This is a genomic window from Myxococcus sp. XM-1-1-1, from assembly GCF_020037095.1.
Classification (GTDB): Bacteria; Myxococcota; Myxococcia; order Myxococcales; family Myxococcaceae; genus Myxococcus; species Myxococcus fulvus.
Genome location: NZ_JAIQDH010000005.1, coordinates 56,718 through 114,388, shown reverse-complemented (window position 1 = coordinate 114,388; position 57,671 = coordinate 56,718). Strand labels below are relative to the sequence as shown.

At 69.4% G+C, this 57,671-nt stretch carries 48 protein-coding genes (2 of these 48 cut by a window edge); 18 read left to right on the top strand and 30 right to left on the bottom strand.

The window, feature by feature from the left end; all coding sequences use genetic code 11:
• Positions 1 to 763: the 3' end of a hypothetical protein gene (locus K8640_RS12910; protein ID WP_223747316.1), read on the top strand. Its footprint begins 827 nt before the window's first position; only the last 763 of its 1,590 coding nucleotides appear in the window; its start codon lies off the left edge, out of view; it ends in the stop codon at positions 761 to 763.
• Positions 764 to 924: 161 nt separating this feature from the next.
• Here K8640_RS12910 and K8640_RS12905 read toward each other — a convergent pair whose 3' ends face one another.
• From K8640_RS12905 to K8640_RS12895, 3 genes are all read right to left on the bottom strand, one after another.
• The gene (locus K8640_RS12905) at positions 925 to 2,154 is read right to left on the bottom strand and encodes a cytochrome P450 (protein WP_223747315.1); all 1,230 of its coding nucleotides are present in this window, start codon (positions 2,152 to 2,154) and stop codon (positions 925 to 927) included.
• A gap of 111 nt (positions 2,155 to 2,265) precedes the next feature.
• A complete protein-coding gene (locus tag K8640_RS12900) occupies positions 2,266 to 3,738 on the bottom strand; it encodes a hypothetical protein (RefSeq protein WP_223747314.1) in 1,473 nt (490 codons plus the stop codon).
• A gap of 41 nt (positions 3,739 to 3,779) precedes the next feature.
• A complete protein-coding gene (locus K8640_RS12895) occupies positions 3,780 to 4,682 on the bottom strand; it encodes a TIGR02996 domain-containing protein (protein ID WP_223747313.1) in 903 nt (300 codons plus the stop codon).
• A 397-nt stretch (positions 4,683 to 5,079) separates the two neighbouring features.
• On the opposite strand from K8640_RS12895, the gene K8640_RS12890 reads away from it, so the two are divergent.
• Positions 5,080 to 6,384 (top strand): hypothetical protein, encoded by a 1,305-nt coding sequence (locus K8640_RS12890; protein WP_223747312.1) that lies wholly within the window; start codon positions 5,080 to 5,082, stop codon positions 6,382 to 6,384.
• An 84-nt stretch (positions 6,385 to 6,468) separates the two neighbouring features.
• Positions 6,469 to 7,926 (top strand): ELWxxDGT repeat protein, encoded by a 1,458-nt coding sequence (locus K8640_RS12885; RefSeq protein ID WP_223747311.1) that lies wholly within the window; start codon positions 6,469 to 6,471, stop codon positions 7,924 to 7,926.
• Positions 7,927 to 8,479: 553 nt separating this feature from the next.
• On the opposite strand, the gene K8640_RS12880 is transcribed toward K8640_RS12885, so the two are convergent.
• A complete protein-coding gene (locus K8640_RS12880; protein ID WP_223747310.1) occupies positions 8,480 to 9,847 on the bottom strand; it encodes an SH3 domain-containing protein in 1,368 nt (455 codons plus the stop codon).
• A 116-nt stretch (positions 9,848 to 9,963) separates the two neighbouring features.
• Here K8640_RS12880 and K8640_RS12875 point away from each other — a divergent pair, with 116 nt between their 5' ends.
• Positions 9,964 to 10,917, top strand: a complete 954-nt coding sequence (locus K8640_RS12875) for a DUF6310 domain-containing protein (RefSeq protein ID WP_223747309.1) — start codon at positions 9,964 to 9,966, stop codon at positions 10,915 to 10,917.
• Positions 10,914 to 11,675: a DUF5953 family protein gene (locus K8640_RS12870; RefSeq protein WP_223747308.1), complete on the top strand. Its 762-nt coding sequence runs from the start codon at positions 10,914 to 10,916 to the stop codon at positions 11,673 to 11,675. The genes K8640_RS12875 and K8640_RS12870 overlap by 4 nt, the downstream gene beginning before the upstream one ends.
• 43 nt (positions 11,676 to 11,718) lie before the next feature.
• Here K8640_RS12870 and K8640_RS12865 read toward each other — a convergent pair whose 3' ends face one another.
• Positions 11,719 to 12,726 (bottom strand): cation diffusion facilitator family transporter, encoded by a 1,008-nt coding sequence (locus tag K8640_RS12865; RefSeq protein ID WP_223747307.1) that lies wholly within the window; start codon positions 12,724 to 12,726, stop codon positions 11,719 to 11,721.
• 107 nt (positions 12,727 to 12,833) lie between these two features.
• On the opposite strand from K8640_RS12865, the gene K8640_RS12860 reads away from it, so the two are divergent.
• The 3 genes from K8640_RS12860 (at position 12,834) to typA (ending at position 17,405) form a co-directional block, all read left to right on the top strand.
• A complete protein-coding gene (locus K8640_RS12860; RefSeq protein WP_223747306.1) occupies positions 12,834 to 14,417 on the top strand; it encodes a sigma 54-interacting transcriptional regulator in 1,584 nt (527 codons plus the stop codon).
• On the top strand, positions 14,414 to 15,352 hold the full coding sequence (locus K8640_RS12855; RefSeq protein WP_223747305.1) for an alpha/beta fold hydrolase: 939 nt from the start codon (positions 14,414 to 14,416) through the stop codon (positions 15,350 to 15,352). The genes K8640_RS12860 and K8640_RS12855 overlap by 4 nt, the downstream gene beginning before the upstream one ends.
• A 205-nt stretch (positions 15,353 to 15,557) precedes the next feature.
• Positions 15,558 to 17,405, top strand: coding sequence for a translational GTPase TypA (typA, locus tag K8640_RS12850; RefSeq protein WP_223747304.1), 1,848 nt, complete (start codon positions 15,558 to 15,560; stop codon positions 17,403 to 17,405).
• 181 nt (positions 17,406 to 17,586) lie between these two features.
• Here the strand turns inward: typA and K8640_RS12845 are convergent, their stop codons facing one another.
• The 15 genes from K8640_RS12845 to K8640_RS12775 form a co-directional block, all read right to left on the bottom strand.
• The gene (locus tag K8640_RS12845; protein WP_223747303.1) at positions 17,587 to 18,906 is read right to left on the bottom strand and encodes a hypothetical protein; all 1,320 of its coding nucleotides are present in this window, start codon (positions 18,904 to 18,906) and stop codon (positions 17,587 to 17,589) included.
• Between the two features lie 53 nt (positions 18,907 to 18,959).
• On the bottom strand, positions 18,960 to 19,562 hold the full coding sequence (cglE, locus tag K8640_RS12840; RefSeq protein ID WP_223747302.1) for an adventurous gliding motility protein CglE: 603 nt from the start codon (positions 19,560 to 19,562) through the stop codon (positions 18,960 to 18,962).
• A gap of 170 nt (positions 19,563 to 19,732) precedes the next feature.
• The gene (locus K8640_RS12835) at positions 19,733 to 21,814 is read right to left on the bottom strand and encodes a TonB family protein (RefSeq protein ID WP_223747301.1); all 2,082 of its coding nucleotides are present in this window, start codon (positions 21,812 to 21,814) and stop codon (positions 19,733 to 19,735) included.
• A gap of 50 nt (positions 21,815 to 21,864) precedes the next feature.
• Positions 21,865 to 22,149 carry a hypothetical protein gene (locus tag K8640_RS12830; protein ID WP_063789782.1) on the bottom strand — a complete coding sequence of 95 codons (285 nt, stop codon included), beginning with the start codon at positions 22,147 to 22,149 and terminating at the stop codon, positions 21,865 to 21,867.
• 181 nt (positions 22,150 to 22,330) lie between these two features.
• On the bottom strand, positions 22,331 to 23,848 hold the full coding sequence (locus tag K8640_RS12825) for a lipopolysaccharide assembly protein LapB (protein WP_223747300.1): 1,518 nt from the start codon (positions 23,846 to 23,848) through the stop codon (positions 22,331 to 22,333).
• On the bottom strand, positions 23,845 to 27,498 hold the full coding sequence (locus tag K8640_RS12820) for a tetratricopeptide repeat protein (RefSeq protein WP_223747299.1): 3,654 nt from the start codon (positions 27,496 to 27,498) through the stop codon (positions 23,845 to 23,847). Before K8640_RS12820 ends, K8640_RS12825 begins: the two co-directional genes overlap by 4 nt.
• A gap of 212 nt (positions 27,499 to 27,710) precedes the next feature.
• Positions 27,711 to 29,246 (bottom strand): tetratricopeptide repeat protein, encoded by a 1,536-nt coding sequence (locus K8640_RS12815; protein WP_223747298.1) that lies wholly within the window; start codon positions 29,244 to 29,246, stop codon positions 27,711 to 27,713.
• Positions 29,247 to 29,271: 25 nt separating this feature from the next.
• Positions 29,272 to 30,531 carry an outer membrane beta-barrel domain-containing protein gene (locus K8640_RS12810; protein ID WP_223747297.1) on the bottom strand — a complete coding sequence of 420 codons (1,260 nt, stop codon included), beginning with the start codon at positions 30,529 to 30,531 and terminating at the stop codon, positions 29,272 to 29,274.
• A 14-nt stretch (positions 30,532 to 30,545) separates the two neighbouring features.
• Positions 30,546 to 31,367, bottom strand: coding sequence for an outer membrane beta-barrel domain-containing protein (locus K8640_RS12805; RefSeq protein WP_223747296.1), 822 nt, complete (start codon positions 31,365 to 31,367; stop codon positions 30,546 to 30,548).
• Between the two features lie 368 nt (positions 31,368 to 31,735).
• Positions 31,736 to 32,410, bottom strand: a complete 675-nt coding sequence (rplC, locus tag K8640_RS12800) for a 50S ribosomal protein L3 (RefSeq protein WP_074951747.1) — start codon at positions 32,408 to 32,410, stop codon at positions 31,736 to 31,738.
• A 147-nt stretch (positions 32,411 to 32,557) separates the two neighbouring features.
• Entirely contained in the window at positions 32,558 to 33,328 is a 771-nt protein-coding gene (locus K8640_RS12795; RefSeq protein ID WP_223747295.1) for a hypothetical protein, read from the bottom strand.
• A 65-nt stretch (positions 33,329 to 33,393) separates the two neighbouring features.
• Positions 33,394 to 33,867, bottom strand: coding sequence for a hypothetical protein (locus K8640_RS12790; RefSeq protein ID WP_074951744.1), 474 nt, complete (start codon positions 33,865 to 33,867; stop codon positions 33,394 to 33,396).
• 58 nt (positions 33,868 to 33,925) lie between these two features.
• A complete protein-coding gene (locus K8640_RS12785) occupies positions 33,926 to 35,011 on the bottom strand; it encodes a HupE/UreJ family protein (RefSeq protein ID WP_223747294.1) in 1,086 nt (361 codons plus the stop codon).
• 44 nt (positions 35,012 to 35,055) lie between these two features.
• Complete coding sequence (locus K8640_RS12780) at positions 35,056 to 35,625, bottom strand: hypothetical protein (RefSeq protein ID WP_046714240.1); 570 nt, start codon at positions 35,623 to 35,625, stop codon at positions 35,056 to 35,058.
• On the bottom strand, positions 35,622 to 35,780 hold the full coding sequence (locus tag K8640_RS12775) for a lmo0937 family membrane protein (protein WP_141323900.1): 159 nt from the start codon (positions 35,778 to 35,780) through the stop codon (positions 35,622 to 35,624). Before K8640_RS12775 ends, K8640_RS12780 begins: the two co-directional genes overlap by 4 nt.
• A gap of 302 nt (positions 35,781 to 36,082) precedes the next feature.
• Between K8640_RS12775 and K8640_RS12770 the strand changes: the two genes are divergently transcribed.
• From K8640_RS12770 to K8640_RS12740, 7 genes are all read left to right on the top strand, one after another.
• The gene (locus K8640_RS12770) at positions 36,083 to 36,820 is read left to right on the top strand and encodes a lytic transglycosylase domain-containing protein (protein ID WP_223747293.1); all 738 of its coding nucleotides are present in this window, start codon (positions 36,083 to 36,085) and stop codon (positions 36,818 to 36,820) included.
• 224 nt (positions 36,821 to 37,044) lie between these two features.
• Entirely contained in the window at positions 37,045 to 37,365 is a 321-nt protein-coding gene (locus K8640_RS12765) for an STAS domain-containing protein (protein ID WP_223747292.1), read from the top strand.
• 90 nt (positions 37,366 to 37,455) lie between these two features.
• Positions 37,456 to 38,439, top strand: coding sequence for a MoxR family ATPase (locus tag K8640_RS12760; protein ID WP_223747291.1), 984 nt, complete (start codon positions 37,456 to 37,458; stop codon positions 38,437 to 38,439).
• Positions 38,436 to 39,404, top strand: coding sequence for a DUF58 domain-containing protein (locus K8640_RS12755; RefSeq protein ID WP_223747290.1), 969 nt, complete (start codon positions 38,436 to 38,438; stop codon positions 39,402 to 39,404). Before K8640_RS12760 ends, K8640_RS12755 begins: the two co-directional genes overlap by 4 nt.
• On the top strand, positions 39,401 to 41,458 hold the full coding sequence (locus tag K8640_RS12750; RefSeq protein WP_223747289.1) for a DUF3488 and transglutaminase-like domain-containing protein: 2,058 nt from the start codon (positions 39,401 to 39,403) through the stop codon (positions 41,456 to 41,458). Before K8640_RS12755 ends, K8640_RS12750 begins: the two co-directional genes overlap by 4 nt.
• 601 nt (positions 41,459 to 42,059) lie before the next feature.
• Positions 42,060 to 42,947: an RNA polymerase factor sigma-32 gene (locus K8640_RS12745; protein WP_141329544.1), complete on the top strand. Its 888-nt coding sequence runs from the start codon at positions 42,060 to 42,062 to the stop codon at positions 42,945 to 42,947.
• A gap of 162 nt (positions 42,948 to 43,109) precedes the next feature.
• Positions 43,110 to 45,572, top strand: coding sequence for an OPT family oligopeptide transporter (locus tag K8640_RS12740; RefSeq protein ID WP_223747288.1), 2,463 nt, complete (start codon positions 43,110 to 43,112; stop codon positions 45,570 to 45,572).
• A 52-nt stretch (positions 45,573 to 45,624) separates the two neighbouring features.
• Here K8640_RS12740 and K8640_RS12735 read toward each other — a convergent pair whose 3' ends face one another.
• From K8640_RS12735 to K8640_RS12725, 3 genes are read right to left on the bottom strand one after another with little or no spacing between them, the layout of a single operon-like run.
• Positions 45,625 to 46,050: a hypothetical protein gene (locus tag K8640_RS12735; protein ID WP_223747287.1), complete on the bottom strand. Its 426-nt coding sequence runs from the start codon at positions 46,048 to 46,050 to the stop codon at positions 45,625 to 45,627.
• Positions 46,051 to 46,108: 58 nt separating this feature from the next.
• A complete protein-coding gene (locus K8640_RS12730; RefSeq protein WP_223747286.1) occupies positions 46,109 to 46,675 on the bottom strand; it encodes a hypothetical protein in 567 nt (188 codons plus the stop codon).
• An 8-nt stretch (positions 46,676 to 46,683) separates the two neighbouring features.
• Positions 46,684 to 47,082: a hypothetical protein gene (locus tag K8640_RS12725; RefSeq protein ID WP_223747285.1), complete on the bottom strand. Its 399-nt coding sequence runs from the start codon at positions 47,080 to 47,082 to the stop codon at positions 46,684 to 46,686.
• A 249-nt stretch (positions 47,083 to 47,331) separates the two neighbouring features.
• On the opposite strand from K8640_RS12725, the gene K8640_RS12720 reads away from it, so the two are divergent.
• Both K8640_RS12720 and K8640_RS12715 read left to right on the top strand, forming a co-directional pair.
• Entirely contained in the window at positions 47,332 to 49,095 is a 1,764-nt protein-coding gene (locus tag K8640_RS12720) for a HEAT repeat domain-containing protein (protein ID WP_223747284.1), read from the top strand.
• A gap of 3 nt (positions 49,096 to 49,098) precedes the next feature.
• The gene (locus K8640_RS12715; protein WP_223747283.1) at positions 49,099 to 50,409 is read left to right on the top strand and encodes an HD-GYP domain-containing protein; all 1,311 of its coding nucleotides are present in this window, start codon (positions 49,099 to 49,101) and stop codon (positions 50,407 to 50,409) included.
• On the opposite strand, the gene K8640_RS12710 is transcribed toward K8640_RS12715, so the two are convergent.
• The 7 genes from K8640_RS12710 to K8640_RS12680 form a co-directional block, all read right to left on the bottom strand.
• Positions 50,390 to 51,424: an RluA family pseudouridine synthase gene (locus K8640_RS12710; protein WP_223747282.1), complete on the bottom strand. Its 1,035-nt coding sequence runs from the start codon at positions 51,422 to 51,424 to the stop codon at positions 50,390 to 50,392. The two genes, K8640_RS12715 and K8640_RS12710, sit on opposite strands and share 20 nt — an antisense overlap.
• 10 nt (positions 51,425 to 51,434) lie before the next feature.
• Positions 51,435 to 51,698 (bottom strand): hypothetical protein, encoded by a 264-nt coding sequence (locus K8640_RS12705; RefSeq protein ID WP_046714254.1) that lies wholly within the window; start codon positions 51,696 to 51,698, stop codon positions 51,435 to 51,437.
• 84 nt (positions 51,699 to 51,782) lie between these two features.
• Positions 51,783 to 53,720, bottom strand: a complete 1,938-nt coding sequence (locus K8640_RS12700) for a helix-turn-helix domain-containing protein (RefSeq protein ID WP_223747281.1) — start codon at positions 53,718 to 53,720, stop codon at positions 51,783 to 51,785.
• Positions 53,717 to 54,667, bottom strand: a complete 951-nt coding sequence (locus K8640_RS12695; protein WP_370640343.1) for a P-loop NTPase — start codon at positions 54,665 to 54,667, stop codon at positions 53,717 to 53,719. Before K8640_RS12695 ends, K8640_RS12700 begins: the two co-directional genes overlap by 4 nt.
• A 217-nt stretch (positions 54,668 to 54,884) precedes the next feature.
• On the bottom strand, positions 54,885 to 55,478 hold the full coding sequence (locus tag K8640_RS12690) for an HNH endonuclease (RefSeq protein ID WP_015350138.1): 594 nt from the start codon (positions 55,476 to 55,478) through the stop codon (positions 54,885 to 54,887).
• Positions 55,475 to 56,872 (bottom strand): L-seryl-tRNA(Sec) selenium transferase, encoded by a 1,398-nt coding sequence (gene selA / locus K8640_RS12685; RefSeq protein WP_223747279.1) that lies wholly within the window; start codon positions 56,870 to 56,872, stop codon positions 55,475 to 55,477. The genes K8640_RS12690 and selA overlap by 4 nt, the downstream gene beginning before the upstream one ends.
• Before the next feature lie 106 nt (positions 56,873 to 56,978).
• Complete coding sequence (locus K8640_RS12680) at positions 56,979 to 57,488, bottom strand: GNAT family N-acetyltransferase (protein WP_223747278.1); 510 nt, start codon at positions 57,486 to 57,488, stop codon at positions 56,979 to 56,981.
• 90 nt (positions 57,489 to 57,578) lie between these two features.
• On the opposite strand from K8640_RS12680, the gene K8640_RS12675 reads away from it, so the two are divergent.
• On the top strand, positions 57,579 to 57,671 hold the 5' portion of the coding sequence (locus K8640_RS12675; protein WP_223747277.1) for a TerB family tellurite resistance protein. 246 nt of this gene lie beyond the right edge of the window; only the first 93 of its 339 coding nucleotides appear in the window; its start codon is at positions 57,579 to 57,581; its stop codon lies off the right edge, out of view.

The following is a 57,671-nucleotide window of genomic DNA, read 5'->3' as shown; positions in this document are numbered from 1 at the left end:
CGGGCTCATCTGGTGGGCTTCGGCGGCCCAGGGCCTGCGCGAGGTCGCGGAGAGCAAAAAGACAGAAAGCAAGTTGCTCAGCCTGCCGGTGGGCTCCGGGAGGATCCCCATTGGCGTGAAGGGCCCGAGCAAGAGCCTGCCCAAGGGAGAGTTCATCGTTCTCGGACATGGCGCGCCGATTGCCTACGACGAGAACCCCAACCAGCAGGGATTGCGAACGCCCGGCAACGCCGGAGCGGAGCACAAGGTCAGCTATCCCGAGTTCCTCAAGCGACTGACCCATCTGCAGGCAGCAGAGAGCGTGGACGACCCGGTGCTCGCCCAGGCGATGCTGGCGATGGTGAAGAACCCCGCCGAGGATCCTCCGGACGCGCTCGCCAGCTTCCACAACCTGCTGAGGGAGATGCTCGTCACCTGGATGGTCGCTGAGCCCGCCCGGCACCGCTCCGTCATCTTCAACAGCGTGCTGAGTCTCCAGGAGATCGCCAACGGAACCCACAAATTCGCGGACATGCTCCCGGACGACGGCCTGTATCCGATGACCGGCGGAGGCACCGCGAAGGCAGGACGGAAGGCAGAGGAGTCCGAGAGAAATCTCTTCGCGAACAAGGCCGCCCACCCGCCCACGAAGGTCGAGAACCGACAGAAGGACCAACTGAAGCGGACCGCCACGGGCGGAGACCTCTCCTCCCCGCTCGAGCAGGTGCTCCTCGAGCACGGCATCGGAGGCACCCGCCTGCGCTACGTTCCGCAGGGGCCCTGAGCTGGGAGCAGCAGTCGCTCATCACCCTGGTGGCCATCCTGGCCCTGGGCCCCAGCCACCCCGCCGTCCCTCGCGGCCCGCGCTTCGTCCGACCACTGGAACTGGTCTCCCCTCCCCTTCCAGGCTCCCCAGGGTGACGAGACTGGCGGACAGGTCCTGGGTCACGCGAGGCGCGCCGGCAGGGGCTGTCCCGTCGCGGGAGCAAAGACCTCGACGGGAAGCGTGACCGGCCCACGGACGATGAGGGAGGTCGTCCAGTCGATGTGCTCCGTGCGGAGCTCCAGCCGCTCCACCCGGGAGACGAGCTCCTCCAGGGCGACGCGCGCCTCCATCCGCGAGAGCATGGCCCCCAGACAGTAGTGGGCCCCATGTCCGAAGGAGAGGCGCGGCGGGCCCTCCCGCTCCAGGATGAACCGGTCGCCGTCCGGAAAATACTTCTCGTCGCGGGCGGCGGAGGCCAGCGACACCAGGACCAGGGCCCCCTGGGGCAGCTCCACTCCGGCCAGCGTCACGTCCTGGGTGCACAGGCGCAGCGTGGACATCACGCTGGGCTCGTACCGCAGGGTCTCCTCGACGAAGCGAGGGATGAGAGTGGGGTCTTTGCGCAGGCGGAGCAGCAGCTCCGGATGTTGGAAGAACACCCGCGCGCATTGGCTGAGCAGGTTGACGGTGGTCTCCAGCCCCGCGACGAGCAGCAGGAAGAGGAAGCTCATCAACTCGTGATGGGTCAGCGCCACCCCGTCCATCCGCGCCCGGAGCAGGTCGCTGACCATGTCATCCCGCGGAGCGCTCCGCCGCTCGTCCAGCACGCCTTGGAAATACCGCTCCATCTCATCGAGGGTGCGGTGCTGGCGCTCCATCTCCACTGCGCCCTCCGGCTGGACTCCATTCATGGTGACGAGGACATGGGTCCAGCGCATGAAGTGTTGCTGCAACGAGGCATCCAGCCCGAGGAGCCAGCCCATCACGGTCGCGGGAATGGGCATGGCGAAGGCGTCCACGAAATCCACGTGCTTCTTGTCCATCATGTCGGCCACGTGCCGCCGGGCGACCCCGCGCAGGCGGGCCTCCAACTGTGCCAGCGCCGCGGGAGTGAAGGCACGGCTGATGAGCGCGCGCAGTCGCCCGTGCTGGGGCGGATCCAGGAAGAGGAGCGAGTCGGCGAAGGGGTTGACGCGCTGGAGCCACGGCGGCTGCGCGGTCAATCGCAGCCCCTGGGACGAGAAGAGGCTCGCGGACTTGAGCACCTGCTGTGCCTCGTCGTAGCGGGTGACGAGCCACATGCCACCGGGGTCCACCTGGACGACGGGGCCACGGCGTCGCAGCTCCGCGAGATGATCGTGAGGCGACTCCAGGTATTCGCGGGACAGGAGATCGAGGCGGGTGTCCATGGGCGTGGGACCTCCACCTGGAGATGGTAGGGATTGCCAGACATTGCTCAAGCGAGCGCGGGAGGGCAGTCCGCCACCGGACAGATGAATTGTCCTTGGGCCCAGCGGGCCTCACCCCCACTCGACGTGAGCGTAGGCCTCCGTGGCCTGCTTCAGCTCCTGCATCTGCCAGGGCTTGAGCCTGCGCTCGCAGCGCACGCGAAGCCCTCGCGTCCCGAATCCTTCCGCCGCGCGAAGGACGTCCACGAAACGGCCGACGGCCTCTTCGCTCACCAGCGTCGCCTCGATGGGCACCTGCTCCGCGGGCCGCACCGTCAGCCGCCATGCGGCCTGCCTGTCGGCATCCAGGCGCTCCAGCTTTCTCACCAGGGACGAGCTGGCGCAGTGGCGCAGGCCCACCGGGTCCGCGTCGCGGAGTTCCAGCCACGACAAGCTCGGCAGCAGCGCCAGCTTCTCGAACGTCTTCGACCAGCCAACCCCAGGCCCGGCGACCAGATGGGCCCCGTGCCCTCCGCACTCACACAACTCCAGCCTGCTCACGGAAGGATGGAGGTCCAGGTCGTGCGCCGCCGCGAAAGCCATCCGACGAATCCGTCGGACACCGCGCAGGTGCGCATGCATGAACCACTCCCTGTCGAGCCCTCCGCCCCAATCAATCTCACGCACCGTGCTCCACGCGACGCCCGGCTCGGGCCAGGGCGGTTGAAGGGTGGCTCTCCCACCCAGTTGGACAGCCACTGGGAACCCTCGCTCGAAACGCGTCGTGCCCGGCATGACGAGCAGCCCCAGAGGCTCCTCCCAGCTCGTTCGATGCGCCGCGAGCAGCGCGTCGACCCGGGCCTCATCGGGAGCGGGCGAGCATTGCAGCACGATGAACTCGCCCCAGGGGTCTCCAAGGGCCACCAGCTCATCGGCCATCACCAGCCGCGCGGCATCGTCGTCGAGCTGGGCGTAGACCTGGGGCAGCCACTGCTCCCGGATGCTCGCGCGGCGCCGCTCATGGTCCCCTCTCGCGTCGAGCGCGTTGCGCACGTCCCGCAGCACGGCCTCGGCGCGCGCACCCAGGACCGGAGGCACCCACTCACGCCCCATCCGGATGATGAAGGCGAGCCGACCGGCGGATTCGTTGTCCGGCGCCAGTCTGGTTTGCAGCGCCTGGAGCGGCGCGATGTCGAAGGGCGGGCCCACGTGCTTGAGCGCCAGACACAGCTTCGTCAGGTTCAGCGGAACCTGGAACTCGGGCCGCCCGGACAGGCTCACCAGCGCGGGCCCGAGCTGCGGGTTCGGGGACATCCGCAGGACCTGGTCGAGGTAGAACATCTCCAGTGTCGAGGACCGCCTTGTCTCCGACACGAGGGTCGACGCCATGGCTCTGGGAGTGACCTCCCGCGTCCCGTCCGGCGACGGCTTCTCGTTGCCCTCCGCGTCGAGACGATTCGCGACCAGGCGCTGCTCGACCTCCTCACACAGCTTGACCAGCGCCGGTGAGCGACACACCCGCCAGGCGGCCAACAGGGCGCCGAGCGCCTCGTCTTCGTCGTACCGGGCAAAGGACTCCGCGGCGCGCTCCAGGTGACCCAACACGCTGTCTTCCACACCACCACTCTACCGCGACGTGGACACGCTCACATCCATTCCACGTGGGAGAACCCAGACGCGGCCCGGCGCAGGCGCTCGACGCGCACGGCATCGAGGCTGTGCTCCCGGTGCACCCGCAGGCCCCGGGACCCGAACCCCTCCGCCGCGCGCAGGACCCGCTCGAAATCATCGATGGCCCGCTCGCTCAGGAGCGTCGCCTCGATGGGCACCTCCGCGCCCGGCCTCACCGTGAGCGACCAACGTCCCTGCCCGACGATGTCGATGCGCGCCAGCTTCGTCGCCAGCCTGGAGCCCGCGCACAGGCTCACATCGTCCAGGTGCGCGTCACGCAGCTCCAGCCACGACAGGCTCGGCAGCAAGGCCAGCCTGTCGAACACATCCGCCGCCACGGGCGTGCCGCGCACCTGGGGCACGACAGGCCCACACAGCTCCAGTCGAGTGACGCCAGGCGGCTGCCCCATCAACCGGGCCCAGAACAGCTCCACGCTCCGCATCCTTGTCACGCCCCGAAGGTGCGGATGCGCGAGCCACTGTCCATGGACCACAGACCACGCGAGCCCCACCCAGTCGATCTCCCGCACCGAACACCAGGCCGGTCCTGGCTCGGGGGGAATCCGACGCGCCGCCTCTCCCGACATCCGCACCGCCACGGGCAAGCCCCGCTCGAACCGGGTCGTCCCAGGCTCGACGAGGCCCCCCAGGGACAGCTCCCAGCTCCGGACATGCTTCGCGAGCAACGCGTCGATGCGCGTCGGGTCCGGAGCGGCGGAGCACTGGAGCACGATGAACTCGCCCAGGGGGTCGCCCACCTCCAGCAACTGGTCCGCCATCACCAGCCGCGTGGATTCGTCCTCGGGGTTCGCATGGACGCGGGGCAACCACTGCTCCAGGATGCGGGCGCTCCGCGACACGTCATGGGCCTCGCTCACGTCGCCAGCATATCGAAACCCTACGGCACCAAGCAGATGCCACGGTAGAAGCCGCGCAGCCGCATGAAGCCGAAGCTGTGCCCGCACACGCGGGGGCGGCAGGTTCATCCGCAGGAGACACTGACTCGATTCCGCGGCAGCCGAGGGTGTCCATCCGCGAGCGGTGTCCGGAATGCTCGATGCGGCGACTCCGACCAGCCGCTCGGCTACCTGTCCCTCCCTCTCGGCTGAAGCGAGTCCCTCGCACGTCGCCGCGAGCACAGGCGGAACCAGGTCGAGGCATCGGTTGAAGGGGATGCCCCGTCGCTGAAATTCATCCTTGTTGCCCTCCCCCGGGCGGATGGCCCGAGGCGCCGCACGGCCCCCACCTTCGCGGAGTCACGGAACGGGAGGGCCCATGCGACGCACGTGGACGATGGTCCTGGGGAGCGCAATCCTGGCGGGTGCACTTCATGCGGGATGTGGACCCGTTCGGGAGGAGGGGGAGACGACGATTCGAGAGAAGCCGGGCGCGGTAGAGGAGTCCCCTCTCGCGAACAGGCATGCGCCGAACAAGGCGTTCCAGGCGGCGCCGCTGGCCCGCAGTGGTGCGGCGGTCGCCTCGGGTGGTGGCAAATACCTCGCGGTCTGGGGAGATATTCGCCAGGGAGGCATCTACGGCACCCGGGTGGCGCGGGACGGCACCGTGCTGGACCCCGAAGGCATCCGCATCAACGTGGGGACGTCGAGGGGCCGCGCCCCCGCCATCGCCTTTGATGGCACCCACTTCTTCGTCGTCTGGGAGACGGGCAGTGGCATCGAAGGCATCCGCGTCGGGACGAACGGTACAGTGCAGGGGAAGGTCTTCTCCGTCATCAGCTCGGGTGAGACCTTCGGCCCCGTCCGCATCGCATGCTCCCCTCAGGCCTGCCTGGTGACCTTCACGGTCATCGGCACGGATGAGTCCGTCATCCATTTCAAGCGGGTGAGCCGTGAGGGCGTCGTCCAGCCCTCTCCGGACGAGACCGTGAGCCAGGGGTTCGCCTTCGCCTTCGACAGCGCCGTCACCTGGAACCCCAGCACGCAGCAGTTCCTCGTCGTCTGGTCCGACGCCCGTGGTGACACGGAGGACGAGAACGACATCTACGGCAACAGGGTGAGCGAGAGCGGTATCATCCTCGACGGAACCGGGTTCGCCATCTCCACGTCTCCAGGGCTCCAGGTGACTCCGGACGTGGCGTGGACCGGGCGCAGGTTCCAGGTCGTCTGGTCCGACCTCGAGGGGATGGACGCCAACATCCGCGGTGCGCTCGTGCGCCGGGATGGCTCGGTCGAGACTCCCGCGGGCTTCGACGTCTCCGTGGCTCCAGGACAACAGCGGGACCCTCGGCTGGCCCACCACGGCTCGAAGTCCCTCGTCGTCTGGGATGACACGCGTGAAGGCTCGCACCGTGTCTGGGGGACGCGCCTCGGCGAGGATGGCTCGACGTGGGACCCAGCGGGCTTCCCTGTCTCGGGAAATGACACTTCACAGGCCTTCGGACCGGCGGTCGCCTACGGAGGCAACCGCTTCCTCGCGATATACGGCGCGGGGGAGAGCTCGACGCCTGGCCTGCCCCACTTCGTGCTGGGGACTCGGGTGGGCCACGATGCCGAGATCGAGGATTCGCCCGCCCTGCCGCTCACCCTCGAGCCAAGGCCCGGCACGAGGAAGCTTCCATGACGAGTAGCCCGGCGCCGACAGCGAGCGCCGTCGATGCCATTCATCTCGATACACGGGTTGGACTCCAGAACAGGACAGCGAGCCATGATGAAGCCCTTGGGTGCCCTTCTCCTCCCGTTGGGCCTGCTGGTGGGCTGCGCGCCGTCGATGGCCGACGAGGCCGAGCCATCCAGTGAGAGCCTGGAGGTGGCGGCGCTCAGCCGTCGTGAGTGGGCGCCCTGTGGCTTCACGCCCCGCAGGCTGAGGAATCTCGGCTCGGCGCGCGTCTACGCCTACGACCTCGTCCACGGGGATGGCGTTCTCTTCTTCGCCGCGAGCGATGGCGTCCATGGCACCGAGCTCTGGATGAGCAGCGGTACCGAGGGCGCGGGCACGGTGATGGTGCGAGACATCGCGCGAGGGCTGGAGAGCTCGGGGCCCACGGAGCTCACGATGGTGGGGGACCGGCTCTTCTTCGTCGCGGATGACGACGTGCGAGGCCGCGCCTTGTGGACGAGCGATGGCACCGAGGCGGGCACCGTCCTGGTGAAGCGGGTGCTCCCCATCGATGCAAGCTTCGGTGAGGGCCAGACGTTGGTGGCCTACAAGAACCGGCTCTACTTCTCCTCGGTCGTTCCAGATGGCACGGATGGGTACGAGTTGTGGACGAGCGATGGCACCGAGGCGGGCACCTATCGCGTGAAGGACATCGCTCCCGGACAGGCGAGTTCCTTCCCGCGCCGTTTCATCGTCCACGACGGATCTCTCTTCTTCGTCATCAGCATGGGGGATGAGAACTGGCTGGTACGCAGCGACGGCGGAACAAGCATCATTCCGATGCTCAAGGTCCACGACGGCACGCTCACGGAGGACGCGCTCATCTTTCGCATGAAGTCGGTAGGCAGGAAGCTCTTCTTCCTGGTGGACCTCAACGACGGCGGGGCTCACCTCTACGTCACCGAGGGCACGGCTTCGAGCACGCGCAACCTCCGCTTCTTCCCAGGGAGAGTTCCCCACGACCTGGTGGCGCTTCACGGCAAGCTATACTTCAGCGCGGGCTCGGGCCTGCCCGAGGGTGAGGAGCTCTGGGTCAGCGACGGCACGACAGAGGGCACGCGGCGGGTGAAAGACGTGCGCCCGGGTGCAGTTGGGTCGGAGCCCACCGCCCTGGCGGTCGCCGGAGGGAGGCTCTATTTCGCCGCGGATGATGGCGCGCACGGGCGCGAGTTGTGGATGAGCGACGGCACGGCCTCCGGCACGAGGCTGTTCAAGGACATCGTGCCCGGAGCCCAGGGGGCCGCTCCCGCGAGCGTGACGGCCCTTCAGGACTGGCTGTTCTTCAGCGCGACGACGCCAGGACGTGGGGCCGAACCCTGGGTGAGTGACGGCACGGCCTCTGGCACGCGGGCGCTCGACGAGGTCGCGCCAGGCCCGGCCTCCTCCTCCCCCCGCGACTTCATCCGCTCTGGCTGGGACGTATTCTTCACCGCGGAGCAAAGCACCGGGCGCGAGTTGCATGCCCTGCCCTTCCGTCCCGACGCCCGCTGCACGAAGAAGCGCTAGCACGAGGTAGCCCGCGCGCGCTCCCCTCGGTCCGAGTGGCAGACAGCCACAGCCACGTCGCGACGGGTGTGCCTGACCGAGCTTCGCTCGCCGCGTCGGGAACGCTTGAGGCACGCACACAAGGAAGGTGGGTTCCTGTGGCGACACGGAGCGGAGCGCATCGCTCCTGCTCCGCGCGGCGCAGGCCCCGCTCCAGTGCCTCCACACAGGCGGCGTCCTGGGCGAGCACCTCGGCCACGAGGGCTGGCTGAGCCCATAGCAGCGCGCGCCACTTCGAGCGGCGCAGCGCGCTCACCAGCCGCGCGTAGCTGGAGGAGGCCGACTCGATGGACTCGCTCCCTCCTTCCAGCTGGCGGCGCAGTTCGTCGACGTTCGAGGCGGGACTCCGCATTTCTTGAGCACGCTCGACCATGGCGGACTCAACGTACGCAATCCCTTGCGTGCACTTCCAGGGGTGCCAGGAGAATGCGCGCCTGCCGTGTGGACGCGAGGCGTCTATCGACGCGGTCGCTGTTGGCAGTGTGACCTGGCATCCCGGGTGTGTCGTCTGCGTTCAGCGGCAGCTCGGGTTGCCGCGCCTCGGCTTGTAGCTGGAGGAAGGGGTCTTCACGTCCTCCAGCACTTCGTTCCAGTCGAGTGTCTGGGTCTCGGCCAGGGTGGCTTCGTGCGGCGTGGTCTCGCGGTACTGGCGCACCCCCTCCACGCCCTCCGGAGGCCCGATGGGCTCGCCCACGCCGAGCTGCTTCGTCTCGCGGGTGAAGGCCAGCTTCAGCGTGTCCCTGTCGAGCGTCCAGGTGCCGTGCTTCTTGTAGTCGTCGACGAGGAACTCGAGCACCACGCGGCCGTCTGGGCAGAAGTGGTAGGTGTCCAGTGTGCTGGCGTACTCGTTCTCGAGGATGAGTCCCGCGGCGTCGGGTCGCCAGTCTCCGCTCGCGGTGGGCTTCGGCATCGCCGCGCGCAGGCGGTGCTGCAGGGTGGAGAGCTGGGCGCGCTTGTCGGGCACCGGGGCCTTCTTCAGTGCGGACAGCGCACCGGCTCGGGCCCAGCCGAGCAGCCGCGTCTCCGACTGGATGAGATACCACGTACCGTCCGTGGCCAGCAGGGTGACGGTGCTGCCCGCGCGCAGCTTCGCCACGGGCTCCGCGTCGTCCTGGCGCGTGCGCAGGAGCGGGAAGGAGATGGCCACCTTCGATCTGGCGCCCGAGGCGTAGAGCTCTGGCAACACGACGATGGCCCCGAGCATCGCGCCGTCGTCGACGCTCACCTTCTTCCGGAGCTCCCGGGCGGAAACCCAGCCGAGCGCGTCTTCGGACTTGCGCGCGAGTCCCGCGAGGTACCAGCCGCCATCACGGTCCGCGGGGTCTGGTTTGAAGGCGTGCAGCGAGAGGGTTTTCTCGGGGCCGGCCAGGGTGACGACGTCCTTGCTGCCGGGCGTCTGCTGGAGCGACACCCACCCTGGAGGCGGGAGGTCGCGGCCCACGGCGTAGAGTTCCTGCGGCACCTCGGTGAAGCCCGGCTGCTTCGCGTCGTAGAGGTATTTGTCGCGGCGAGCCCAGCCGTCGGACATGGGGACGTCGCACAGGAGGATGCCATTGCCGGAGGCGCTCGGTACTCCGGGAGGCAGCGGCACTTCCCGGAGCGCCGTGCCCTCCTGGCGGAAGAGGCGGAAGCGTGACTCGCCGTGGACGAGCACCTCGCGCTGCTTGTCGCTGCTGTCGAGGTCCAGCACGGTGATGCCGCGCACTCCGGGCAGCTCGCCTTCGGTGATGGATGTGCCCACGGTGAGCCGGAAGGCGCCGGGCTTCGCTACTTCGAGCGTGAGGTGCTCGCGTGTGCCGTCACCATCCAGGTCCGCGTCGGCCTTGTTCGTGGGTGAAGCAGTGAGCACGGCGGCGAGCACGAGGGCGCCTGCGTTGAGCATGCGGCGACTCTGATGCATTGCCGCCGCGACAGGCAAGGCAGCGACTGCGCTGACGCGGGGTGAGGCACCCCGGGGTGGTCCCTGCCTCTTCAGGGGTGCGAATCGCAGGAATCTCCATGCTGATTGCCGAGACCACTCCTAGCGGCGAGGATGGGGCCATGCGTTTCCGCGCCCGCATCGCGCTCCTACTCTTCCTATCCGCATGCGCCGCGTCGACCCATCCCCCCGACACCTCTGGAACGCGGAGCCAACGACGCACCAACCTCGAGCGGGCGGCGAAGCTGCCCTGGGCTGACGACGGGCGGTGCGTCGTCCGCGAAGCGTCTCAACCTTGGCCGGTCCTGGTGGAGCGGTGCTACCGGACCCTTGACCACGACCGCATCGAGTTCCGCGACACCACGGGGAGATGCGCGGTCGCCTCCACTGCCGCTGCCGCCATGGGCGTCGGGCTCTGCATCCTGGCCGCTCCTGAGATTGCCGTGGGCGCGGTCATCGTGCTGGGTGTGGTGGTGGTCGGGTTTGTCCTCGAGGAGGCGCTGGAGGCCTATGAGCTCCGCCACACCTATCCCGAGGAAGCAGGGACCTCACGCGAGACGAAGACGTCCTTCCGGGAAGCTGAACCGCAACGCCGGCCGAAGCCCGAGCCTTCAGGGCAGGACTTGCAGCCCCCGGTGCCTCCAGAGCCAGGGGAGCGAGAGCGCCGCCCGGACTGCAAGCCCGTCCCGGTACCACGCGCCTCCAAAGATGGCCCGCATAACGAGTGTGCCGACCAGATTCCTCCCAACCGTTATCCAGGCATGGACGTGCGCGTGGGAGGGATTCGTTTCGATGCGCTGCAAGTCGGCGTGCGCGCACTGTGGGAGATCAAGACCCATCGATTCGATGAGTACAGTTCCTTCATCCAGCGGATGGAGCTCCAGAAGGAGCTCAAGCAGATCAACAAAGAGCGAGATACAGCCGTGGCATGTGGCTATGACTTCATCATCGGAGTGAGCACCCAGGAGCATCGAGAAGCGCTGCTCGAAGCGGACTTCTCACTGAATGTCGTCGTCACGGGGTGCAAACGATGACTCGGCGAAATGCCCTCACGCTCATCGTCTACGCACCCGCCCTCGTGGGCAAAGACGCTCGCCCAGTCGACATCCTTCATCAAATGGAGAAGGCGCTCCCATCCTTGCAGCTCAGGTGGCGTCTCTCTGACAGCGGGCGTCCCATCCCATTGCCACAGCGCGACGCATGGCTCATCGACAGTATCGAGGACGGGGAATTCCCTATCGTGTGCAACGGGGATGAGCGTCACCCCGTGACGTTTTTTGGGAGGGAACGTTCGGGACTCTTCAGCCCAGGCGGACAGCCGCAGTTCGAAGTCCACGTGGAAATGCCACTGGACGAGCCTGTGCTCGCAGCAGCGGCGACCGTGCTTGAAGCCGTGGCGGAAGGGGCTCACGCGTTCTGGGGACAGGCGTCGAGATATGGGTACGGTGCGGAGGTCGCGCAGCAGCTTCGCCGCTCAGCGCAGGCCCCTCAGGGTTCCCCCCGTGGGCTTCCCCTGCTCAACATGCCCGAGAAGATCCCTGCCCCTGAGACTCCCTACTTCCTCGCGTGGCTGAACTACTGGTCCGCCGCGACGGCGCGGGCCATCGGCTTCCCTGATCCCGCCCGCGACGCGGACCTGATCTCACGAGCGCGGCGCACGGCATCCGGCGGATGGGTCGTGCAGCTCACGGACGCGCCGCTCGAGTTGGACAAGCCCGACCACCTGGACGCGCTCAGGCGAGCCTATGAGCGCTTTCCCGAGATCGGCGGACGCACGATGACGCGGGAGTGATACCGAAGCTGGCGAGTGATTCGCGGGGGGCTCCCAGCTCCCGTCAGTGCACCTCACCCAGATGGGCGTAGCTCTCGCTCTCTATCTGGATGGTGGTGTGGTCGATGCCGAACTTGTCGTACAGGTCGTGCTTCACGGCCGAGAGAATCTCGTCGTTGTTGCAGACCATCGGGTCCAGCACCACCAGGTGCGCGGACAGCGCGTACACGCCGCTGGAGATCGTCCACACGTGCAGGTCGTGCACCGCCGTGACGCCCGGCACGCGCAGCATCAGCTCGCGCACCTGCGGCATGTCCACGTGCGAGGGCACCGCCTCCATCAGCACGTCCACCGCGTCCCGCACCAGCCGCACCGCGCCCACCACGATGACCACCGAGATGACCGCGGAGATGATGGGGTCCACCACGAACCACCCCGTCAACGCCATGATGCCCGCGCCAATCAACACGCCCACCGAGGACAACGTGTCCCCCAGCACGTGAAGGAACGCGCCACGGACGTTCATCGAGTGTGTGCGATGCAAAAACCCCAAGGCCCCCAGGTTCGCCACCAGACCCACCGTGGCCACCAACGCCATCGGCTTCACGTCCACCGGCTGCGGCGAGTGGAAGCGCTCCCAGGCCTCGTAGAGAATGAACCCGGTGATGCCCAGCAGCAGCACGCCGTTGAGCAGCGCGCTCAGGATCTCCATCCGGTAGTAGCCGTACGTCTTCTTCACGTCCGCCGGCTTGCCCGCGAACCACAGCGCCACCAGGCTCAGGGCCAGCGCGGACACGTCCGTCAACATGTGACCCGCGTCCGACATGAGGGCCAACGAGTGCGTCAGCCAGCCCCCCACCGCCTCCGCCAACGCGATGGTCGCCGTCAGCACCAACGCGAAGATGAGCCGCCGACGGTCCTTGCGCCGCTCCTCCGCCAGGCCCCCCCGCTTGGGACCGTGCCCATGGCCGTGCCCATGCCCATGGTGGTGATGCCCATGGCCGTGGTCATGCCCGTGGTCGTGGTCATGCCCATGCCCCGCCCCGCCGCGTGTGTGAGTGGAGGTAGTCACGGGAGAGAGAAGTGAGGATACAGCCGGGTCCTGGGGTAAGAGAGGGGAGAAACGCGATTCCGACGGCCCGGTCCCTCCCCGGAGCGCGGGGCCGGACGGAGGTAGGGATGGACTTCGAGAAGCACCAGAGCCTGCACACCATCATCATGCTGAGAGATGTCATCCGCAAGTGGTGGCAGATGGAGCTCTCCTTCGCGGATCGCCACGGCGTGGTGCACGAGTGGCAGCGGGGGGACATCTCCCCGCCTCCCAACCCGTTCTGTCGCATCGCCCTGTTCTCGAGGGAGGGCCTGCGCCGCTGCAGCCAGTCCGTGCGCGTGCTCCACGAGAAGTTCCGCGGGAACAAGAAGCTGCGCCGCTCGCTCTTCCACGACTGCCACCTCAACTTCAGCATCGTGGGCGCCCCGCTCTACGTCGACAACGAGTACGCCGGCTGCCTCTTCGTCGAGGGCTTCTCCCGCCAGATGCTCAACGCGCGTGAGGTGGAGGTGCTGCGCTCACGCCTGCTCCAGTTCGCCCCGCCCTTCTCCGACCTGGACCGCGCCGATGAGCGCGTCCCCGTGCTCGACGGCGCGGAGCTGGCGAAGCTGTCCGACCTGCTCGAGTTCGCCGCGCTGGAGATCGCCAACCACGAGTCGGAGCTCGCCCGGCGCGAGGAGCAGCTGCCCCCGCCATCCCCCGAGGTGCAGGAGCGCTACCGGTTCGAGAAGATCATCGGCCGCTCCGGGCCGATGATGGAGGTCTTCCGGTTGATGGAGAAGGTGGCCAACTCCGACTCCACCGTGCTCATCAACGGCGAGTCGGGCACCGGCAAGGAGCTGGTCGCGCGCGCCATCCACCACAACGGCCCGCGCAAGGACCAGCCCTTCGTGGTGCAGAACTGCTCGGCCTTCAACGACAACCTGCTGGAGAGCGCCCTCTTCGGCCACACGCGCGGCGCCTTCACCGGCGCGCTGCGCGACAAGAAGGGCCTGTTCGAGGTCGCCGACGGCGGCACCTTCTTCCTCGACGAGGTGGGCGACATGTCCCCCGCCCTCCAGGTGAAGCTCCTGCGCGTGCTCCAGGAGGGCACCTTCCTCCCCGTGGGCGGCACGCACCACAAGGAGGTCAACGTCCGCGTCGTGGCCGCCACGCACAAGGACCTGGGCGAGCTGGTCAAGCGCGGCGAGTTCCGCGAGGACCTCTACTACCGCATCAACGTCATCCGCGTGCAGCTGCCCCCGCTGCGCGAGCGCCGCGATGACCTGCCCGTCCTCATCGACCACTTCCTGCGCAAGCACCACCGCGAGGGCCAGCGCACGCGAGGCCTGTCCCCGGAGGCGCTCGCCATCCTGGGCGCCTACGCGTGGCCGGGGAACATCCGCGAGCTGGAGAATGAGATCGAGCGGCTGCTCGTGCTCGGCGGAGACCTGGAGATGCTCCCCGCGGAGCTGCTCTCCAGCCGCATCCGCGACGCGGTGGTGCCTGGCGGTGGCCCCTTCATCCCGCCGCGCGCGCACGGCCGGCTGCACGAGGCGGTGGAGGCGCTGGAGCGGGAGATGATCCACCAGGGCCTCTTGCGCACGCGCAACAACAAGAGCCGGCTGGCGCGCGAGCTGGGCATCAGCCGCTCCAACCTCATCCTGAAGATCGCCCGCTACGGGCTGGACCGGGGCCTGCCCGAGGACGAAGAGGCCGAGGTGGAGGCATGAAGGCGGAGGCCGTCTACTTCCACCAGGACTACCTGCGCGTCCCCGACGGCGCCGACCTGTACTACCAGGTCACCGGCGACGGAGAGCCGGGCGTGGTGCTGTGCGACGGCCTGGGCTGTGACGGGTTCGCCTGGAAGTACCTGGCCCCGTACCTGTCGCGCCGCCACCGCGTGCTGCGCTGGCACTACCGCGGGCACGGCCGCTCGGGCATCCCCGAGGACCGCGAGCGCATCGGCATGCTCTACACCTGCGACGACCTGCAGCGGGTGATGGACGCGGCCGGGATGGAGAAGGCCGTGCTCTTCGGCCACTCCATGGGCGTGCAGGTGGCCCTGGAGTTCCACCGCCGCTACGCCAGCCGCGTCGCGGGGCTGGTGCTCATCTGCGGCAGCTACGGCAACCCGCTCGACACCTTCCATGACTCCAACGTGCTCAAGAAGCTCTTCCCGTCCCTGCGCCGGGTGGTGGAGCGCTTCCCCGAGCAGTCCGCGCGCCTCATCCACGCGGCCCTGCGCACGGAGCTGGCGGTGCAGCTGGCCATCTCCCTGGAGATGAACCGCGAGCGCATCGCGCGAAACGACCTGGCCCCCTACTTCGAGCACCTGGCCCGCATGGACCCGGTGGTGTTCGTGCGCACGCTGGACTCGCTGTCCGAGCACAGCGCGTGGGACCACCTGCTCCACGTGGACGTGCCCTCGCTCGTGGTGGCCGGAGGCCGGGACAAGTTCACCCCGGGGTGGCTGTCGCGGAAGATGGCCTCCCGCATCCCCGAGGCCGAGCTGGTCCTCATCCCCGACGGCACCCACACCGCCCCCCTGGAGGCCCCGGGGCTGGTCGAGGTCCGCGTCGAGCGCTTCCTCCGGGAGCGGCTGGGCGGGCCCTCCGCTGGCCGGCCCCTCGCTGCGTCCGTCCGGGCCCCCACCACGGGTTCCTGAGAGTGACGACGGGGTGACAAGGCCCCCCTGGGAGCCCCTGTCGGGAGGGGTGTGCCGGCCGTCCAGTCGCCCGGGGGCCGTCCACGCTCATTGCAGGGGACGCACTCACGGCATATAAGCCCCCGCCTTCCGGGTTCCGGTGGGGTTCGGGAGACCTGTCTTTCTCGGGGCATCCCCCCCGCCCTTTCACCTCAGTTCGGTTCGTATGATTCCTCGCGAAAACATCCGTAACGTCGCCATCGTCGCCCACGTTGACCATGGCAAGACCACGCTCGTCGATCACCTGCTGCGGCAGGCGGGCACCTTCCGTAGCAACGAGCACGTCGCCGAACGGGTGATGGACTCCAACGACCTCGAGCGCGAGAAGGGCATCACCATTCTCGCGAAGAACACCGCGGTCTCCTACAAGGGCATGCAGATCAACATCATCGACACCCCGGGTCACGCCGACTTCGGTGGTGAGGTGGAGCGTGGTCTGCGCCTGGTCGATGGCGTCATCCTGCTGGTGGACGCCGCCGAAGGTCCCCTGCCCCAGACGCGCTTCGTGCTCAGCAAGGCGCTGGCGATGGGCCTGAAGACGGTGCTGGTCATCAACAAGATCGACCGTCAGGACGCCCGCGCCCCCGAGGTGCTGGACCAGGTCTACTCGCTCTACATCGACCTGGGCGCGGACGATAAGCAGCTCGAGATGCCCGTGCTGTACACGATTGCCCGTCAGGGGCAGGCGTCCACGAAGCTCGACGTCCCGGGCACGACGCTGGAGCCGCTGTACGACGCCATCATCAACCACATCCCGCCCCCGCCGGCCTCCCAGGAGACGACGCCGCAGCTGCTCGTGGCCAACCTGGACTACGACGACTATGTCGGCCGTCTCGCGGTGGGCCGCGTGCAGGCAGGTCGCTTCACGCCCAACATGCCCATCTCCGTCGTTCGCGAGGGGGGCAAGGTCGAGCCTGGCAAGATCGTCAAGCTGTACGGCTTCTCGGGCCTCAAGCGCGTCGAAATCCAGGACGCCGGCCCGGGTGAGATCGTCTCCATCGCGGGCATCGAGGACGTGTCCATCGGCGACACGTTCGGCGACCCGGAGAAGCCCGTGGCGCTGCCGCGCATCACCGTGGACGAGCCCACGATGATGATGATCTTCAAGGTCAACGACGGACCGCTGGCCGGCAAGGAAGGCAAGTTCGTCACGTCGCGCAACCTGCGCGAGCGCCTGTACCGCGAGGCCTACCGCAACGTGGCCGTGCGCGTGGAGGACACCGCGACGCCGGACGCGTTCCGCGTGGTGGGCCGCGGCGAGCTCGCGCTGGCCGTCATCATCGAGAACATGCGCCGTGAGGGTTACGAGCTGACGGCCTCCAACCCGGAGCCCATCACCAAGACCGTGGACGGCGTGCTGCACGAGCCCATGGAGCTGGTGTTCTGCGACGTGCCGGAGACGAGCGTCGGCTCGGTGACGGAGCGCATGGGCACGCGCAAGGGCCGCATGACGGACATGGGGCAGCTGGGCTCGGGGCGCACCCGCCTCCAGTTCCGCATCCCCGCGCGTGGCCTCATCGGCTTCCGCTCGGAGTTCCTCACGATCACGCGCGGTGAGGGCATCATGAGCAGCCAGTTCGACGGCTTCGAGCCGTGGTTCGGCTACATCGCGAAGCGCCAGAACGGCGCCATGGTCTCCGACCGCCTGGGCGACACGGTGCCGTACGCGCTGTTCAGCATCCAGGAGCGCGGTCAGCTCTTCGTGGGCGCGGGCACCACCGTGTACGAGGGGATGATCATCGGCGAGCACTCGCACCCGTCCGAGCTGAACGTGAACTGCTGCCGCGAGAAGAAGCTCACCAACATCCGCGCCGCCGGCCGCGACGAGAACGTCATCCTCGTCCCGCCGCGCGAGATGGGGCTGGAGAAGGCCCTGGAGTGGATCGCCGACGACGAGCTCGTCGAGGTGACGCCCAAGTCCGTGCGCATGCGCAAGAAGGCCCTCTCCGTGGGCGAGCGCTACCGCGCCGAGCGCGACCGCAAGCGCGAGGACCGCGCGGCCGAGGCCGAGTAGTCGCGCTGAGTTGATTTGATGCACGAGGGCCCGTTCCTTCCTGGGAGCGGGCCCTTCGTGTTTCCAGGGGCGGGCCTTCCGCCTCGAGGGGCATCGCCGGCCGCAGGCTCCGGGTGGCTTCCTGGTCCACGGCTTCGACCCACGAGGCACCGGGTCTCGCGGGGCCCGACTGGCCTGCTTCTCAGTCGGACGTGGCGCTGCACGAGGCATCCATGCCCGAAGGCGTCACCGGCTCAAGGTCCGGTGGGCCCAGCGAGGCCAACGTGCGGCGCACCACCGTCCAGGACTCGCCGGGGCCCAGCTCGCCCGAGGCGAAGGCTCGCTCGGGTGCGTCCTCGACCACCGCGAGCTCCTCCGCGTCCACGTAGAGCGGCGCGCCCCAGTGGAAGCCGGGTCTCGGCGGGAGGTGCCACGTGGCGCCATCGGAGAGGCGCGTGAGGACCAGCGTCCCTTGCGGCTCGCCTCTGCGTGTCTCCAGATGCAGCGCGTGACCTCCGCCCACGACGGCGGAGACCTCCGTGAGGAAGTCCTGCCGCGAGGCGCGCAGACGCCTCGGGCGCAGGTCCTCCGCGTGGTGCGCCAGCGGAGAGGTCATCAGGTCCATGCGCGTGAAGGCGTGGCGCTCGGCGTCGTAGCCGTGGCCCTCGAACCAGACCAGGTGCTCGCCATCCGTCCGGGGACAGGCCGCTCCGCCGCCCATCGAGGGCACCACGAGCGGTTGCGCGGGCTCCCCTTCCCTCCAGGACCACAGCGACGCGCGGCCCTCGTCCAACGCGCTGAAGAGCAGCGCGTCGCCGCCCACGGTCAGGTGCGCCGCCACGGTCCGGTCCGGCGCGCTCCATGCCTCCACGGGCCCGCCGTCGCCCTCCCAGCGCGCGCTCCAGACCCGGCGACGCGTGGGGGTGCTCGCCATCCATCCAGGCCCCAGGATGGCCTCCAGGGGGCTCGCGCCCTCGGGCCGGGGCCACACCCGGACCGAAGCGCCCGCGCCCTCGAACAACACGCCGATGAGGCTTCGCGGACGCGTGCGCCCATCGACGGCGTTGCCCTCGAACAGCGCCTGGTCCGTGCGCAGGTCCCGCAGCCGCAAGTCGCAGCCCTTCGCCCCATCGAGCACGCGGGCGAGGAACAGGACCTGCCCCAGCGAGAGGTTCTCGACCCGCAGCTCCAGCGCGGAGTCACGAACCTGGGAGTAGCCCAGCATCCGCGTCCCATCGCGAGCCGCGCCGAAGAGCGCGAAGTACCGGTGCCCCGAGCCCGGGTCCGGTGCCAGCTCCTGACAGCCCTCGCCACATGGCCGCCACGACGACGCGGGATGATGTTGGGGGCGCGGGTCCACCTCCAGGCCCTCACAGGCCGGGGACACGGGGAGCGGTCCTCCAGGCCGGGAGGGCGCGATGCGCGAGGACAGCCCCCACAGGACGCCCAGCACCAGGCACAGCGACAGCAGCACGAGCCCCCGCGTCGGCCGGCGCGGAGGCAGGGACCTTCCAGGGGACATGCCGGGACAACGACGGCCCCGGCGTTTCTTCCCGTGAAGCCCTCAGCCCACGCTCAGAACGTGTACTTCACCTTCGGGAAGATGGCGAAGGACGTGATGTTGGGGCCGATGACGTAGCGCGCCAGCAGGTCCGCGCCGACGGTGAAGTGGTCCATGCCCGTGGCGTACTCCAGCCCCACGCCCACGCCCGCGTTGGGCGAGCTGACGGCGCGGCCCGGATCGTTCTCGTCGGGGTCCACCGGCGCCGGGTCCATGCGCGTGTAGCCCGCGACCAGCTTGGGCGTCAGGTACAGCCGGTTCATCAGCGGCACGTGGTACGCGGCCGACATGTCCAGGAACTGCATGGTGAAGTTGTCGGACAGCGAGCACGTCTCGGTGCCCGGCAGGTAGCCCGCGAAGCAGTTCTGCGCGGACGAGCCCATGCCGAAGTGCGCGCCCAGGGAGATGCGCTCCGTCAGGTCGTAGCCGATGCCGAGCTGCAGGTAGGTCTGAGCGTTCGAGTACGCGTTCTCACCGCCCACGGTGAAGAACACGCCGACGTTGGTGTCGGTGTAGAAGCCGCGGCGCGGCTGGAACTCCACTCCCTCCGGCGGCGTGGCCGCGAGGGCCGGAGACGACAGCAAGGCGAGCGCGGCAACGAGCTGGGACTTCTTCACGGGTCCTCCCCACGCGGTGCCCCTCCGGTCCAACCGGAAGTGGCGACGGACGTTAATGACGCCCCCCTCGTTCCGGCAATGAGGGGCGGGAATGAAAATGGCGTGGACCGTTCCGTCCACGCCACTTGGAGGGACGGCGGAGCGCCGTCCCGGGCTTTACACCCGCGTGACTACCCCTCGCCCTCGGAGCCCGCCGGCGAGAACATCCACGGGTACGTCACCGCCACCACGCCGCCGCCCTTGGGCTCCGGGAACTTCCAGCGACGGATGCGGGAGATCATGCACTGCTCCGCGCGGGAGTTGCCCAGCGTCGACTCGGAGACCGTCGCGTCGGAGACCATGCCCGCCGGGTCGATGGTGAAGGCCACCGCCACCTTGCCCGCGAGGCTCGGGTCCTTGTTCAGCTCCGACTCGTAGCAGTACTTGATCTCGTTCTGGTGGCGCCGGATGACCTTGGCGATGACGTCCTTGTCCAGGCCGCCCACCACGGTCGTCTTGCCGGGGATGACCTTGGTGATGGACTTGCCGCGGCCGCCCAGGTCGATGCCGCCCGAGCCTCCCGCGCCGCGTCCCTCACCCTTGGTGCCCAGGCCGCCGATGCCCATGGCCGTGCCGCCACCGCCGGTGCCGGAGCCACGCGAACCCAGGCCCCCCACGCCCTGGGCGTCACCCATCGCCGCGCCGCCCTTGAGGCCGCCCAGCGCGTTGTTGAGGCCGGTGCCGAAGCCGCCGGGGCCGAACACGTCCGAGGCCCCGCCTTTCAGGCCCTTGAACGCGCCGAGCAGACCGACCTTGCCCACCACCTGGCGGTCCTTCTCCTTCTTCGTCTTGTCCACCACGGGCGTGCCGGGCTTGGACGGCGCGGCCTCGGCCTGCTTGGCCTCCTCCTTGCCGAACTTGCCCTCCTCGTCCTTCGCCTTCGCGCCCTCCTCCACGCCGGACAGCTGGAGCTTCTTCTGCTCGAGCTTCTTCTCCGGGGTGATGAGGAACTTCGCCACGCGCTGCTGGGACTCGAAGATGTCGTTCGCCGGCGCCTGCTCCGAGCGGGGCGTGAGCGCCATGGCCGCCACCACCGCCGCGCCCGCGAGCAGGCAGATGCTGACGATCTTGAAGAACGTGTAGTCGGCCTCCGCCAACGAGGTGGCGGCGATGGCCGGCGACGGCTTCACGTACCGGGCGACGAAGGCCACCGTGCCGAACGACACCTCGACGCGGTCATGCAGGCCCAGCTTGAAGACCTGCTCCTTGTCCTCGGGCGTGCCCGTGAGCAGCCCCGCGGCGCGCAGCGTGTCCTTCGACTTCACGTTGCCGCGCTCGGTGACGATGACGCCCGTGCCCTGCGGCGCGTGAACCTCCAGCACGTCACCGCGGCTGATGACCAGCTCGTGGCGCTTGCCCACCGTCGGCGCGAAGACGTGGAAGAAGTTCTTCTTGCCCTCGCCGATGGTGACGGGGACGCCGTCCTTGAAGTGCTGCACCTGCAACAGGGTGTCGCCCCACAGCATGGACACCTGGAGCACCTTCTCCCGCGCCGTGGGCATGGCCTCCGGCGGGAGCTGCTCCTGCAGGTGAGGCAGCACCGCGCGACGCGGGGCCGCCGCGACGGGCGGCGTGTCCACCCGGGGCGTGGGCCGCGCTTCCTCGCGCGCCATGGGCGGCGGAGGCGGAGGTCCCACGCGGTTGAGGCCGGGCGGAGCCACGCGCTCGGTGCGCAGGCCGCCGACGTTCGCCGAGGGAGCAGGACGCGGATTCGTGAAGACGAAGCCGCCTCGCGTGTTGCCGCCCGCCGCCGACGGAGGAGTGACCACCTCCGGCACCGTCCGGTTCACGGGCGGCGGAGTGGGCGTCCGCTGCGTCACAGAGCCCTGGAACGAGCCCTGGAAGCGCGGTCCCGCCACCTTCGCGCCCGCGGGTGCGAGACGCTCGGGTTCGTCGGAGCCTCCGAAGAGGACCTCCACCCGCGTGCCTCCCACGCGCAGCACATCCCCGGGTTTGAGCGCGGTGGGGATGACCAGCTTCTGGCCGCTCACCTCCGTGCCGCCCTCGCTGCCGAGGTCGATGGCCGTTACCGAACCATCCTTGTCCACCTTGAGCATCACGTGGAGATTGGAGACCCGCGGATCCTGAACCTTCACCGCCGCCTGGGCGCCCGACCCCACGATAACGCTCTCCGCCTCCGACACGGTTTCCACCGTGGAGCCATCAGGCCCCGTGATTCGAAGGGTCAAGCCGTTGTTCTTCGCCGCCGCCATGAAGTTCTTCCTTCTTCCCTTCCGCTCCCGAAAACGCCTGACCGCCGCCGCTAGAGGTTGTCGACGGACTTCTGTAGCTCCGGGTCGAAGTTCTCCCGGACCTTGATGAGACTCTGGAAGTCCGTCTTCTTGCGGTGGAGCACGTATGAGCCTTCCGGCTTCGTCAGCTCGCCCTCCACCGCGACATCGGTGAAGTCGATCACCGTCTTCTTCCGGAAGACCGTGCGGTCCTCCTCCTGGATGATCTTCACCGAGTCTTTTGACTGCTCCTGCGCCATCACCGCCGGCGCCGCGAGCAGGCCCATCATCGTCACCGTCGCTGCCAGTCGCCGCATCTCCAGACCTCCTCTTGCTTCCTCGGGTGTGACAGCGGGTTCCGAGTTGGGTACCCGCGACTCTTTGCACGAGGCGATCCACACCCAAGTCCCTGAATCCTATGGAACTCGCTCGCCGCCTTCCAAACCAGGGCCCGGAGGGAGGAAAAAACTTCCTCCCGGCCCTGTAGGGACTGCCGTCCTACGGAGCAGGCGCGGGCTTCGCGTCCTGCTGCGGCGGGGCCGTGGGCACGGGCGCGGGCGCCTGGGCGTCCGTTCCCTGCTGCACGGCGTTGGACGCGCCCGCGGGGGCCTGCTCGTCGGCGGGCGGCGTCGCTTCCGCGGCGTCGGTGCCCTCGGCGGGCGCGCCGTCGGCCGGTGCGCCTTCCGGAGCGTTCGCGTCCTGCGGCAGGCTGTTGAGCATGTTGCCCCCACCGCCGGTGGCCTCGTCCTTCTTGTCGCCCTCCGCGCCGGCCGTCGCGGCCTCGGGCGGCGGGGCCTTGAGCATGTTCGTGAGGCCCGTGACCTTGGCGGTGATCATCTGCCGGTCCTGTTCAGACGTGGACTCCAGCGTCTTGCAGCGGTCCAGGAAGCCGATGGCGCGCTCCCAGCCCGTGCGGTCGGAGGCATAGGCCCAGCCCGCGCCGCACACGGCCTCGGGCAGGTCCGCGCGGTTGGCGAGCACCTTCTCGAAGGTCTCCCCCGCGGCGATGCCCTTCTTCGGGTCCTTGCCCTTCTGGCCATCCAGCGCCCACGCCAGTGACAGGCGCGCCTCGGCGGAGTCGGGCTCCAGCTCCGTGGCGCGGGTGAAGGCCTTCTCGGCGCCCGCGTAGTCACGGTAGCTGAGCGCCAGCGCGCCCAGGTTCACGTAGGCCGGCGCGTACCGGTCATCGAGCGACACGGCCTTCTGGAACTGGGCCAGCGCGCGCGAGCGCTCATCCAGCTTCAGGTAGACCATGCCCAGCAGGTTGTAGAGCGACGGGTCCTTCTCCGCGTGCTTGCGCGCGGTGCCGACGAGCAGCTCCGCCTGCCGGTACTTCTCCCGCGCGTAGGCCACGTAGGCCAGGTTCTTGTACGCGCCGGGGTGGTCCTTGTTGCGCTCGAGCACGCGGCGCGCGGTGGCCTCGGACTCGTCCAGCTTGCCCAGGTGCCGGTACGTCGCGGACAGCCCGTTGAGCAGCGACGCGTCGTACGCGCGGCCCGGCGTCTTCAAGGCCTTCTCGAACAGCGCAATCGCGTCATCGCCCCGCTCCTGCGCGCGGTACACGCCCGCCAGGTTGACGACGGACGGCGTGTGGGCCGGGTCCAGCAGCAGGACCTTCTCGTAGGCGGTGCGCGCGTCGTCGACGCGGCCCTGCCGCTCGGCGATGACGCCCAGGTTGAACTGGGCGTTGAGCGTCTGCGGCGACATCACCAGCACCTTCTCGAAGCCCTGGCGCGCGGCGTCCAGGTCACCGGCCTCGTAGGACTTGATGGCCGCCGCGAACTGCTCGGCCATGGTGGACGTCTCCTTGGGCGCCGCGGGGGTCGCCTCCGGAGTCGTCGAGGGCGCGGCGGCCGTGGGCTTCTCCGGCAGCGCGCTGGTGGTGGTGGGCTTCGTCTGGGGGCCCGTCGCGCACGCGGCCGTGAAGGCCAGCGAGCCGACGACGAGCGAGCGGAACCATTTCATCGGCATCATTCCGGTGTGAGGCGTGAAGGCGTTCTTCGCGTCGCGGGTCATGGCCGCACCTCCTGGACCTGGGCGGTGGGTGCCTGCGTCCTGTCCTCCGGCAGGGGCGTCTTCGGCGCGCCCTCCACCGGCGGGAGCTGAATCGAGGGAGCGCCCGGCTCCGGCGTCACCGCGGGCGTGGCCGTCGCGCCCGAGGGGCCACCGGGCTCGCGCGCGAGCTCCGCCGCCGCGAGCGAGTCGTGCGTGCGGTAGCCCACCTTGCGCACCTGGGCGTAGGTGCCCGGGTGGTAGCGGTTGACCTGGTCCTGGGCGGCCAGCGTCCACGGGCTGTAGATGCCCAGCTCGTAGGCCTTCTCCAGCGCCTTCTCGAGCGCCTCGTTGGCCTTGTCCTCCAGGGGCAGCGCCAGGTTCTCCAGCTCCGAGCGGTACATGCCGAGCTGCTCCTCGTCGAGCCCCGTGGGGTCCGGCGAGTCCATGATGTTGCGCGCGAAGTCCGCGTACGCGAGGCCGATGCGCGTGAGCGCCGCGATGCCCCACTCACCCGAGCCCGTGGAGAGCACCGCGAGGTACTCCTTCTCCACGCGCTGGATCTCCCGCTGCTTGGCCGTCAAATCCCGTCGGATGGTGGCGACGCGCGAGAAGCGGATGTCCGTGTAGCGCTTCCACGCCGGCTCCAGCGCCAGGAAGCGCGCGTGGGCGTAGGCGTTGAGCGCCGCGTCCTCCTTGCGCGTGGCCTCGGGCAGCCGGCCCCAGGCGCGCACCAGCTCCGTCTGCACGCGCTCCTGCTCGCGGACGTTCTTGAGCTGCTGCCACGCGAGCAGCTCGTGGTAGCGCGCCAGGTACAGCTGCGAGGGCGTGGCGCGCGCGTCGCGGCCATAGCCGTCCGCGAAGGCGCCGAACGCGCGGGCCGCCTCGCTCCACTTGCGCTCCTTCTCCCAGACGAGCGCCGCGGAGTACGCCACCTGCGGCACGTCCTTGCGGTCGCGGAAGCGCGTGACGTAGGCGTTGTAGGCCGCCACGGCCTTCTGGGCCTCGCCGGCGCTCTCCCACCACACGCCCGCGTTGAACTGGGCATCCGCCACCCACGCGCCCGCCTCGGCCACCAGCGCCTTGCGCTCGGCGGCCTTCTGCGAGCGGCGCGAGTCCGCGTCCTCCTCCGCGCCCGGCGTGTCCCCCTTCTTCGCCACCGTCTTCGCGCGAGCGTCCTTGCCCTTCTTGCCCTCCGCATCGCCCGCCTTCAGCGCGGCGTCGTAGCTGGAGAGGAAGGACTCGGCCAGGGTCGCGGCCTTGCGGTAGTCGGCGACCTTCTCGTAGAGGCCCGCCAGCGTGTAGCGCGCCTTGAGCTCGAAGGGGCTGCGCGGGTACTCGGCCAGCACGCGCTCGCCCGCCTCGATGCCGCGGTCCAGCTCCCCCGCCTCCTGGGCGATGGACATGGCGTAGGTGAGGGCGCGGTCCGCGTTCTCCGACTTGGGGAACTCCTTGACGTACTTGAGGAACTCCTCGGCGGCCTTCTTCGGGTTCTTCTCCTGCTTGTAGACGACCTCGTCCACCCACTTGTAGTGGCTGCCCTCCACCACGCGGGCGACGCGGGCGGCGAACTCGGAGCCGGGCTTGGACAGCTTCTTGTTCTCGAGGAACTTGCGCGACAGCGTGGCCAGCTCCAGCCACTCCTGGCGGCTCTCCAGCACGTACATCGTCAGGTCCGCGGCGTCGCGCGAGCGGCGCTCCTCCGGGAACTTCTCGATGATTTCTCCGAAGCGCCGCGCCGCGTCCACGAAGTGGCTGCGGTCGTAGAGGATGACGGCGGCCTGGTAGCGCAGGTCGATTTCATCCTGCGTGCCCGGGTAGAGCTTCACGTAGACGTCGCACGCGGAGACCAGCCGCTCCTCGAACTTCGTGAGCGCCTCCTCCTGCTTCTCCTTCGCGTCGCGCTTGACGATCTTCTGGCGGGCGACGTCGCCCTTGTCCTTCTTCTCGTCGACCTTCTGGCCGTCCTTGAGGTCGCTCTTGGCCAGCTGGCCCCGTTCAATCTTCACCAGCTTGTCGTAGGCGAGGATGGCGTTGAACGCGGCGCTCTTGCGGTAGCTCTCGTTGGAGACCTCGCGCGCCGAGTCGCGGTCCGGAATCTGGAAGGCGACCACGGCGTCGTACTCGGCCGCGGCGGCCTGCCACTCCTCGAGCGCCCAGAGGATCTCCGCGTAGAAGAAGCGCAGGTTGAAGGCGGAGTCCGCCACGAACTCCGGGTTCGCGTTCGACGCGAAGGCGTCCACGTACTGCTTGTAGATGTCGCGCGCGAGCCGGTAGGTCTCCACCTGGCGCGTCTTCTGCGCCTCCTGGTGGTACTCCGTCACCATCACCCGCATCGCCTCTTCTGTGACGTTGAAGGCGTTGCGCAGCACGGGGGCCTTGCCCTCGTTGGACTTCCACCACTCGCCGCCCGGGCTGTAGAGGTCCACCATCCGCTTCATCTCCTTGCGGACCTGCTGGCGGTTCCTCAAGCCCTCGAAGGCGCGGACGATGGCCTGCTGGTACTCCGGCGCGTTGGCGCCCATGGGCTCGTCATCCACCAGCGTGCGGTACAGGAGGATGGCGCTGTCGAAGTGTCCCGCGTCCACCAGGCCCGCGGCCGTCTTCGCGAGCAGCCGTCCCTGGCGCTTCGCCGGCGCCTTCTCGCGGAAGTACGCGATGGCCTGCTTGGGCTGGTCCAGCTGGACGTAGAAGACCGTCAGGTCGTTGAGCGCCTCGGTGCGCAGGTCGCCAAGCTCAGGCTGCTTCGCGGCGTAGTCCACCACCTCGTGCAGCTTGGCCAGGCCCGCGTCGTAGTCGCCGGTGTTGTAGTCACACCAGGACAGCTTGTAGACGGCGTACGCGTAGATCTTCGGAACGCCGGAGTCGCGGGCCTTCTCGTAGTTGGCCTTGGCGGGGATGAGCTTGTTGGACTCGAAGTAGTGGTTGCCGAGCTGGATGTACGCGTCCGGCACGAACTGCGAGCGCGGGAACTCCTTGATGAGCTCCTCGTAGCGGGCCACGGCGTCGTCGCGGCGGCCCAGCTCGTAGAGGTTGTAGCCCATGGAGAAGAGGACCTCGTCGCGCTGCGGGTACTGCGGGTAGCCGCGCAGGATGTCCTCGTAGATGCCCATCGTCTCGGTGCGGTAGCGCTCGCTGTCGCGATGGTCCTGCTTGGGCGGCTCCGCCTTCTCGCCGCGGGCCACGGCCGCGTCGTACTTCTTCTCCTCCGCCAGGAAGCGGTCCATCTCCAGCTGGTAGAGGTACTTGGACTTCTCCCAGTACAGCTCCGACAGGCGGTAGAGCATCTCCGCCTTCTGCTGGTTGCCGTCCTGCAGCTTGGGGATGAGGCGCTTGAAGGCCTCAATCGCCTCGTCGCGCTTCTTGTCCGCCAGCGCGTTCTTTCGCGAGTCCGCGATGCGCGGGATGTCCGCGAACTTGGCCGTCGCGGGCTTCACGCGCGCGGGGCCTCGCCGCACGTCCTCGGGCGCGACGCCGGGCGGAGGCTGAGCTTTCTCCTCGGCCTTCTTCGCCTGGGCGCCCTTCCTGCCCTTGTCCGCCCCTGGATTCTTCGACGCCGAAGCCGCGGGCTTCTTCGCCGCCTTGCGCGCCGGCGCTTCCGCCGCCTCCCCCACCCCGCTGGTGGCGAGCGCCACGCCCACCGCCAGCGCACCGAAACGAAGCACCACCTTCATGCGAGCTCCCGCCTGTGACGCCGCCCCGCCCCCCGAGCAGTCATTCACCCGGCGACGAGGGACGAACGAAAGTAGACGCGCCTACCCTGAATGAGAAGTGGTGTGGAACGGCTCTTGCGACGCAGGAAACACGAAGGGGACCACCCCGGCACACGATGTGCGCGAAGGAGGTCCCCTTGGGTACGAAGGCCGGGCACCGTGTGCCCGGAATGTCACGGTTGGGCGTCCGCCGTCTTCGCCGGGCAGCCCCGCTTCAAGGTGTACTGGTAGTAGCCAATCTCGTCGATCCAGAACTCGCCCTGGAACTTCCAGTAGTTCCACGCCGCGCCCGGCATCTTCGGTCGGTAGAGCGACTGGCGCGTCAGGAGCGCCTTCTGGTCCAGGCCCGCCTGCAGCAGGTCCTTCTCATCCAGCGCCGTCTGCACGCGGATGATCTCGGCTTGGTCGGAGAACGTGCGCAGGTTGTCGGCCGCCTCACGGATGCGGCTTCGGGCCAGCGTCCCGCCCACCTGGAGCAGCGTGCCGCGAATCTCCTCCAGCGACGCCACCGTCTGCGTCGCCAGGGGCGTGCCGCGCCAGGGCCCGGAGGACAGCTCGCGCTTCTCCTGGTCCACGCGGGCCAGCACGCGCATCACCTCGCGGATGCGCTCGTTGTTGCGCAGCCACAGGTACACCGGGCGCGGCAGGCGACGGTTCTCCGCGGCCACCAGGTTGTAGGCCTGGATGAGGTCGCCGTCCTCGGCGGTGAAGGGCTCGAGCTGCCTGGCCATGGGGCCGTACAACTCGTCGAAGGCCGCCAGCGTCGTCTTCACCTCGTCGTAGAGGCACGAGTAGTAATAGACGGTGGACTTGAGGATCCACGACTCGGGCTGGAAGGCCCCGGCGAACTGCGGAGCGTGCAGCGCCTGGAGGCTGCCGAGCGCGCCGCCGAAGTCCTCGTTCTGGAAGCGCGCGAAGCCGTTCTCGAACAGGGCCTGGTCCCAGTAGCGCGTGTAGCGCGGCACCCGCTCGTACGCGGCCGTCGCCTCCGCGTACTCGCCCCGGCGGTAGTGCAGCCGCCCCAGGCCGATGAGCGCCAGGTGCTGCGTCGCCTTGAGCTCCACCTGCGGCTCCTGGGAGGCCAGCGCGACGTTGAAGGCGGCCAGCGCCTCCTTGTCGAGCGCCTCGCCCTCACCGGGACGGCCGGGGAAGCGCGGGTCCGCCAGCACCACGCCCAGCAGGTAGCGCGCCTTGGCGTACACGCGGCTGTCCCTGGGCACCGCCTCCAGCAGCGAGCGCGCCTCCTCGAAGCGCATGCGACGCTGGCTCACCGTGCCCACCAGGTAGTTGATGCGCGCGAGCACCTCCTTGGGCAGCGTCACCCACTGGTCCCTCACCTCGTCCGAGTACGCCTGGTTGAGGATGCTGGGGATGAGGTTCTGCTCGTCCAACTGCTGCTGCATGTCCACCAGCCCCTCCACCGCCTTGAGGTACGAGGGGTGCGAGGGCCCGGCGTTGACGATGGCCGCGTAGGAGATGAAGGCCGCCACCGGCAGGCCCTTCTTCGCGAGCGACTGGGCGAGGAAGTACTCCGCCTTGCCCTGCGTCTGCGCGTCGCCGCCGGCCTCGGAGGCCTGGAAGAAGAGCGGCGCGGCGGTGTCGAGGTCGCCCGCGTTGAAGGCGGCCAGGGCGCGGTTGTAGCCGCCCGGGTCCTGGGCGCTGGCCGCGAGCGGAGCCAGGACGGCGAGGAGAGGAAGCAGTCGTTTCATGGCGAGTCGTGCCTTCATGGCGCAATCAGAAGAGGAACGAGAAGCCTGCGTAGAAGCTGATGTTGTTGAGCACGTCGGAGGACGGCTCGGCCACCAGGTCGCGTCCGAGGATGATGTCCTCGCGGTAGTTCTTCTTCGTCTTCGGGTCGACGCCGTCGAACTTCTGGTAGTTGCAGCTGCCGCTCAGCTGCAGCGCGGCGAAGTCCTGCCCGGTGGAGCGCGCGGCCTCCAGCGCCTCGAAGTCCGCCAGGTTGCAGCCGTCCACCTTGTCCACGCGGGCCGTGTAGATGAGGTCGCGGACCTCCAGGCGCAACGCGTAGGACTCACCGAACTGCAGCCGGAAGCCGCCGCCCACCGAGCCCAGGAACTTGGTGCCCGTGTCGCCGAAGCGCGCCGGCACGTCGTAGCGCTGGCCGTCCACCTCGTTGGAGACCGCGGGGCGGATGAGGTGGCGCGTGGAGCCGATGCCGGCGCCGCCGCTGAGCACCAGGCTGAACTGCGCCAGCTTGTTGTCCAGGAACGCGAACTTGCCGTACAGCGGCGTCACCTCCACGCCCGCCTGCGCGCCCCACACCAACAAGAGCGACGAGGCCGCCTGCGCCTGCTCACGCACCTTGTCGATGAGCTCCAGGTTGAAGCCGCTCTCGTTGGTGTGCCAGTTGTACTGGCCCGTCACCTGGAGGCCGAAGTTCTCCTGCAGGTGGTAGATGTATTGGAGCGCGGTGCCGGCGTGGTTGGTGTACTTGCCGTTGACCTGCACCACCGCCGGGTACAGCGCCAGCTCGTGCTTGCCCTCGTCCGCGAAGCGCTTCTTCTGGACGATGTGCAGCGACACGTTGGGGTTGTAGAGCGGCGCGCCGTTCACCAGGCGCTGCTGCTGCGCGTCGGTGGTGCGCGGGGCCTCGTCGGACGAGGCCAGCACCGGCGCGTCATCCGGCGTCACCGGCGCGTCCACGTCGTGCTCGCGCGCGGGCTCGGCCACCGCGGGCTCGGTGTCCTCCTGGGCAGGCAGCTCCTCCTGCACCGGCGCGAGCGCGGGCTGCACCGAGGGCTTTTCGGCGGACTGCGTGGGAACGGTGGGCTCCGGACGCGAGGTCGGCGCGCGGGGAGCCTCCAGCTTCGGCTCAGGCGCGGCGGGAGGCGGCGGCACGGAGGTCTCCGCGCCCGGAGCGGGCACGGACGGCGCCTCCTCGGCTTGGGCGAGGAAGGCCGCGGACGTCGGGAAGCGCGGGGCCGCCTGGGCCACCGCCGCGACGAGGAGCGCGAGGGACAGAATCGGTCGCATGGTTCGAAGGTGCCCTAGAAGGAGTAGGTGTAGCCGAGGTCGAACTGCACCAGGTGCGTGAGGCCCGGACTGGACGCGGACTCACCCGTCACGCGGCCCGCCTCCCAGTCCTCGCGAACCAGGTTGACGCGGTAGTTGTCGCGGAACACCCAGTCGCGCACCTCCAGCCGCAGCCCGTGCTTGTCGAGGATGAAGAAGCGGAAGCCCACCGCCGCGGACACCATGGGCGCCACGCGCGTCTCGCGCACCCAGTAGTCCTCCGACGCGCTGCCCCGGTCATCCAGCGAGGTGCGGTTGTCGCAGACGCCCGCCTGGCGGTTGACGACCTGCGAGCACTGGATGACGGAGTTGCGCTGGAAGCTGCCCAGGCCGCCGCCGGCCCACACATAGGCCTGGAAGTGCGCGGGCAGGTCCGACACCAGGCTCAGCTTCCCGTAGATGGGCGCCCAGCGGATGCCCGCCACGCCGTGGAGGTTCATCTCCCAGAGGTCCTCCAGTTCGTCCGTGACGCGCTTGTCCTCGCGCGCCAGGAAGCTCTCGGAGATGGAGCGCGCCAGGCCCGTGTGGCGGCTGGCCGCGTAGCCCGCGCGCGCCTCCACCGCGAAGGTGTTGAAGAGGTTGTAGGCGACGCCGAGGTTGAAGAAGTAGTGCGCCGTCAGGTGCGTCTGGAGGGGCAGCCCCACCCCCAGGGACACCTCGAGCTTGCCGCCCGGCTCGTACAGCCGGTTGCGGACGACGACGTTGTCGAGGACGGCCTCGTCATCCTGCGCGGCGGCCGCCGAGGCCGCCAGCCAGACCACCAGTGGTGCGAAGACGCGGAGCGTGCGTGCGTTCATGGTTCCTGCCCGGCCCAAGGGGTTGGGCCGACGTGTGCCAGGGCGCCTGCGTCACCGACGGCCAGGCCCCTTCATGGCGCATCCATGTGCACACGCCTTCCACGCCAGACAAGCCACGGAGCCCAGGAGGCGGAATTATTTTCACCCCGAGGCTCCCGCGCCGACCACCTCTCAACGTTTCCGGATGCCCGACAGCCCCCGAGGACGGAAGATGGTCCACCACGCTTCCCACGGCGGGACACACCTGTGCCCACTCACCGCGGGGGAACCAGAGGCGGAAAAGCGAACGCCCCGCCCGGATGCCCGACGAATCGGGCCCGGAGGCGGGGCGTCATGAGGGCTTCAGACGAAGCCGCTCGGACAGCGGATCAGGCGCGGCGCGCGGCCTTGTGCTGCTCGCGCATGGCCACCTTGATGCTCGGGCGGACGTACACGATGGCGTTGTTGTGGCCCGGGACGGCGCCCTTGACCAGGACGAGACCCTTCTCCAGGTCCACGTCGACGACGGTCAGGTTCTGCGTGGTGACCTGCTCCACGCCGTAGTGACCCGGCATCTTCTTGTTGGGGTAGGTGCGGCCCGGCGTCTTACGCTGACCGATGGCGCCCGGGTGACGCTGGTACTCGTGCGTACCGTGCGTCTTCGTCTGCGAACCCTTGAAGCTCCAGCGGCGCATGACGCCGGAGAAGCCGCGGCCCTTCGTCACGCCCGTGACGTCCACGAGCTGGCCCTTGGAGAACAGGTCCGCCTTGACGGCGTCGCCCACGTTGAAGGAGGTCGCCTCCTCCACCGTGACGCGGAACTCCTTCAGGTGCCGGCGGTAGGGGGCGTTGTTCTTCTTGAAGAAGCCCCGCTCGCACTTGTTCAGGATCTTCTCGCGGATCTCACCAAAGCCCAGGGTGACCGCGGAGTACTGATCCTTCTCGGGAGTGCGCTTGCCCACCACCTGGCAGGTGCTCACGTCGATGACCGTCACGGGAACGAGGTTGCCCTCGTCGGTGAACACCTGGGTCATTCCGATCTTCTTGCCAATCAGACCCTTCACGTCGTCCTCACACTGCCAGCGCGCGTAGGCGCGGAAAAACCCAATAAAATCAATGATCTGGCCCGCGAACTAATCTGCGGTCCCCAGGAAGCGGCGCAATGTAGCAGACATACCCCTGACGTCAAGCACTACGGGAGCCAGGGTCCCTCACTGCGCGCGATCGAGCCGGGGGTAGAAAGCGGCCAGCTGTGGATCAGCGATGCGTTGAGCGTACACGTCCTCCCCGAGCAGGAACAGCGCCTGGTCCAGATAATCCTCGGCGGCCTTCACCTGTTCCTCGAGGGTGGCGATGGACTGGTCGATTTCCGCCATGCGCGCCTCGTGCTCCTCCTTGCGGGCCTCGGCCTCGTCCTCCATCTCCAGCAGGCGCTTGTGGGCCAGGATGCCGGGGGCGCCGGGCTGGCCGGGCTCCGGGGTGAGGGCGGTGGCCAGGCGCGCGTCCAGGTCCTCGACCTCCCGGCCGAGCCGCATCTGGGTCAGGCGGTTCTTCTTGAGGTTGGTGCGCGCGGTGTCGATGCGGGCGGGGTCCTGCCGCGTCAGCTCCATGTCCGCGATCTTCTTCTCCAGCTTGATGAGGCCGTCGGCGGCGTAGCGCAGCTCCGCGCGCCGGCTGGCGAGCGTCTTGCGCAGGTCCTTCACCTTGCCGTCGATGGCATCCACCGCCTTCTTCCACTTGCGGACGATGGCCTGGTGGCCGGCCTTCTCCTGCTCCTGTTCGTCGAGGAAGGCCTGGTAGGCGGCATCCTCGTCGTTCATCTCCTGCTCGAACGCGGCCAGCTCCTCGCGGCGCGCCACCACCGCCTCCTCCGCCTTGTAGACGCGGTCCATGGAGCGGGGGCAGGTCGGCTTGCCCGGGAGCCTGTCGCGGGACAGGTCTCCCAACTGGAAGATGAGGTCGTCGTAGCTCTCCTTCGCCATGGGCGGATTTCTACGCCCAAGGCCCCCGGACTGTCACCGGGAGAGCGCGCCCCCGGCGCTCGAATTCAGGAGTCGGCGGGCGCGGCGGCCTGGGCGGGGCTCGCCATGGTGGCGCCGGCCAGGGCGCCCTCGGCCATGGTGAGCAGCTCGCGGGAGCGGTCCTGCTCCTCGGTGCGGTTGAGCTCGCAGACCCAGGCCGAGGACAGGTCCGCCTGCTGGCGCGCCAGCTCCGCGGTGGCCTCGTAGCGGGCGGCGGACGCGCGAGCGAAGGCCCCCTCGCGCCGCAGCTCCAACAGGGTGTCCGGGTCCAGGATGATCTCCTCGGGAGGCACCGGCAGCGGCCCCCGTCCCAGCGCCGCCAGTCGCGCGAGCAACCTGGAGGCATGCGCCCGGCAGAAGGCGGCCAGCACCATCAGCCTCGCGCGCATGCGCGCATCCATGATCCGCTCGGCGAGCATCGTCATCCGCCGCGCGGAGACGACCTCCGCCTCCCACGCGGCCGCCAGTGCCGCGGCCAGCCGGGTATGCCTCGCACCCATCTACGTCCCCCGATCCCTACCCTCTTCGAGGCCAACGTAGGGACGGGGTCCGCGGGATTCAACCGAGTGCGCGCTGGACCATCCAGTACCCACCAGCCGCGAGGATGCCCACGGACAACACGCGGACGGTCCCCAGGTGCGCGCGCGGCCGGCGCTGGAGCATCCGCAGGGGCGGCAGCAGCACGGCGACCACGAGCGCCTGGCCCAGTTCCACGCCCAGGTTGAAGCCGAGCAGCCCCTTCACCACGGAGTCTCCCAGGCCATAGCCCGCCAGCACGCTCGCGAAGCCGAAGCCGTGCACCAGCCCGAAGAGGAACGTGACGAGCGCGCGGTGACGGTGCTCGCGCAGCACCAGGTTCTCCACCGCGACGTAGATGATGGACAGCGCGATGGCGGCCTCCACCCACCGCGCCCGCTCGCCATCCAGCACCACCCAGCCGAGCGCCGTGGCCCCCAGGGTCAGCGAGTGCGCCACGGTGAACGACGTCACCAGCAGCAGCACGCGCTTGAACCCGCCGCCCACCAGCAGCACGGCCAGCAGGAACGCCAGGTGGTCCACGCCCTCGACGATGTGGCGCATGCCCAGCCCCACCCAGCCGAGGAAACCTCCGATGGCGGACGAGGACACCTCCCCGGGGTCGGGGATGTCGAGCGAGGGCTGGCCCGCCTCCGCGAACAGCGCGCCCGGCGCCCCGCCCTCCCCCACGCTGCCCAGGATGACCCGGTAGCCCGAGGGCAGCACGGACAACACCCCGTAGCGCTGGCGCAGCCGTCCCTCGGGACAGGTGAAGGTGGCCGTCAGCTCGACGAACGTGGCCCGCGCCCGCGCCGCCTGGGCCGTGCGCGCGCAAGGAGCGCCGCCCGCGGTGAGCGGCAGCACGTCCCACACGCCGCTCGAGAGGACATCGGGGCGCGCGTCCAGCTCCGCCTGCGACAGGGCGCCATCCGAGTCCGCGTCCAGGCCCGCCGGGGCCAGCCGCCCGAGCGTCGTGGCCGTCATGGTGAGGACCTGACGCACCTGGGACGCGCGGGCGTCCGGCGTGCGACGCACCTGGGTGTAGAGGATGTCTGCGTCGTGGGCGGAGGCGGAATGCGCGCCGAGGAGCAGGCCCGCCCAAAGCCCCCACCAGGGGAAGCTCTTCATGGCGCGCGAGCCTGCCGCCGGGCGGCGCCCGAGTCCACCCCGCCCTATTCCTGGATGACCTCGAGCTGGATCTGCTGCCGGCCGCTCAGCCCGCCATGACGGGCGCCGCAGCGGGGGCAGAAGATGAGCTGATCCCACTCCCACAGGAGCTTCACGTCCTCGCCGCAGCAGAGCATGGGGATCACACGCAGGAGCTCATCCGGCTCCGGGTCCATGGGGCCCGGCATCGACTCGGGCTCCACGGCGACGAAGGTGGGCCGGGGGTTGAGCGACAGCGTGCGCGAGACGTGCGCCAGTTGCTCGTAGCGGACGTGGTTGGCCCACGCGCGCGCCACCGACTCCAGATGCGTCTGCTGCGCGGGCGTGAGGAAGCCATCCGCCTCCGCGCGGTGGCCGCAGTAGGGGCAGCGCCACACCGGCAGCCCCTCCTCGCCCTCGTGCGCGTTCTCCAGCGTGAAGAAGGCCTGCAGCTTGTGCAGCAGCGCACGGGCGTCATGCGGGCCGGGGCGCGTCTTGAACGCGCGCATGCAGCTGGGACACTCGCGGCGGGTGAAGCCCGCGGTGTCCCGGGGCAGCTCCACCCCGTCCGCCCTGGGACCTCGGACCGCGCTCATGACACCGCCGTCCTCCGGCCCCGCGACACCACGCCCAACACGAACGTGAGCAGCGCGAACAGCAGCAACAGGTGGACCCAGTAGCCCTCCGTTGAGCCCACCGTCAGGCCCGTGCCCCACAGCACGAGCAGGATCATCCCCATGGTCCAGTACACGTCGGCACCTCCCCCGTATCCCCATCCCGGAGCGGCCCAAGGTAGGAACGCGGTTGCCCACCGGCAACCCAGTGCTTTTCACAGGAAGCAAAGTTCCCTGTCCGGGCATTTTTTCCGACGCCCGAGAAGCCCGCGTGCCCACCAGGAACTCGGTGTTCCAAGAGATCTAAAGGAGATACCCGCGCGCAAGGGGCACCCTGGGCCCTGGCACGGCGCCTGCTTGGGTGCCTCCTCGTCGGAGTCGGGGTGACTGAGCGCGACTTCCGTGGGCTTGTGGGCATGGGGTTGCCGGGGAGGGTGGGATGAGGGGCTGGACGGTGGCGGTGACGGCGGCGGCGATGCTGTTGAGCGCGGGGGCGTACGCGTTTCCGGTGCAGGTGCCCACGGGGCCCCAGGGGGAGCCCGCGGAGGTGATGTACCTGCGCGCCTCGCTGGAGCAGCGGGAGCGGGAGCTGAAGGCGGCGCTGGCGAAGCTGGAGAAGTACGAGGATGAGGCGATGTTCGCGCAGGCCGAGCGCCTGGGCGTGGTGGAGATGGTGAAGGCGTCGGGGCTGCCGGTGCACCAGCAGCGCCGGCTGGCGGTGGCCATCGTCCGCGAGGCGCAGCGCAACAACGTGGACCCGCTGCTGGTGGTGGCGGTCATCCGCTGCGAGAGTTCGTTCAACAACTACGCGGTGTCCCACGTGGGCGCCATGGGCCTGATGCAGGTGATGCCGGACACGGGCACGTGGCTGGCGGACAAGGCCGGCTTCCGGCTGGGCCGCTCCACCAACCTGTTCGACGCGGAGACGAACGTGACGCTGGGCACGGCCTACCTGGCGGACCTCATCAACCGCTTCGGCTCCCTGGAGAAGGCGCTGGTCGCCTACAACGCGGGCCCGGGGCTGGCCCGGCGCATCCTCGCCAAGAAGGACGCGCGCACGAAGTTCATGGCGGGCTACCCCACCAAGGTGGTGAAGGAGTTCCGCAAGCTGAAGGCCCAGCAGGAGCGCGAGCTGACCCTGCGAGATCAGCAGAAGACGATTGACCGGCAGGGTTGATCGGCAGGCGACAACCAGGACGCCCGCCATCTGACAGTCGTGTAGATGTTGCATCCCGGTGGCTGAAATTCCTTCCCATCTCCAGGCAGTGTTCGCGCCTGGCAGTGCACCCCATGGATATTCCATGGGTTTTCCGGGTGCGACATTGGCCCGGAATGTGCTCCTGCCGCCGTGCCCGAGACTTCGGCACAGCGCGCACACGCATCGATTGGGAGAGCACAGCAATGGCGGGTTTGCAGATCCACCGTGAGGACGTCGCAGGTCGCATCACCCTGCGTCTGGAAGGGGTTCTGGACGGCAAGACGGCGCAGGAGGTGCAGACGTCGCTGGACACGTTGCAGGGCCAGGACGTGGTGGTGGACTTCACCCACCTGCGGGAGTTCAAGGACAGCGCGGTGGGGGTGCTGACGCGCAACCTGGCGAACTCGGTGAAGCTGCGCGGGCTGGCGTCGCACCACGAGCGGATGTTCCGTTACTTCGGCGTGACGACGGGCGTGGTGGTGCAGCGTCCGTACTACACGCCCGAGGACGTGCTCTCCCTCTAGTCGCGGGAGGCCGAGCAGGCGGGCGCCCCTGGAGGGTGCCCTGGAGTTGGCGGTGCCGGCCCCCGGGGGAGTCGGCTAGAGTGACGGCGGATGACCCAGCCCGCCCGCGTCCTCGCCGCCGACGTACCGTCCCCCGCCTCCGCGCGCCCGGCGATGGAGAGAATCGCCGCCGAGCTCGGGCGCGCCGTCGAGGGCAAGGAGGCCCAGGCGCGCCTGGTGACGACGTGCCTGGTCTCCGGTGGGCACCTGTTGCTGGAGGACGTGCCGGGTGTCGGCAAGACGACGCTCGCGGAGGCCCTGGCCCGGGCCTGTGGGCTGAGCTTCGCGCGCGTGCAGTTCACCGCGGACCTGATGCCCGCCGACATCCTCGGCGCCCAGGTCTTCCACGCCCAGACGGCCACCTTCCAGTTCCGTCCCGGTCCCCTCTTCCGTCAGCTGGTGCTCGCGGACGAGCTCAACCGCGCCCCGCCGCGCACGCAGTCCGCGCTGCTGGAGGCCATGGCGCAGGGCCAGGTGTCGCTCGACGGGAGCACGCACGCCCTGCCCTCCCCCTTCACGGTGGTGGCCACGCAGAACCCGGTGGACTTCTCCGGCACCTACCCGCTGCCGGACTCGCAGCTGGACCGCTTCATGGTGCGCCTGTCCCTGGGGCACCCCGCCGCCGACGTGGAGGCGCGGCTGCTGGCCACGCGGGGCCGCACGCCGCCCCTGGAGGCCGTCAAGGGCGTCTCCAGCCCCGAGGAGCTGGCGGCCCTGCGCGCGCTGTCCGCGGAGCAGCGGCTGGACGCGTCCGTGGCGGAGTACGTGGTGCGGCTGGCGCGGGCGACGCGGGAGCACGGCGACATCGAGCGAGGCGCCTCCACGCGCGCGGTGCTGGCGCTGGGCGCGGCGGCCCGCACGCAGGCCCTCTGGGAGGCCCGGGACTTCGTGACGCCCGGGGACGTGCGGGCGGTGCTGGTGCCGTGCTGGGCGCACCGCGTGCTGCTGCGCAGCGCCGTGCAGGGCGTGGCGGCGCGGGACGAGGCGGCGCACCTGTTGGAGGAGCTGGTCCGAAAGGTCCCGGCGCCGCGGTGAAGTCCACGTGGAAGCAGCGCTGGGCGCGGCTTCGCGCCAGGCTCCGTCCGCCGCGGACCCTCCGGGTGACGCGCATCGGCCGCACGTACCTGGTGGTGACGTTCGGCGTGGGGCTGGGCGCGCTCAACACGGGCAACAACCTGCTCTATCTGCTGTTGGGCCTGCTGCTGAGCATGGTGGTGGTGTCCGGCGTGCTGTCGGAGCGGTGCATCCGGGACCTGTCGGTGCGCCGGGTGGGCACGGACGCGGCCTTCGCGGGTGAGCCCTTCGCCTTCCGCTGGGCCGTGTCGCGCAAGCAGGGGCAGGCCTTCGCCCTGGCGCTCGCGGAGGCGGACTCGCCGCTGACGGGCGCGGGCGGCGTGGGCTACCTGCCCTCCGGCGTGGAGCACATCGTCCGCGCGGACCTGGTCGCGCCCCGCCGCGGGCCGGTGCGGCTGACAGGCGTGCAGGTGACGACGACGTGGCCCCTGGGGCTGTTCGCCAAGACGCGCGTGCTCTCCCTCGACGGCCTGCTGCTCGTCTATCCCAAGCGCGGCTATGCCTGCATGGACCCGGGCGACGCCGAGCGAGGGCCGGTGGGGGACGCGGGCAACCCGCGCCGCAACGACGGCAGCGGCGACGTGACGGGCCTGCGCGAGCTGGCCGAGGGCGAGGACGCGCGCCGCATCCACTGGCTCAAGAGCGCGTCGATGGGGAAGCTCCTGCGCGTGGAGCGCGAGCGCGAGGAGCGCCGCACGTGGATGCTGTGCATCGAGCCGGGCCTGGAGGGCGAGGCGCTGGAGCGGCGCTGCGAGGAGGTCGCGGCGCTGGCCCACCGGCTGCTCGAGGAGGGCCATGAGGTGGGCCTCCACACCGCGGAGGAGCGGCTGCGCGCGGGCACGGGCGCGGCGCAGGAGCGGCGCATCCTCAGGGCCCTGGCGTGGCTGGGCTTCGAGCGGCCGCGGGACGAGGAGGCGGCGGCATGACGCGCGGCTCGCGACTGCGACTGGTGCTGCGCGACGTGGCCTCCGGCTGCGCGTTCGGGTCGATGGCCGTGTCCGGCCAGCTGCCGCTGTGGACGCTGGGCCTCTATGGCTTCTCGCTGGTGGCGGCGCTCCTGGGCAAGCGGCTGTTCGCCCGGCGCGCGAAGCTCACCGCGCTGTTGCTGTTGGGCGTGGCGGCGGTGCTGGCCGTCAATGTCACGGCGGGCTCGCTCAACCTGGTGGTGGCCGCGTGTGCCTTCGCGGGCCTCATCTCCGCGCACCGGCTGCTGTCCACGCCGGACCCGGCCACGGATGGACAGGTGCACCTGTCCGGCCTGTTGATGGTGGCGGGCGGCGCGGCGCTGTCCGGTGAGCTGGTCTACGGCCTGTTCCTGGTCGCCTTCAGCGTGCTGTCCAGCGTCTCGCTGGCGCTGGGCGTGGTGGAGTCGGCGGTGCCCGAGGGTGAGCCCATCCCGGTGCGCCAGGTGCTGCGCCCCCTGAGCACGGGCGTCAGCTTCGCGGTGGCCGGCGCGGTGGCCTTCTTCATCCTCTTCCCCCGCCTCAACTGGAACATGACGGGGCCTCGCGCGTCGCCGGGCATCGGCCCCGCGACGACGGGCTTCTCCAACACGGTGCGGCTGGGCGGCACGGGGACCATCAAGGACAACCCGCGCGTCGTGCTGCGGGCGACGCTGAACCCGGACCCGGGCGTGGATGCGCTCGGCGCGTACTGGGTGGGCCGCACCTACGACATCTTCGACGGGCTGGAGTGGACGAACGCGGGCGGCGTGCGTAAGGAGCGCGAGCCGCTGCTGACGCTGCGTCCGGGCGGCGACAACCTGGTGCACCAGCGCGTGGAGCTGCTGCCGGCCTACGGCGGTCGCACGCTCATCGCGCTCGAGACGCCGTCGCGGCTGGGCAACGCGGTGGCGAACACGAGCACGGGCGGCCGGCGCACCTCGCTCCAGGAGCTGTCCGGCGGCGAGGCGCGCTTCCTGGAGCCGGGCATCTCCTACTCCTATGAGGCGTACAGCCTGCCGCCGGGTGGCAGTGGCGACCGGTTCCGCAAGCTGCCCCCGGTGGAGCAGGACGCGCTGCTGGCGCTGCCGGAGAACATCGACCCACGCGTGGCCCAGACGGCGGCGCGGGTGCTCGACGGCGAGCGCGAGCCGATGGCCGCCGCGCAGAAGCTGGCCGCGTGGCTGCAGCGCGAGCACTCGTACACGTTGGAGCAGGCCGGCGAGCGGGATGACCCGCTGGCGGACTTCCTCTTCGAGCGCAAGGCCGGGCACTGCGAGCACTTCGCCACCGCGCTCACGTTGATGCTGCGCACCCAGGGCATCCGGGCCCGGCTGGCCACGGGCTTCTTCGGCGGCGAGCGGGTGAACGAGGGCTACATCCTGCGCGCCGGTGACGCCCACGCGTGGACGCACGTGCTGGTGCCCGAGCGCGGCTTCGTCACCGTGGACGCGACGCCGCCCGCGAATCGTCCGGGCCAGGGCTCGAAGTGGATGCAGCGGCTGCTGGGGTTGTACGAGGCCATCGAGTCGCGGTGGCGCAACTCCGTCGTCGACTACTCGTTCCGGGACCAGGTGGACGTGGCGCGCGCGCTGGTGCGTCCGCCCAAGGGCTCCGAGAAGAACGAGCGCAGCCAGCTGCCCCCCGCGCGGGCCTGGGGCGCGGCGCTGGTGGTGGGCATGCTCGTCTATGCCGGGTGGCGGCTCGTGGAGCGGCTGTCGGGACGGCCTCGTCCGCTGGAGGCCACGCGCTTCGTGGACGCGGTGGAGGCACAGCTCGCCTCGGCGGGCATCGCGCGGGGTGACGACGAGACGCTGGAGGAGCTGCACGCGCGGATGGCCTCGGACGGCCACGCGCTGGCGCCCGCGCTCGCGCCCATCACCCGGCGCTACCTGGAGGCCCGCTTCGGCGGGCGTCCGCTGCGACAGGGCGAAGCAGACACGCTGCTGCGCGCCTTGAAGAGCGCCGTCTCCGACTTCGTCCGCATGGAGGCCCAGCTGCGGGCCCGTACGGATGAGCGGCGCGCCCGCGCCTCCTGAGGGAGTGCGCACCGGCACGCGCCCGCCTCGAACGGCGAGCCCCGGCACGGCGGCAGACCCCAGGGATTCCCGCCGGGGACGTCGCGCCCGGCGCGGCTGAGCCTCACCGCCCTGCCCGCCTCGGGCGCCATGGGCTCGCGTGGCGGGTGGCCCTCCGGGCGTCCCCCCGGGCGCGGAAAATCGCGCCGGACAGCGGCCGCCGGAGTCGTTAGCCGTTCATCCACGGGAAGGCGAAAGGCGCCGTGCGCGGCCCTCTCGTCCAAGGGCGCTCACCTGCCAGGCGGGCAAGGGAGCTTCCGCGCTCGCTCGGCACCTCGGCTCCTCGACAGGGCCCAGGTGCTCCTCCCTGGAGGCGTCACGTGCACAGACGGGCACATTCTACAGCCGCGAAGTCCCGGCGAGTTCCCAGGTCGGCCGTAACGGTTACAGCCCTCCTTCTTTGTACATGAGCGACGGTTCCGCCAACCCCCCGCAGACACAGGGGAAGGTGGTGTGGGTGGCGCTGGCATCCGGGTTGCTCATGACAGCCCTCGTTCAGTCGTCAAGCGGTCCGAAAAAACCTAGCGGCCTCCACGAGGCCCCACGTCGGGAGAAACCATCCATGCAGGCGTCCACCGAGCAGTCGTCCAACTCCGGCTCCCTGGCGATGTACCTCTCGGAGATCAACCACTACAACCTCCTCACCGTGGAGGAGGAGCAGGCGCTGGCGCGCAGCTTCATCCAGGGAGACCTGGCCGCGGGCCACCGGCTCGTCACGAGCAACCTGCGCTTCGTGGTCAAGGTCGCCTATGAGTACCGCTCCTACGGCATCAAGATGTCGGACCTCATCCAGGAGGGGAACATCGGCCTGATGAAGGCCGTGCAGAAGTTCGACCCGGACAAGGGCATCCGCCTCATCTCCTACGCGGTGTGGTGGATTCGCGCGTACATCCAGAACTACATCCTCAAGAGCTGGTCGCTGGTGAAGCTCGGCACCACCCAGGCGCAGCGGAAGCTGTTCTTCAGCCTGGCGCGCACGCGCCGTGAGCTGGAGAAGTTCGGCAACGGCGAGGCCGTGGTCAACGTGGAGGAGATTGCCCGCCGGCTGCACGTGAAGCCCGGCGAGGTGCGGGAGATGGAGCAGCGCATGGGCGGGCGGGACCTCTCGCTCGACGCGCCCATGGGCGAGGACGGCGGCAACAGCCACGTGGACTTCGTGGTCAGCGCCGCGGCCCCGCAGGACGACGAGTTCGCCGACAAGGAGGAGGCGGGCCTCATCAACGCCCGCGTCCGCACCGCGCTGATGCGCCTGGACCCGCGCGAGCGCTTCATCATCGAGCAGCGCGTGATGAACGAGCGCCCCATGACGCTCAAGGAGCTGGGCGAGCACTTCGGCTTCTCGCGCGAGCGCGCCCGCCAGCTCGAGATCCGCGCCAAGGACAAGCTCAAGGCGGAGCTGGCCGCGCTGATGGCCGAGGTGGACCCGGACGCGGCGGCGCTGCAGCAGTAGTCCCCGCCTGACGCGGCAGGTCGGCCCCGGTTCCACGGGGGCCCCCCCGAGCGCCTCCATCCCTCCCGGGGTGGGGGCGCTTGCCATTTGAGGGGCATTGCTTCGCGCGCCGGGCGGGGCCCTGCTAGAAGGGGCCCGATTCCCTCGTAAGGAGCCTTTCGCTTGGCCCACGGTACCCCGCCGGTCGTCGACGAGCGTGTTCCGCTCGCGCAATCGCACGCGCCCCACCAACACTCCCCGTACATCCCACCCGACCAGTCCCCCACGGAGATGACGATCCGCGGGTTGGTGCTCGGCTCGGTGCTGGGCATCGTGTTCGCCGCCTCGTCCGTGTACCTGGCCATCAAGGTGGGCCTCACGGTGTCCGCGTCGATTCCGGTGGCGGTGCTCTCCATCGCCATCTTCCGGGCGCTGGGCAAGTCGAACATCCTGGAGAACACCATCGTCCAGACGACGGGCTCGGCGGGAGAGTCGCTGGCCTTCGGCGTGGCGGCGGCGCTCCCGGCGCTGCTCTTGTTGGGCTACGACATCAGCCTGACGCACGCGTTCCTCACGGCGGCGCTGGGCGGTGTGCTCGGCGTGCTGATGATGATTCCGCTGCGCCAGGGCCTCATCGTCCAGGAGCACGGCAAGCTGCCCTACCCGGAGGGCACGGCCAGCGCGGACGTGCTCATCGTCGGTGAGCAGGGCGGCACCAACGCGCGCACGGTCATCATCGGCTTCCTGGTGGGCGGCATCTACAAGTTCGCCTACTCCGGCATGAAGCTGTTCCGCGAGGTGCTGAGCACCCCGCTCAAGGGCCTCAAGAGCGCCACGCTCTCCACCGAGGTGAGCCCGGAGCTGCTCGGCGTGGGCTACATCATCGGTCCCCGGGTGGCGGCCATCACCTTCGCCGGTGGCGTGCTGAGCTACCTCATCCTCATCCCCGCCATCTCCTTCTTCGGCGGCGGGCTGGATCAGCCGCTGCTGGTGCACAACGGGCAGCTCATCCGGGACATGTCCCCGGACCAGATTCGCAACGCGTACGTGCTCTACATCGGCGCGGGCGCGGTGGCGACGGGCGGCCTCATCAGCCTCATCCGGTCGCTGCCCACCATCATCGGCGCGTTCAAGCGCGGCGTGGAGTCGCTCAAGGCCTCGCGCGCGCACGGCGGCGCGCCGCAGCTGCTGCGCACCGAGCAGGACCTCCCCATCACCGTGGTGCTGGTGGGCAGCCTGATGCTGGTGCTGACCATCTGGCTGGCGCCCCCGCTGCACGTCAACTTCATCTCCGCCCTGCTCATCATCGTCTTCGGCTTCTTCTTCGTGACGGTGAGCGCGCGAATCACCGGCGAGATTGGCAGCTCCTCCAACCCCATCTCCGGCATGGTGGTGGCCACGCTGCTCGTCACGTGCCTGGTGTACCTGATGCTGGGCTGGACGAACTCCAATGACCGCTTCATGGCGCTGACCACGGCGGCCATCGTCGGCATCGCCGCGTCCAACGGTGGCACCACCGCGCAGGACCTGAAGACGGCCTTCCTGGTGGGCGGCACGCCCCGGCGGCAGCAGACGGCGCTCTTCGTGGGCGTGCTGACCAGCGCCATGTTCATCGGCCTGGTGCTGGTGACGCTCAACAAGGGCGCCACCGTCACCATCCCGGAGCCGCACCCGAACGTGCAGGTCACCGAGCTGACCGAGGAGACGCGCACCCAGTACGTGTTCCCCTGGAGCGTGTCCGCGGAGGCGCTGGCCAGCCGCAACCTGGACGAGGCGGCGCTGCGCAAGGCGGCCTGGGCGCAGGGCTACGAGCTGGCCAACACCCATGGCGCGCTGGAGCTGCGCAGCTGGCGGCAGGTGGGCGCGCAGGACGTGGGCGGCGTGACGCTGAGCCCCACGGGCGGCTCGCAGGTGAAGGTGTCCGACCTGGGCGCCGTCACCGAGGGCCCCCAGCGCACCTTCAAGGAAGGCTACGTGCGCGGCGCGGACACGCCGGTGCCCGCGGGCAAGTACCTGGTCGACGGCGCCGGCACCATCCAGTACGTGGTGGACCCGGGCATCGGCGGCCGCATCAGCACCTACGAGGGCCAGGCCCTCACCCGCTACGCGGCGCCCAAGGCGCAGCTGTTCGCGCTCATCATCGACGGCATCCTCACGCAGCGGCTGCCGTGGGACCTGGTGCTGCTGGGCGTGTTCATCGCGCTGATGCTGGAGCTGTGCGGCGTGTCCTCGCTGCCCTTCGCGGTGGGCGTGTACCTGCCCATCAGCAGCAGCGCGCCGCTCTTCGTGGGCGGCATGGTGCGCTACTTCGTGGACCGCGTGCGCGGCGGTGAGTCCGACTTCTCCCCGGGCACCCTGCTCTCCTCCGGCTACATCGCCGGCGGCTCCATCGCGGGCGTGCTCATCGCCTTCCTGGAAATCGCCACGGACGGCGCCGGCTCGCGCGCCATCAACCTGCCGGCCGTGCTCGGCCACGAGGGCGCCATCGGCGGCTTCCTCAACACGGTGGGCGAGAGCGAGCTGGCGCATCCGCTCTGGTCCAACCTCTGGGGCCTGCTCTTCTTCGGCGGCCTGACGCTGTTCCTGCTGCGCTCGGCCCTGCGTGGCCCCAGCGCCGCGGTGTCTCCGCCGCCCGCCGGCAAGTAGCCCCGTGAGGCGACGGCGCTCCCCTTTGCTGGGAGCGCCGTCCCTCCAGTCATCAGAAGTTCGTGTTCTGCGAGCCGTTCACGAGCCGGAGGTACTTGCAGGTGCCCGTCGCGTCCCACTCCACCCGGAAGAAGCCCCGGGTGCTCAGGGCCTGCTCCCAGAGCTCGCCCACGACCGCGTCGGGCACGCAGCTGTAGATGGTGTGGGTGGTGGCCCCCGCCGGGGTGAAATAGGACTGGAAGAGGCGACCGCCGACCATGTCATCCCGGAAGGACGCGGAGGAGGTCGTCACCGCGTCCTGGCGGAAGCCGACCAGGTTGCCGAAACAATGCCCCGAGCCATCCGTGTTCTTCTGGCAGAAGAGGGTCTGCGACTGGAGTCCTCCCCACGCGACGGGAGCGAGCGCCAGGGCCGCGAGCGCAATACCAGGCAACAGGCCCTTGCGAACAAGGGACCTCGAAGAAGAGAGCTGCTTCATGTGTTGTGACTCCTGAGCCGTGTGACGTTCGACTGCTCGAAGCGAAGTGAAGCGAGAGCTACGGAAGACCATCGGCATCCGGAGCGGGGATGAGCCGGTCCTGGTTGATGGCGACGATGAGCTGCTTGCGGAGCGCGTCGGCCTCGGGACGGCCTCGAAGGTGGGCGAGCTCGCGCCGAATCTCGAGCACGTCCTGCGCAGTCATGCGTCCGCTGGAGACCACCCGGTCCACCATCGTGCCCACCCGCGTTGCCGACTCGCGCTGCTCGGAGGACAGCTCCGGCACGGAAGGCGCGGACGCCTCGGGCTCACCGGCCCCCACGACGGGCCCTCCTGACGCCTTCAGCAACGTGGCCACCCGCAGGGCCATGGCCTCAAGCTCTTCCCCGGAGAGGCGCCCCTGCCCGGAGGCCACTGGGGAGGACGCGCCCACCATCAAGCCAGCCCCCGCGGCGTGAGCACGAGACTCCAGTGCCCGGCGCAGCGCCCCCACCTCATCCGTGAGTTGCTCCACGCGCTGCTCCTGGAACTGCTGCGCCTGGCTCACCGCGAGCCAGCACCCCAATGCGCACCCCACCGCCGTGGTCAGGCTCGGAAGCCAGCCCTGAAACACCTGGGTGTTCATGAGATGGCTCAGAAATTCGAGTACTGGCTGCCGTTGATCAGGAACAACGAATAGCAGCTCCCCCCGGCCGACCAGTAGATGGAGAAGAAGCCCTCGTGGTTCATGGCCTTGTTCCAGTGAGCCCCTGTCACCGCGTCGGGCGTGCAGCTGAAGTACTCCGTCGTCGCGCCCGTGGTGAGCGCCGCGTAGAAGTACGGCGCCGCGTTGCTGGACCGTGAGAAGAGCGCCTGCGTGTTGGCGCCGGCGTGATTGCGGAAGCCGAGGAGGCTGCCCTGGCACCGGCCAGAGCCATCCGCGTTCTTGTAACAATGGGCTGACTCCGTCGTGAAACCAGCGAGGACCGCGGGCGCGGCCAGCAACGTCGCGACACAGCAGGCCGAGGCTCCGCGCTTCAAGAGACGATGCATGTGAACTCCTCCAATGGAGGCCAGTTCCCTGGCCCCTCGAAAGGAAGCCTAGCGAGCACGTCTGACGCACTGCTTCGGAGCAAGGCCACGGAGCCCAGCACCCGGCTCTTACTCGGGAATCCCTGTGCGCGCGTGTCGGGGTAGACCCATCTCCCTCCAAGTCCTCGTAGTTCCTACCGCCGCCGGCTGGGGGTTCGGAGGATTTCGGAGTAGGCTGGTGATACCGCCCGAGCGGAGAGTTGCAGACGCATGGCCCAGCCCCAAAAGACCCAGGACGCGAGCACGGACGCCGAGCAGTCCCCGGAGGTCCGAGAGAAGGTGGAGATGGCGCGCACGTTCGCGTTCCATCTCCTCAAGGGCATCAAGCAGATCGGCATGTACCGCCACAACGAGGCTCGCTTCCCCGAGTTCCTCTCGAAGGCGTTGGAGGCCATCTCCCAGTACACGGAGAAGTTCGGACCGCTGTCGTTGAAGGTGGAGCAGCAGAACCTCACGCTCCACAACGACTCGCTCTTCTCGGAAGACACGCCGCTCCCCTACAAGTTCTACCGCGACGGCATTCGTCAGCTCATCTTCCGCCCCGGCCTCACGGTGGAGGAGCTGACCACCTTCACGCTCATCTCCCTGTCCGAGCCCGAGCGCGGCGCGGACGACGTGCTGGCGCAGCTGTGGCGCGCGGGCATGGAGCACGTGGAGTACGTGGTGGTGGAAGGCTTCTCCATGGAGAACGCCAGCGAGGAGGAGGTGCAGGTCGAGGTGGACAAGGTGGTGGGCTACCTCTACTCGCGCCTGCAGACGAACTCGGATGACTACCTGCGCTTCGCGCGCGTGTCCGCGGAGGACCTGGACGCGAAGATGGACGGCGTGGAGCAGATCCGCGGCCTGGTCGTCGGCGGGCGCCACGCGTCGGACGAGCTGAAGGCGCGGCTGCAGCGCGAGGTGATGGAGGAGGAGGGCTCGCGGCTGTTCCCCAAGCTGGTGAGCGCCGTGTTCCAGGTCGTCGAAGGAGGCGTGGAGGACGGCACGCTGCTCGAGGAGATCTTCGTGCAGCTGCTCGACATGCTCCTGCTCCAGGACGACTTCGGCACCATCAATCAAATCGTCCTCAAGCTGCGCGCGCTGTCGCAGAAGGACGGCGGACAGTCGCTGGAGAAGCTGCTGGAGTCCTTCCTGCACAGGATGGGCGAGGAGCAGCGGCTGATGCGCCTGGGCGAGTCGCTCAAGGGCGCGCGGCCCAAGCAGCCGCAGGACGTGACGCGCTACCTGCAGGCCCTGGGGCGCGACTCCGTCATCCCGCTGCTCACCGTGCTGGAGACGCTGGAGATTCCCGAGAACCGCGCGCTGCTCTGCGACGCGCTGGCCATCGTCGCGCGGGACACGCCGGAGCCCTTCGTGGCGCGGCTCACGTCGGACCGTCCGCAGACGGTGCGCGACATGGTCTACATCCTGGAGAAGAGCAACCACCCCGAGCGCATCAAGATGTTCGGCCAGGTTCTCAAGAGCCCCAACCTGGTGGTGAAGCTGGAGGTGCTCGGCATCATCGGCCGCGGCCGCACCGGCGAGGCGCGCCGGCTGGTGGCCGAGGCCCTGGCGGACCCCGTCTCCCAGGTGCGCATGCTCGCCGCGCGGATGCTGCCGGAGTTCGACCGGGACAAGGCGTACTCGGACCTGATGCGCCTCATCCGCGAGCCGGCCTTCGACAAGAAGACGCCCGACGAGCGCACGGCCTTCTACGCGGCTGTGGGCGCCACGGGCACGCCGGGCGCGCTCTCGCACATGCAACAGCTGCTCGCCGTGAAGCCGTCCCTGCTCAACAAGAAGCGGGTACTGGAGGACAAGCTGCTGGCCGTGGCGGGGCTGGCGGGCGCGTGCTCCATCCAGAGCTACAAGATGTTGCAGGCCGTCGTCGAGGACCGCAACCAGCCGGTGGAGCTGCTCACCGCGGGTCGCAAGGCGATGTATCAGACACGCAAGGCGCTGTTCGGGGACTCGGCACTGCCGGAGGAGAACTGAGCGATGGCCGAGAATCTGAAAATCACCCAGAGCCAGGACGAGAACACCAGCGAGTTCGGGCGCGAGCACAACGAGAAGCTCCAGTCGCTCTCGCGCGCCATGGTGGCCGGCCTCTACATGCTCGTGCGCTCGGTGAAGATGTATGACCCCGAGAACGCCGTCTTCCAGAAGCCGCTGCACCAGCTCCAGGACATCATCAATCAAATCATCGGCAAGGAAGGCCGGCTGGAGCTCGCGGGCGTCAAGGACTCGTTCTACCTGAACGGCATGCTGGTGAAGGTGGACCTCAACTCCATCGAGAACCAGCGCTACCTGCTCGCCGAGATGCGCGGCAAGGACGTGGGCGGCTTCACCCTCACCAAGCCGGTGACGGTGCCGGAGCTGAAGAACTTCATCTGGATCTTCAGCAAGGAGCAGACGGCCCAGTCGGAGGAGGACGGACTGTCCGGCCGCAAGCTGCTCAACATGCGCGTGGCCAAGTTCTCCAAGCTCAAGGAGAAGCTGGACAAGGACATGAACAACCCGGGCGACCAGAAGGTCGATCGCAAGAAGTACGCGATGACCGTCTACGCCCGCTCGGTGTTCTTCCTCAGCAAGTACCTGGAGTCGGTGCGCGCCGGAAAGCCCATCAACGCCTCCAAGGCGCTGCGGCTGGTGCAGGACTTCGTGGACATCAGCTACGACCAGCGCACGCACTTTTTGGGCATGACGACGATGCGGCGCGAGGACGAGTACCTCGTGTACCACCAGGTCAACGTGTGCCTGATGAGCATCGTCTTCGGCGCGGAGCTGGGGCTGACGAAGCCGCAGCTGCGCGACCTGGGCTACATCGCGCTGTTCCACGACGCGGGCATGACGACGCTGCCGGAGGAGCTGGCCACCAAGCGCGGGGCGCTCACGCCCGAGGAGCGCGTGGCGGTGCAGCGCGCGCCGCTCATCTCCGTGCGCAACATCCTCATGGAGAAGGGCTTCAGCCGCTCCACGCTGCTGCGCGTGGTGACGACGTTCGAGCACAAGACGGACTTCGGCACCGCGGTGCGCGACTCACGCGGCAACATCCAGATGATCATCCCCAAGACGAACCTGGGGGCATACGCGAAGATCATCGCCATCTGCGACGCGTACGACGCGCTCACGTCCAAGCGCCCGTACCGGGATGCCTACGGACCGGAAGTGGCCTTGATGCTGATGTGGACGGAGATGCGCAACAAGTTCGACCCCGAGCTGCTCGAGGTCTTCATGCGCGTCATGGCCATCCAGCCGGTGAAGGTGCTGAGCAAGCGCCAGCAGTCGCTCAGCGTTTCCGGGCTGTAGCCGCGCGCTTCTTCGTCGCCGCCTTCTTGCGAGCGGGGGCCTTCTGCTTCGCCTCCGCCACCGGAGGCGCTTCCGGGCCTCCGAGCAGCGTGAGCGCCGCGGCGAAGTCCTCCGGAATCGGCGCCTCCAGCGACAGCGCCTTGCCCGTGCGCGGGTGCGCGAAGGCCAGCTTCCACGCGTGCAGGGCCTGACGTCCCAGGCGCTCCTGCGCGGCGGCGGCCTCGCCCTTGGGCTTGCGGCCCGCGCCGTAGAGGGTGTCTCCCAGCAGCGGGTGGCCCGACTCGGCCAGGTGCACGCGGATCTGGTGCGTGCGGCCGGTGAGCAGGTCCACCTCCACCAGGGCCGCGCCGTCGAAGGCCTGGAGCACGCGGAACAGGGTGATGGCGGGCTTGCCCTCGCGCACCTTGCCGGTGAAGCGCTGGCGGTGCACGGGGTGGCGGCCGTAGAGCGTCTCGATGCGGCCTTCCGCCGGGGGGACGCCGTGCACGAGGGCCAGGTACGTCTTGGAGACCTCGCGCCCCTTGAAGGACTTCTGGAGCGCGACGAGGGCCTGCTCGTTCTTGGCCACCACGAGGCAGCCGGTGGTGTCCTTGTCGAGCCGGTGGACGATGCCCGGGCGCAGCTCGCCGCCGACGCCGGCCAGGTCCTTCACGCGGTGCAGGAGCGCGTTGACCAGGGTGCCGGAGGCGTGGCCCGCGCCGGGGTGCACCACCATGCCCGCGGCCTTGTCCACCACCACGAGGTCCTTGTCCTCGTGGAGCAGGGACAGCGGCAGCTCCTCGGCCTCCGGAAGGGCGGCCACGGGCGGCGGGACATGGAGGGTGAGCGTGTCGCCACCGCGCAGCCGCATCGCCGCCTTCACGGGCTTGCCGGCGACGAGCACGTGCCCGTCGTCGATGAGTCCCCGGATGCGGGAGCGGGTCAGGTCGGTGAAGACGCCCGCGAGATACTGGTCGATGCGCTCTCCGCGGGCTTCCGGCGGGGCGCGATGCTCTCGCGTGTCGGGCGCTGCCACGGGGGGCGGACTACCAAATCTTCGACTTCACGTGCGCCTTGGAGCGCAGGACGATGTCGTTGATGGCGCGCTCGAAGAAGTTCGCCGTGGTGAAGACTTCCTGGCTGACGCGGCTCTTGTAGAGCTCTCGGCCCTCCTCCAGCTCCTCCTTGAGGACCTCGAAGAGGTTGTCCTGCTCGATACCCTTGATGATCTTCTGCTCGTTGTAGAGCGAGATATCCGAGGCAATCGCACGGGCGAGCCGCATCGCCTTGATCTTTTCCTCGTCCGTCATCGTCTTTCCTACATAGGCACCGCTCGGAGGGGAGTCAACTTTCCTTGTGGTACGAGCAAAAGTCGGCACCCCTCCAGGGCGGCGTCATTTCTTGCCTGACTTCTCAGAAGCCAAGGCCAGGTAGCTCCTGGACACCCGGAGCGGATCCAACCCCAGCTCGCGGGCGAGGTTCATGAGGATGCCCCGGAGGTAGACCTGCGCGGGCAGCGCCGTGTAGCGGTCCGCCTCCACGTTCTCCAGGTGGCGCGAGGAGATGCGGGTGCGGTCGGCGACCTGCTGGAGCGTGTAGCCCCGCGTCTCGCGGACGCGGCGCAGCAGCTCGCCGTTGAACTCGGCGTCGGCGGGGATGTCCGGCAGACGGGGACGAGGCTCGCGAGTCCTGGCGGCGACCTGCGCCAGCGCGGCCTCCGCCGTGGCGATGGCGGAGTCCTGGGCGAGCACCTGGGCCTCGCTCAACTGCCGCCCCGTCTGAACACGGTTCTGCGAGGGGGCCACGGGCGGCGGCGCCGTCGGTCCGACCGGACGCGTCACGGGGGGCGGCGCGGGCTCCGGAGCCCTGGCGGGCGTTCCAGCCACGACGATGGACGTCCCGGGCTCCGAGGGCTGGGTCGGCACCGACGCGGGGACGTCCGGGCTCGCGGCCACGGCGACGGGGGCCGGAGCGGGGCTCACCGTGGCGACGTGAGCCGGCGACGGTTCGGGCGCTGAGGCAGCGGGCGTCGCGTCCACCTGTGGCGCGACCACGGCCGGAGCCGAGGCGACGGGGGGCGTCGCGTCCACCTGTGGCGCGACCACGGCCGGAGCCGAGGCGACGGGGGGCGTCGACTCCACCTGTGGCGCGACCACGGCCGGAGCCGAGGCGACGGGGGGCGTCGACTCCACCGGCGGCGCGACCACAGCTGGCGCCGAGGCAACAGGATTCGCCTCCACCTGCGGCGCGACCACGGCCGGTGCCGAGGCAACAGGAGTCGTCTCCACCTGCGGCGCGACCACAACCGGCGCCGAGGCAACAGGAGTCGCCTCCACCTGCGGCGCGACCACGGCCGGTGCTGCGACAACGGGCGCCGGCTCCGCGGGCGGCGTGACCGCGACCGGTGCCGAGGCAACAGGCGTCGCCCCCACCTGCGGCGCAACCACGGCCGGCGCCGAGGCAACCGGAGCCACGACAGGGGCCGCTTCCACGGGAGGGACGTCCCCAACCGGCGCCGAGCTCACAGGCGAGGAGAACGCGACCGGCGGCGCGGCCACAGGGACAGACTCGACCGGTGGCGCCACCACGGCCGGTGCCGAGGCAACAGGCGCGGGGACCGAGGACGAGCCTCCGGTCGAGACCGAGGCAACGGGGACGGACGCCGCCGACGGAGAGGACTCGGTCGGTATCGGGGCGACAGGCGCCGACGGGGCAGCGGGGACAGGAGCGGACCCCACCGACTGCGCGACCCCGGGCGCGGCAACTGGAGCCGACTCCACCGAGGCGCCCCCCTGCTCCATGGCGCCCACGGCCTTCGAGCTGGACGACACGGGCCCCGGCTCCGCCGCCGGGGCCTGCGCCTCCGCGCCCACGCTCAGCGAGGCGGGCACATCCACCAGCCCACCGACGAGCGGCGCGGTCTGCAGGGAGCTCGTCACATACGACAGCGAGTAGCCGCTGACGAAGCTCGCCCGGAACGCCTCGGGCCCGCTCAGGGCCGGGGCCTCGTCCTCGGACGCGCGCTTCTTCTTCCCCTCCGCCACCGCGCTCGCCAGCGCCTCGGCCGCCTTCACCGTGCCCCACGGCGCCGGCAGCCCCAGGTCGCGGTCATACTCACCGCGCAGGTCGCCATCGGTGAGGATCTCCATCGCCTCGGTCATCCGGGCGCGGAGCGCATCCACCTGGTCCGGCTCCACCAGCGCGTACACCGCGATGGAGTCCGGCGCATACAGCTCCATGAGTCGGGAGTACGCGGCGCGAATCTCCTCCATGGGCGCTGTGACCGGGACCTCCAGGAGCTCGTAATAGGTCTGCTGCGCGAAAGGCTTCATGGTGACGAGGAAGGGTCGGGGGTCGCGTCGAGGGCGAGCAGTCGTGAGGCGATACGTTGGATGGCCAGGGCGGCCGGGGCGTCGGGTCGTTCGATGAGCACGGGGCGCCGCTTGCGCACCGCGCGCCAGGCCTCATCGTCATACCGGATGGCGCCCAGGTCATCCATCGCGATGCCGAAGAACTTCTTCCACGCCGAGGCCACCGCCGCACCCACGTTCAGGTCCGCGTCCGTGCGCGCCTGGTTCACCACCAGCCGGATGCGGAACTCGGACAGCTCCCGCTCCAGTCGCTCCGCACCCACCGGGTCCTTGTTGCGCACCTGCGCCAGCACGTCATGCAGCGTCCGCAGCGAGCCCTCCCGGGTGGTGAGCGCGCTGTCCACCAGGTCCTGGATGCCGTACTCCGCCTCCATCTGCTGCAGCCGCCGGAAGAACGCCGCCTTCGCGAAGCGGTACGCGTTCTCCACCGACGTCGGCTCCGGCAGCACCACCAACAACCCGTGGTCCGCCAGGATGAAGAAGTCGATGGTGTTGAAGCTGGTCCCCGCGCCCAGGTCCAGGATGAGGTAGTCCGCCGACGCGCCCATCAGCGTCTTGAGCAGCTTCTGCTTCTGCGCGTACTTGAGGTTCGCCGCGTCCAGCGCGTCCTGCGCGCCCGCGATGAGCGACAGCCGGGGCACCCCCGTGGGGACGATGACGTCCTCGAGCCGCGACTTGTTGCGCCGCAGGAAGTCCGACAGCGTCGCCTCCGGCTGCCCCACCCCCAGGCACGTGTGCAGGTTCGCACCGCCCAGGTCCGCGTCCACCAGCAGCACGTTCAGCCCCGCCTGGGCCAGCGCCACGCCCAGGTTGGCGGACACCATCGACTTGCCGATGCCGCCCTTGCCACCGCCCACGGCGATGATGCGCCGGGGCCGCTGCCGAGCGCCGCCAGGCCCTGGGGCCACCGGCTCGGCGGTCGGGGTCCCCAGGGCACGGGCATCGGCCTGGGGCGCTCGCGTGGATTTGGACATGGGCAGGGGCATCAAAGCCCGTCCTACCGCCCGAGTCGACTCCCCGCCAATCCGTGGCCACTTCGTGGATCAACCCGAGCCATGACTCCCCCCGCGACACCCCATTTTACAGGGTTCGCCGGGCAGGCCGGTGAGCAAGCGCTCGGGCGCCCTACTCGTCCAGCAGCTCCACGTTCCAATACGAGGCATCCGCCAGGTGCAGGAACGGCAGCCACTCCTGATACGTCACCTTGCGCGTGGCGCCCCGGAACAACGGCGTCCAGCGCGGGCGCACCGGCTTCTTCAGGAGCCGCATGTCCGCCTGCTCCGGCGTGCGGCCCCCCTTCTTGAGATTGCAGGGCACACACGAGCACACGACGTTCTCCCACGTCGTCTTGCCACCCTGCGTGCGGGGCATGACGTGGTCCAGGTTCAGCTCGCTGCGCGGCAGGTTCTTGCCGCAGTACTGACAGGTGTCCGCGTCGCGCGCGTAGATGTTGAGCCGGGAGAAGCGCACCCGCCCTCGGGGCAGATGGTCATACGCGCTGAGCACCAGCACCCGGGGGACGCGGATGGTCCGGTTGATGGTGGTGATGCAGTCATTGGTGGCGCTCAGCGCCGCCCAATCATCGAACTCGTAGAGCCGGTACTGCGCGTCGATGGCCTTGGCGACGCCCTGATACAACAGGCTGAAGGCCCGCTTCACCGACGTGACATGCACCGGTTGGTAATACCGGTTGAGTACGAGGACGGCGCTGTTGATCATGGTGGTTTCCCGGGACTTGCGGTCGCCACCGCTTCGGCGACCGACCTGAGCTCCTCCTCCGCGAGACAGCGGACGTCGAGGACCACCTCGCCATCCGCGATCCTGCCAATAACCGGCATCCCGCCGGCGCGCAGGCGCTCGAGGAAAGATTCCGGTGCACCCACGTTGAGGATGCACGCAAAGGAAGGCAACCGGGCCAGCGGCATGGCGCCCCCGCCCACCTGTCCCACCACCCCGTCCACTCGGGCACTCACGCCTTGCTCGGCCAGCAAGTCCTGAAGTCGCAGCGCGCGGGCGCGCAGCTCCTGGGACGACTGGGCGAGCAGTCTGTACGTGGGCACGGCCCCTGGCTTGCCGTCCCGATACAACTCCAGCGTGGCCTCCAACGCGGCCACCGTCAGCTTGTCCACCCTCAACGCCCGGGTGAGCGGATGCGCCTTGATGCGCGCGAGCAACGCCGAGCGTCCCACCACCACGCCCGCCTGCGGCCCGCCCAACAGCTTGTCCCCCGAGAACGCCACCACATCCGCTCCCTCGGCGACCACCTCGGCCACCGTGGGCTCCTGTCCCATCCCCTCTCCCACCATGGGGACCAGCGCCCCCGAACCCAGGTCCTGGAACACGGGCACCCCGCGCTCCCGGCCCAGCGTCGCGAGCGCTCCCACGCTCGCCTCCTCGGTGAAGCCCACCACCGCGAAGTTGGAGCGGTGCACCTTCACCAACAGGCCCGTGTCGTGGCCCACCGCGGCCGCGTAGTCGGACAGCCGCGTGCGGTTGGTGGTGCCCACCTCCACGAGCCGCGCGCCCGACTGCCGCATGACGTCCGGCACCCGGAAGCCTCCGCCAATCTCCACCAGCTCCCCGCGCGACACGACACACTCGCGGCCGGACGCCAGCGCGGCCAGCACGAGCAGCACCGCACCCGCGCAGTTGTTGACGACGAGCGCGTCCTCCGCGCCGGTGAGCTGACGCAAGAGCCCCACCACCGGCGCGTAGCGGCTGCCCCGCTCGCCCTCGTCCAGGTCGTACTCGAGGTTCGAATAGCCCCGCGCCACCTGGGCCACCCGCGCCACCGCCTCCGGCGCGAGCGGCGCGCGCCCCAGGTTGGTGTGCAGCACCACGCCCGTGGCGTTGAGCACCGCGCGCAGCCCCGGCGTGGACAGCGTGCTGAGCGCCTCGCCCACGTCCGCGTCGTCGAAGGGGCGCGGGTCGCCCTGGAGCAGGCGCGCGCGCACGCGGTCCACGGCCAGCCGCAGCGCGGACACGGCCCTGGCGCGGGGAACACCAGACAGCAGCGGTTCCAGCGACGGCCGTCGCAGGAGCTGCTCGATGGAGGGGAGTGCGCGCAGCAGCGCGTTCTTCCCGCCGTCTACGCTGTTCGACGGGGGGCCCACGCTCGCGAGTCTAGGAGACGCACGCCCCGCACGCCAAGCCAGCGGCGGTGTCAGCCAGGTGACGTCCCGCTCACGCGCGGGCGTCTTCCTGGATTCCCCGCTCGACTCACGGCGCCGTCAGATAGAGGCTGATCTCCTCGGTGGCGCCGGGCAGGCGCATGTGCCGCTCGAAGCGCAGGCCCATCCGCTCCAGCAGCTTGATGGAGCTGACGTTGTCCTTGGAGACGATGGCGGCGACGCGCGAAATCTTGTGGTCCTCCCGGGCGTGGCGCAGCACCGCCTCGGCGGCCTCCCGCGCGTAGCCCTGGCTCCAGTAGGCGGGCTTGAACGCGAAGCCGATGTCGGGGTGCTCCAGCGAGTCGCGCTTGAGCAGGCCGCACAACCCCATGGGCACGCCGTCCTGCCGGCCCTCCACCAGGTACAGCCCGTAGCCCAGCTGGGCGTACTGCGTCAGGGGCACGTTGGTGATGTAGTCGTGCGCGCCCTCGATAGTGCGCACGCCACGGTCTCCGATGAAGCGCAGCCACGCGGGCTCGTTCAACATCCCCAGGATGAAGGCGGCGTCCTCGTGCGTCACGCGACGCAGGACGAGCCGCTCCGTCTCCACCACTTTCATGAGAAGCTTTCTCCGCGAAGCCCGTGCACTTGTAGGAGCGATACATGTGTCGCGCCCACTCGCGAGCCCACCTCGGAGGATGTACCAAGGATGTCCACCGCCTCAAGCCCCGACGCCCGCTTCCAGATTGAAGTCCTCAAGCTGCTGCTCCAGGTCGCCAGCGGAGACGAGGGGGTCAGCCGG

Coding starts and splice junctions, on each gene's coding strand:
- K8640_RS12890 (WP_223747312.1), top strand. CDS start 5,080: ATGCGACGCACGTGGACGATGGTCCTGGGGAGCGCAATCCTGGCGGGT.
- K8640_RS12770 (WP_223747293.1), top strand. CDS start 36,083: ATGAGGGGCTGGACGGTGGCGGTGACGGCGGCGGCGATGCTGTTGAGC.
- K8640_RS12680 (WP_223747278.1), bottom strand. CDS start 57,488: ATGAAAGTGGTGGAGACGGAGCGGCTCGTCCTGCGTCGCGTGACGCAC.
- typA (WP_223747304.1), top strand. CDS start 15,558: ATGATTCCTCGCGAAAACATCCGTAACGTCGCCATCGTCGCCCACGTT.
- K8640_RS12785 (WP_223747294.1), bottom strand. CDS start 35,011: ATGAAGAGCTTCCCCTGGTGGGGGCTTTGGGCGGGCCTGCTCCTCGGC.
- K8640_RS12815 (WP_223747298.1), bottom strand. CDS start 29,246: ATGAAACGACTGCTTCCTCTCCTCGCCGTCCTGGCTCCGCTCGCGGCC.
- K8640_RS12905 (WP_223747315.1), bottom strand. CDS start 2,154: ATGGACACCCGCCTCGATCTCCTGTCCCGCGAATACCTGGAGTCGCCT.
- K8640_RS12835 (WP_223747301.1), bottom strand. CDS start 21,814: ATGGCGGCGGCGAAGAACAACGGCTTGACCCTTCGAATCACGGGGCCT.
- K8640_RS12745 (WP_141329544.1), top strand. CDS start 42,060: ATGCAGGCGTCCACCGAGCAGTCGTCCAACTCCGGCTCCCTGGCGATG.
- K8640_RS12765 (WP_223747292.1), top strand. CDS start 37,045: ATGGCGGGTTTGCAGATCCACCGTGAGGACGTCGCAGGTCGCATCACC.
- K8640_RS12700 (WP_223747281.1), bottom strand. CDS start 53,720: ATGAAGCCTTTCGCGCAGCAGACCTATTACGAGCTCCTGGAGGTCCCG.
- K8640_RS12705 (WP_046714254.1), bottom strand. CDS start 51,698: ATGACGGACGAGGAAAAGATCAAGGCGATGCGGCTCGCCCGTGCGATT.
- K8640_RS12795 (WP_223747295.1), bottom strand. CDS start 33,328: ATGGCGAAGGAGAGCTACGACGACCTCATCTTCCAGTTGGGAGACCTG.
- K8640_RS12845 (WP_223747303.1), bottom strand. CDS start 18,906: ATGTCCCCTGGAAGGTCCCTGCCTCCGCGCCGGCCGACGCGGGGGCTC.
- K8640_RS12720 (WP_223747284.1), top strand. CDS start 47,332: ATGGCCCAGCCCCAAAAGACCCAGGACGCGAGCACGGACGCCGAGCAG.
- K8640_RS12825 (WP_223747300.1), bottom strand. CDS start 23,848: ATGACCCGCGACGCGAAGAACGCCTTCACGCCTCACACCGGAATGATG.
- K8640_RS12750 (WP_223747289.1), top strand. CDS start 39,401: ATGACGCGCGGCTCGCGACTGCGACTGGTGCTGCGCGACGTGGCCTCC.
- K8640_RS12725 (WP_223747285.1), bottom strand. CDS start 47,082: ATGCATCGTCTCTTGAAGCGCGGAGCCTCGGCCTGCTGTGTCGCGACG.
- K8640_RS12830 (WP_063789782.1), bottom strand. CDS start 22,149: ATGCGGCGACTGGCAGCGACGGTGACGATGATGGGCCTGCTCGCGGCG.
- K8640_RS12790 (WP_074951744.1), bottom strand. CDS start 33,867: ATGGGTGCGAGGCATACCCGGCTGGCCGCGGCACTGGCGGCCGCGTGG.
- K8640_RS12885 (WP_223747311.1), top strand. CDS start 6,469: ATGATGAAGCCCTTGGGTGCCCTTCTCCTCCCGTTGGGCCTGCTGGTG.
- K8640_RS12810 (WP_223747297.1), bottom strand. CDS start 30,531: ATGCGACCGATTCTGTCCCTCGCGCTCCTCGTCGCGGCGGTGGCCCAG.
- K8640_RS12735 (WP_223747287.1), bottom strand. CDS start 46,050: ATGAAGCAGCTCTCTTCTTCGAGGTCCCTTGTTCGCAAGGGCCTGTTG.
- K8640_RS12805 (WP_223747296.1), bottom strand. CDS start 31,367: ATGAACGCACGCACGCTCCGCGTCTTCGCACCACTGGTGGTCTGGCTG.
- K8640_RS12780 (WP_046714240.1), bottom strand. CDS start 35,625: ATGAGCGCGGTCCGAGGTCCCAGGGCGGACGGGGTGGAGCTGCCCCGG.
- K8640_RS12715 (WP_223747283.1), top strand. CDS start 49,099: ATGGCCGAGAATCTGAAAATCACCCAGAGCCAGGACGAGAACACCAGC.
- K8640_RS12730 (WP_223747286.1), bottom strand. CDS start 46,675: ATGAACACCCAGGTGTTTCAGGGCTGGCTTCCGAGCCTGACCACGGCG.
- K8640_RS12870 (WP_223747308.1), top strand. CDS start 10,914: ATGACTCGGCGAAATGCCCTCACGCTCATCGTCTACGCACCCGCCCTC.
- K8640_RS12860 (WP_223747306.1), top strand. CDS start 12,834: ATGGACTTCGAGAAGCACCAGAGCCTGCACACCATCATCATGCTGAGA.
- K8640_RS12855 (WP_223747305.1), top strand. CDS start 14,414: ATGAAGGCGGAGGCCGTCTACTTCCACCAGGACTACCTGCGCGTCCCC.
- K8640_RS12875 (WP_223747309.1), top strand. CDS start 9,964: ATGCTGATTGCCGAGACCACTCCTAGCGGCGAGGATGGGGCCATGCGT.
- K8640_RS12690 (WP_015350138.1), bottom strand. CDS start 55,478: ATGATCAACAGCGCCGTCCTCGTACTCAACCGGTATTACCAACCGGTG.
- K8640_RS12760 (WP_223747291.1), top strand. CDS start 37,456: ATGACCCAGCCCGCCCGCGTCCTCGCCGCCGACGTACCGTCCCCCGCC.
- K8640_RS12820 (WP_223747299.1), bottom strand. CDS start 27,498: ATGAAGGTGGTGCTTCGTTTCGGTGCGCTGGCGGTGGGCGTGGCGCTC.
- K8640_RS12880 (WP_223747310.1), bottom strand. CDS start 9,847: ATGCTCAACGCAGGCGCCCTCGTGCTCGCCGCCGTGCTCACTGCTTCA.